This window comes from Brucella tritici, from assembly GCF_008932295.1.
GTDB classification, from domain to species: Bacteria; Pseudomonadota; Alphaproteobacteria; order Rhizobiales; family Rhizobiaceae; genus Brucella; species Brucella tritici.
Map to the genome: position 1 here is coordinate 1 of NZ_WBWA01000026.1, position 56674 is coordinate 56674.

Sequence of the window (56674 nt, forward strand, 5' to 3'; positions counted from 1 at the left end):
CACCTTCTGCCGCCTCAAGGACTGGAGGCGTGTCGCGACACGATATGACAAGCTCATGATTAACTTCGCAGCAACCTGCTACATCGCCGCCATCGTCACATGGTGGATCAATTGAGTCTGGACCCTAGAGCATGTCTCCCGAAGGTGGGAACCGGTTTCGGGACAAAGACATGCGTAAAAACAAATGGATAGAGTGGTTCCAACGACTCCGCTTTAACCAGAGCCGCTCCAAAAGTGTGAAGCGACTCTTCATCGGGAGTAAGTAGAATGCTCGAACAAAAATCGGCAGGACTGACCGAGGATACGCTGTTCAAGAAGCCGCTTTCGCGTATGGAAGCCAAGAGCGCCATAACCGACAAGACGGCAAAGGCTATCCTGAAGCATGAAAAAGCTGCGGTGGATGCCAAGACCGAACGATTGAAAGCTGCGCGCCTTGAGCGCGATAGGCTCGCATTATAGCCGGTCCCATAGCTGTATTGTGCAATCGTGCAAAACGAATGAATAGAGGCAGGTCGTAGCCAGCACGATGAAATAATTACATTTTATCGGTTTCTGTGCGGCCAGGAAAGGAGCTAAATTGCAAGTACTGGTAAGAGATAATAATGTTGATCAGGCGCTGCGTGTGCTCAAGAAGAAGATGCAGCGCGAGGGAATTCTCCGCGAACTGAAAGAACGCAGGGCTTATGAAAAGCCTTCGGAGAAGCGCGCGCGTGAGAAGGGTGAGGCTATTCGCCGTGCGCGCAAGGATGCGAAAAAGCGGGCACAGCGCGAAGGTTTGCTGCCGAAGCCGAAGAAGAAGGTTGCTCCCGCACGGTCGAGAACCCCGGTCGCTTCCGCACCTGCGACCTCTTCTGCTGCGTAACATAATTCCCGAAATTTCGGATTTTAAAACCGTCCAGACAGGCCGCCGGATCGAAAATGCTCCGGCGGTTTTTGCGGACGTCGAACGAATATAGTGAGGCCCTCGTACCGGCGGATCGGCACGAGGGATCGTTTTGAGCTTATGCCTGTGCGCGGAGAGCCTTTGCAGCGGCCACCATATTGACAAGAGCCGGGCGGACTTCTTCCCATTTGCGTGTCTTCAAACCGCAATCCGGATTAACCCAGAGTTGACCGTCCGAAAGTCGTTGGCGAGCGAGCGAAAGCAGGTTCGTCATTTCAGACACTTCCGGTACACGCGGCGAATGGATGTCATAGACGCCCGGTCCGATCTCATTCGGATATTTGAACGACTTGAAAGCATCGAGCAATTCCATGCGCGAGCGTGACGTCTCGATCGAAATCACGTCTGCATCCATATCCGCAATCGCATCGATAATGTCGTTGAATTCCGAATAGCACATATGCGTGTGAATCTGTGTCTTGTCAGAAACGCCGCTCGAACAGATGCGGAAGCATTCGACCGCCCAGTCGAGATAGTTTTTCCAGTCCGGGCGGCGCAATGGAAGCCCCTCGCGCAAGGCAGCCTCATCGATCTGGATCATAGCCGCTCCGGCCTTTTCAAGATCGATCACCTCGTCGCGGATGGCAAATGCGATCTGGCGGCAGGTTTCAGCGCGTGGAATATCGTCACGAACGAAAGACCAGTTCAGGATCGTCACAGGACCCGTCAGCATGCCCTTGACGGGGCGTGAGGTCAGGGACTGGGCATATTTCCACCATCCGACGGTCATCGGTTCGGGGCGCGAAACGTCTCCGAAGATGATCGGCGGGCGAACGTAGCGCGATCCGTAGCTTTGAACCCATGCATGTTTGGTGAAAGCGAAGCCCGATAGCTTTTCGCCAAAGTACTGCACCATGTCGTTTCGTTCGAACTCGCCATGAACCAGAACATCGAGATCGATTTCTTCCTGCCAGCGGATGGCCGCTTCGGTGGCCCTGCGAATAAAGGTTTCATAGTCGCTGTCGCTGATTTCTCCCTTGTTGTGAGAGGCGCGGGCTCTGCGGACCTCAGCGGTCTGTGGGAAAGAACCGATTGTCGTGGTGGGAAAGCGCGGCAGGCCAAGCCTGTCACTCTGCAACCTCTGGCGTTTGCCAAAAGCGCTGGTACGCTTCTTCATACTGCTTTCAACAGATGCAACGCGCTGTTCAACGACCTTGTTGTGAACCTTGGCCGACGCTGCACGCGCTGCGATGGCCTCGCTTGCGGCCTTGAGCTGTGGCAGAACTGTACTTTTCCCGGATGTCAATGCCTGTCCCAGAACGGCCAGTTCTTCAAACTTCTGGGCTGCAAAGGCCAGCCAGTTCTTCAGATCGGCGTCGAGATCGGCTTCAAGCGTCAGGTCGATCGGTACATGAAGCAGCGAGCAGGAAGGCGCGATTTCAACGGATTGCGGGCCACGTTGCTCAACGACCGGCTGCACCTCGTTAATGATCGAAACGAGGTCCGTGCGCCAGATATTGCGACCGTCGATCACGCCGAGAGAAAGGACTTTTTCCGGAGCGAGTTTCGATACGACTTCGGAAAGTTGCTTCGGTGCACGGGCAAGATCGACATGCAGGCCGGCCACTGGCAGGGATATGGCGGTATCGAGGTTGGCACCCAGCGCTCCAAAATAGGTTGCGAGCAGAATCTTTGGTCCGGATACTGACGTCAAACGCTTATAGGCGAGTTCGAATGCAGCCAGCTCGTTAGGAATGAGATCGAGTACGAGTGCCGGTTCATCGATCTGCACCCAATCGGCGCCTGCGACTGCAAGTTCTCGCAGCAATTGTTCGTAGACAGGCAGAAGCTTTGGCAAAAGTGCTATGGCATTGAAGCCTTCGGAAGTCGATTTTGCAAGCTTCAGGAATGTCACCGGGCCTAGAATGACAGGGCGCGTGTGAATGCCCAAAGCCTTGGCTTCCAGAAAATGATCAATAATCCTGGTGCTGGAAAGCCTGAATTCCTGATCGTCGGAGAGTTCCGGGACCATGTAGTGATAATTTGTGTCGAACCACTTGGTCATTTCCATCGCTGTTGTGCCATGGCCATGATGGGCATGCCCGCAGGAAGCCACTTCCCCCTGACTTCCGCGCGCCATCGCGAAATAGGTGTCGAGTGAGACTTCGCCGCCGTTCCACCCGTAACGAGCCGGAATTGCGCCGACCGTGACCACCATATCCAACACGTGGTCGTAAAGCGAAAAGTCGTTGGACGGAATTTTCACGATGCCCTGATCGCGTTGCTCTTTCCAGTTGGCGGCGCGCAAGGCACTGGCGATGGTCAGCAACTCCGTTTCAGATGATTTCCCGGCCCAATAGGCTTCAAGCGCGAATTTCAATTCGCGGCGCCGACCGATGCGCGGTACGCCCAAGGTGGCTGTTGTGATGGTAGCTTTAGACATGACTGCATAACCCCGATACAAGTTGGGGCGAGGTCATTTGAATGTGTGTGACACAAACCGGCCTCAGGAAGCTGGCTGTAAATGCGACACATCAGGACACCCCGCCCATGGACGATATATGTCGGGGCAGGTCTCCTGGCTTACGGGTCATCGCCTCTATTCGCCTTCCCGGATTTGCACCAGTGGCATTATGAATATCGGCTAGCCGCTTACAGTTGCGGGGGCAGCTCCGGCCTTGCCATAAGGCGCACCGGGTTCCCTCTTAGCTTCACCGGATCATTCCGGTGAAGAACCACGACAAAATCTAGTCTGTCGCAATTGCGTGCGAGTGTCAATATCACATAAAGAAATGTTTATATCTTTACATCATTATTTGATCTGAATTAGGCGGGCCGCCAGCTGCAACGGTTTCAGGTCGCTGGGTATTGCTGCCGGAAAGAAGCTTTCATTGCCGGAGGAGAACAGGCATTGCCGGGCGGCAAGCAGTGTAGGAAATCAACGCGATGCGGCGATTACAGCAGCATTTCCCCATCCTGCACGAACTTGTGTAATTTTTGACGTTTACGGAAACGTCAAAGTAGGTTAGCTTCGATCCGGAATTGACCGGGTGAGTGCGGATTCCGTGAGACGCTCAGTCAAAAAAGCAGCAAAAATGGCTATTTTCGCAGAAAATCATCCCTTTTTGTTGCAACATGCGCGCTGTCACAACGTTTTGCTATAATGTGGCATGCAGGCATGAAACGCGGTTACGGGCTCGTTCCAGCCATCGCGGAACGGCTCAGGTGGTGAATTTGGAGGATTTCTATGCCGAGCTATCGCGCGCCAGTTGAGGATACCAATTTCGTTCTCAACGACGTTCTGAATTATCAGCGCTACAACAACCTGCCGGGCTTTGCCGACGCGTCGCCCGATGTCGTCGAGGCAATCCTGTCTGAAGGCGCGAAGCTCGCCGAAGGCACCCTGTTTCCGGTCAACCAGACGGCTGATCGCGAAGGCTGCAAGCGTCATTCGGACGGTTCGGTGACGACGCCGAAAGGCTACAAGCAGGCTTATGATCTGTATCGTGAAGGCGGCTGGCTTGGTCTCGCCGTGCCCGAACAATATGGCGGGCAGGGGCTTCCCTATCTCCTGCACACGGCTGTCGGCGAATATATGTCGTCGGCCAATATGGCGCTCACCATGTATCCGGGCCTGACACAGGGCGCGATTGCCGCGATCCTGACCCACGGCACCGATGAGCAGAAGGATACCTATCTGCCGAAGATGGTGGAAGGCACCTGGACCGGCACCATGAACCTGACAGAACCGCATTGCGGTACGGATCTGGGGCTGCTGCGCACCAGCGCCACGCCACAGCAAGACGGCAGCTACAAGATTTCCGGCCAGAAGATTTTCATCTCGGCTGGCGAACACGATATGTCGGAAAACATCATCCATCTGGTGCTGGCCCGTATCGACGGTGCGCCGGAAGGCGTGAAGGGCATTTCGCTGTTCATCGTGCCGAAGTTCATTCTTGACGCGGAAGGCAATCCGGGCGAGCGCAATGGCGTTTCCTGCGGTTCCATTGAAGAAAAGATGGGCATTCACGGCAATGCCACCTGCGTCATGAATTATGACGAGGCAAAGGGCTTCCTGATCGGCGAGGCGCATAAGGGCCTGCGCGCCATGTTCACGATGATGAACGAAGCGCGTCTTGGTGTGGCGCTTCAGGGTCTTTCGATCGCCGAAACCGCTTACCAGAATGCTGCTATCTATGCGCGTGAGCGCATTCAGGGTCGTGCGCTTTCCGGTGCCGCAGCACCGGACAAGAAGGCCGATCCGATCATCGTGCATCCGGATATTCGCCGCAACCTCATGAACATCCGCGCTTTCAACGAAGCCGGTCGCGCGCTTATCCTCTGGACGGCGCTCAATTCCGATATTGCCCATCGTGCAGGCGATGAAGCGGAACGTCAGGCAGCAGACGACCTCGTCGGACTTCTGACGCCGGTTCTGAAAGGCGTTCTGACCGACAAGGGTTTTGAACACGCCGTCATGGCGCAGCAGGTCTTCGGCGGTCACGGTTATATCGAAGAACACGGCATGAGCCAGTATGTGCGCGATGCGCGTATCGCCATGATTTATGAAGGCGCAAACGGCATTCAGGCGCTCGATCTCGTCGGTCGCAAGCTGGCGCTGAATGGCGGTCGCGCGGTTACCGCCTTCTTCAAGGAAGTGGGCGAATTCTGCGAAGCCAATCGCGAGAACGAAAAGCTTTCCTTCTTCACCAAGCATCTGAAGAAGGGCCTCAACGATCTTCAGGCCGCCACCATGTGGCTGATGCAGAATGCGATGGCCAAGCCCGACAATGCCGGTGCAGCCTCCAATGACTATATGCATCTCTTCGGTCTGGTGGCGCTCGGCTTCATGTGGGCGCGCATGGCCAAGATCGCCGAAGAAAAGCTTGGCAGTGGTGAAGGCAACAAGGCTTTCTTCGAAGCCAAGCTTGTCACTGCACGCTATTATTTCGAGCGGATCATGCCGGAAAGCGCAGCACATCTCGCACGCATCCAGTCGGGTGCGGATTCGATGATGGCGCTCAACGCGGACACATTCTGAGTTAGGGATTGAGCTAAATTTCGAATTTAGCGGGAAGGAGTCAACATGGCTGAGGCTTATATTTACGATCACGTGCGCACACCGCGCGGACGTGGCAAGAAGGATGGCAGCCTGCACGAAGTGCCTGCCGTGCGTCTGGGCGCGAAGGTTCTGGAATCCCTGCGCGACCGCAACGGCATCGATACTGCAAAGGTCGATGACATTATTTTTGGCTGTGTCGATCCGGTCGGCGAAGCTGGCGCTGTCATTCCACGCTCCGCCGCTTTCGAAGCCGGTTACGACTTCAAGGCCCCGGGCATCCAGATTTCGCGCTTCTGCGCTTCCGGTCTCGATGCCATCAATCTGGCTGCCGCAAAGGTTGCCTTCGGTGCCGACGAACTGGTGGTTGCTGGCGGCGTTGAAAGCATGTCGCGCGTCGGCATGGGCATGTCGGGCGGCGCCTGGTACATGGACCCATCGGTCGGCTTCCCGGGCTATTTCATGCCGCAGGGCGTGTCTGCCGATCTGATCGCCACGAAATATGGTTTCAGCCGCGACGATGTCGATGCCTATGCTGTCGAAAGCCAGAAGCGCGCCGCCAAGTCGTGGGAAAAGGGCTATTTCAAGAATTCGGTCATTTCGATCAAGGATCAGAACGGCCTGACCATTCTCGACCATGATGAACATATGCGCCCGACGACCGATATGCAGGCGCTTGGACAGTTGAACCCGTCCTTTGTGATGCCGGGCGAAATGGGCGGCTTCAATGCTGTCGGCATTCAGGCTCATCCGGAAATCGAAACCGTCAATCACGTCCACCATGCCGGTAATTCATCGGGCATTGTCGATGGTGCGGCTGGCGTTCTGGTTGGCTCCAGGAAGGCTGGCAAGGCCTTCGACATCAAGCCGCGTGCGCGCATTCGTGCTTTTGCGAATATCGGTTCCGAACCGGCGCTCATGCTGACCGGCCCGGTCGATGTGACGGAGAAGCTTCTCAAGCAGGCGAAGATGAAAATCTCGGACATCGACCTGTTCGAGCTCAACGAAGCTTTCGCCGCTGTGGTCCTGCGCTACATGCAGGCCTTTGATATTCCGCACGACAAGATCAACGTCAATGGCGGCGCGATTGCCATGGGCCATCCGCTCGGTGCAACCGGCGCGATGATCCTCGGTACGGTGCTGGATGAGCTGGAACGCCGCGATCTCAACACCGCGCTGGTGACCTTGTGCATCGGTGCCGGCATGGGCACGGCGACAATCATCGAGCGCGTTTAAGGCGAGGGAGGTTCTACGAATGGCTTACACGAATTTCAAAGTTGAAACCGACGTCGATGGCATCGCTCTCGTTACCTGGGACATGCCTGAAAAGTCGATGAATGTTTTCACCGTCGAGGCGATGCAGGAATTGAACGCCATCATCGACGCGACGACTGCCGACGAAAAGGTTAAGGGCGTGGTCATCACGTCGGGCAAGGAGAGCTTCTCCGGTGGCGCCGACCTGACCATGCTGGAAGGCATGTTCAAGGAGTTCCAGAAGCAGAAGGCCAAGGACCCACAAGGTGCGGTCCAGGCCCTGTTCGACAATGTCGGCAAGATGAGCGGTCTTTTCCGCAAGCTTGAAACCTGTGGCAAGCCGTGGGTTTCGGCGATCAACGGCACCTGTATGGGCGGCGCGTTTGAAATGTCGCTTTCCTGCCATGCGCGGGTGGCATCCGATGCGCCGGGTGTGAAGCTGGCGCTGCCGGAAGTGAAGGTCGGCCTGTTTCCGGGCGCTGGCGGCACGCAGCGCGTTCCGCGCCTTGCCAACCAGCAGGACGCGCTTCAGATGATGACGACCGGCTCCAGCTTGACCGCGCAGCGAGCCAAGGCAATGGGTCTCGTCACGGAAGTTGCACCGGCCAAGAAGCTGGTTGAAACCGCAAAGAAGCTCATCAAGGGCGGCCTCAAGCCGGTTCAGCCATGGGATGAAAAGGGCTTCAAGCTTCCGGGCGGCGCGATCTACTCGGCTGCCGGTGCCAATCTCTGGCCTGCTGCGACTGCCATTCTGCGTCGCGAAACATCGGGCAATTACCCGGCGGCGCTCGCTATCCTGAAGTCGGTTTATGAAGGTCTTCTGGTGCCATTCGATACTGGCCTCAGAATAGAGCAGCGCTATTTCACCGAAATCCTCCAGACGACCGAAGCCGGCATGATGATCCGCTCGCTGTTCGTGTCGTTGCAGGAACTGAACAAGGGCGCACGCCGCCCGGCGGATGAAAAGCCGACCAAGCTCAAGAAGATCGGCGTCATTGGCGCTGGTTTCATGGGTGCGGGCATTGCCTATGTGACCGCCAAGGCGGGCATTCCGGTTGTGCTGATCGACCGCGATCAGGAAGCCGCCGACAAGGGCAAGGCCCATACGGCTGATCTCGTGACCAAGGAAATGCAGAAGGGCCGTGCCACCGAGGCCGACAAGGAAAAGCTCCTGTCGCTCATCACCGCAACGCCTGACTATGCTGAACTCGACGGTGCCGATCTGGTGATCGAAGCCGTGTTTGAAGACCGCGACGTCAAGCGCGTTGCGACCGAGAAGGCCGAGGAAGTGCTGAAGTCTTCGGCGATCTTCGCGTCGAACACCTCGACCCTGCCGATCAGCGGTCTTGCCAAGGTCTCGAAGCGTCCGAAAAACTTCATCGGCATCCACTTCTTCTCGCCTGTTGATAAGATGATGCTGGTGGAAGTCATTCTCGGCAAGAAGACATCCGACAAGGCTTTGGCCGTAGCCCTTGATTATGTACGCGCAATCAAGAAGACGCCGATTGTCGTCAACGACACACGGGGCTTCTACGTCAATCGTTGCGTGCTGCGCTATATGTCGGAAGCTTACAACATGCTGGTTGAAGGCGTTCCGGCTGCGATGATCGAAAATGCCGCCCGCATGGCCGGTATGCCCGTTGGTCCGCTGGCGCTCAATGACGAAACCGCTATCGATCTCTCGCAGAAAATCCTCAAGGCAACGCTTGCCGATCTTGGCGAAAAAGCTGTCGATCCGCGCCATGTCGAGCTGGTGGACAGGCTCGTCAACGAGTTCGACCGCAAGGGCCGCAAGAATGGCAAGGGATTCTACGAATATCCGGCCAAACCTGCCAAGAAGCATCTCTGGGCTGGTCTCAAGGATCTCTATCCGCAGCAGGACCCCGACAAGATCGATGTGAAGGAGCTGAAGGAACGCTTCCTCGTCACCATCGCTCTGGAAGCTGCCCGCGTGATGGAAGAAGGCATTGTCACCGATCCGCGTGAAGCCGATGTCGGCTCCATTCTCGCCTTCGGTTTTGCGCCTTATACAGGTGGTACGCTGTCTTATATCGATGGCATGGGCGCGAAGAAATTCGTCAAGCTTGCCAAGGAGTTGCAGAAGAAATACGGCCAGCAGTTCAAGGCGCCGAAGCTTCTGCTCGACATGGCCGAGAACGGCGAAAGCTTCTATCAGCGCTTCAACCCGTACAAGACGGAGACGAAGAAGGCAGCGTAAACATCCCTCCTTCGCAAAATCATCAGGCGCGGCATGTTTCATGCCGCGCTTTTTATTTGCGCGTTCCGCTTTTGCTGAAATGTCATAGCCTGAAAATAAGAAAATTTTCCCTGTTAATTCAGCCGTCTTGCGTAATTATCGCTTTTTCGGTAGGTTGAAGCCGAAGATGGGACGGAAATTAGGTTTAAAATCCTTTGAAGCATATCTTTCCTGATGGGGACTGTTCAGGAAGATATGTTGGAACCTACGTGGCGGATCATGACTATGTTTTCTCACGAGAGCGTGTGGGCGGCCATTGATGCTCTGGCTGAACGTCATTCCCTGAGTGCGTCCGGGCTGGCGCGCCGGGCAGGGCTGGACCCAACGACCTTTAACAAATCCAAGCGCTATGCTTCCGACGGGCGTGCGCGCTGGCCTTCGACGGAATCGCTCGCCAAGGTGATGGAAGCAACCGGCTCGAGCTTCGATGAGTTCACGCGGCTCATTCAGGGCGAAAACCGCACGCCGCAATTCGGCGAATATACGCAGGACATGCAGTCCATTCCATTGCTCGGCATGGCTGAAGCCGGTGCGGGCGGCTATTTCGACGATGCCGGTTTCCCGGCGGGGCAAGGCTGGGACATTGTGGAGTTTCCCGCCGGATCGGGGGAAGGTGTGTATGCGCTGGAGGTTTCGGGGGACTCGATGTTGCCCCTTTACCGTGATGGCGATACGCTGATCGTTGCACCCAATACCGCCATTCGCCGGGGCGATCGCGTGGTGGTGCGAACGAAAGATGGAGAAGTGATGGCCAAGATTCTGCATCGCCAGACGCCGCGAACCATTGAGCTTCACTCGCTCAATCCCGAACATCCGAACCGCATCTTCGAGTCGAAGGATATCGAATGGGTCGCCCGCATTTTGTGGGCGAGCCAGTAATGGCGCAATCGCAGGACAGAAGCCATGCACGTGCCGTTTTCGGCGGTCTGGCTGGCATAACAGGTGCAGTTCTGGTCGCAGCCTTCGTGGCGCCGTTCTATGGCGCGCTGGATCGGCCTGTCGTCGTCATCAATTCCGGTGACGCACAGACCGGCTCTGGTGCAGGTAATGGCATCGTTGTCGAACAGTTCGACTATAATGAACCGGGAACACAGCCTGAAACGGGCAATGCACCGGAGGGGACCTCACCGCAGCCGGGCGAGGTCGCACCCGCTGAAGGGCAGTCGCCTGCATCGCCGGAAAACGGCAAGGCTAACGATCAATCCAATAAAAGTGACATGCAACGCGAGGCACCGCGTCCGCCGCTGAGTGATCTCGGTCTTGCATCCACGCCGAAGCCGCCAGAGCCGCCTGCACCGGCCACACCTGTCGATGCGGGCGAACAGATGCAGCTTTTGCAGCGCCCTGTCGCGGTGGCGGCCGGACGGCTGGAAAGCCAGGGCCGCATGATCGAGCTGCAGGGCATTGAAATCGTGCCGGTGGAACAGACATGCCAGACGGCTTCCGGCGAAAGCTGGCCATGCGGCATGCAGGCGCGCACTGCCTTCCGGCAATGGCTGCGCTCCCGTGCCGTCATGTGCCGCCTGCCTGAAAACGACAGCGGTGCGGCAGTCGCAACCGAATGCACGCTGGGCAATGAAGATGCAGCCGCATGGCTCGTCGCCAATGGCTGGGCGAAGGCTGTTCCGGGCGGTGCCTATGACGAAGCGGGCCGCAAGGCTGTGGAGGCTCGCCTCGGCATCTTCGGCGACAAGCCTGATACGTCGCTGCCCAATCCGGAGCCGGATAGCGGCAATATGATGGATAATCCTTCGCCGCTGGCCCCTGAAACGGAGCCGCAGCCGTCTTCGCCGTCCCCACAGCCGCAGGGTGAGTTTCCGCCTGCGCCGCCTGCACAATGAAAAAAACGACACCTCTTGTGGTAATTCCGGTCCTGAAATGAAAAAAGCCCCGCTCGATGCGGGGCTTTTTCGTTCCGTATCTTGAAGCTTACGCCAGTTCGCCAGCCAGAGCCTTCTTGATCAGCGCGCGGGTTTCTTTGATGCCGTAGAGCGCGACGAAGGAACCGAAGCGCGGTCCGCGTTCCTGACCAATCAGCACTTCATAGAGCATCTGGAAGAAGGAAACCGAAACGCCGGGACCGCCTTCCGGGCTCTTCTTGGTGTGGTCCTGATAACGCTCAATGGCGCGGGCAACGTCGAGAATGGCATTCTGGATGTCGTTGCCATCGCTGCCGGCAGGTAGCGTTGAAAGCTTGGCATCCAGAGCTTCGAGCGCTGCGCGTTCTACATCGTCAGGCGCGCGGAACTGCTTGGTCGGCTTCACGAAATCGTTGAAGTAACGGATCGCATAGCCGACGAGCGCGTCGAGCTCCGGATTGTTTTCCGGCGTAACGCCCGGCACGTGGCGCGAGATGAAACCCCACAGCACAGCCGGATTTTCGGCATTCGATGCACTGACCAGATTGAGCATCAGCGCGAATGTAACCGGCAGGTTCACCTTCGGCGGGTTGCCGTAATGAATATGCCAGACCGGATTGTTCAGCCGGTCCTTCCACTCCATGTTTCCTTGGCGGTGATAGACCGAAAGATGGGCGAAATATTCGTCCACCGCCTTCGGGATGACATCGAAGTAAAGCCGCTTGGCGGTCTTCGGCTTCTGGAAATTGTAAAGTGCAAGACTTTCGGTCGGCGCATAGGCCAGCCATTCATCGATGGAAATGCCGTTGCCCTTGGACTTGGAAATCTTCTGGCCAAGCTGGTCGAGGAACAGTTCATAGACGAAATGTTCCGGCGCGCGACCGCCGAGGATTTCGCAAATGCGGTCATAAACGCCCGCATTGGTCTGGTGGTCCTTGCCGAACATTTCGAAATCGACGCCGAGCGCTGCCCAGCGCATGCCGAAATCGGGCTTCCATTGCAGCTTCACCTTGCCACCTGTGACGGACAGCGTGGTTTCAACGCCGTCCTCATCGTCGAAGGTGATGGTGCCAGCCTTGGCATCCACGCTCTTCATTGGCACGTAAAGCACGCGGCCGGACTTCGGCGAGATCGGCAGGAACGGGCTGTAGGTTGCCTGGCGCTCTTCGCCGAGCGTCGGCAGCATCACCTTCATGATGTCGTCATAGCGCTCGACGGCCTTGAGAAGCACGGCGTCGAACTTGCCGGACTTGTAATATTCGGTCGCGCTGGCGAATTCGTAATCGAAGCCGAAAGTGTCGAGGAAGCGGCACAGCATGGCGTTGTTGTGATCCGCAAAGCTCTTGTAGTCGCCGCCGAACGGGTTCGGAACGGTCGAAAGCGGCATTTGCAGATAGGGCTCAAGAGCTGCCTTGTCCGGCACATTGTCCGGAATCTTGCGCATGCCGTCGAGATCGTCCGAAAAGCAGATCAGGCGCGTCTTGACCTTGTCTTCGGTCAGGATGCGGAAGGCATGGCGCACCATCGAGGTGCGCGCCACTTCGCCGAACGTGCCGATATGCGGCAGGCCGGAAGGACCATAACCGGTCTCGAAGATCACCGTCTCCGGCAAGCCGGTCTTTGCATAGCGCTTGAGGATTTTCTTCGCTTCTTCAAAAGGCCATGCTTTCGCTTCCGCAGCCGCCGCGGTCAGTTCCGGGGTCAGCGTGATTTCGGGAAGGCGGTGCGAGGTCATGGTTCAATCCTGTGAAGGGGGCTACTCGTTAAAACTTACGCGCAAGTAAGGCGCATACTGCTCTATGGCGCGGCAACCACTGTCCGTCAACGGTTGCGACCGAATTTCCTTGCGCAACGGGATGCGGCTTCCTAACTTTCAAACCAATTTGGGCCGTTGGATTTGATTCCGGCCATTGTTGTGCAGGAGTACGCGATGAAAAAGATCACCCCGCAGGATGCACTCGTCTATATCATGATTACGACGTCTGCAGCCGACACCACCATGACCGATGCCGAGCTGGAATCCATCGGCAATGTGGTGACGCGCCTGCCGGTTTTCCGTGGTTTTGATACCGGGCGTCTGCCGCAGCTTGCCAATGATTGCTATGCGCTGCTGGCCTATGAAGACGGTCTGGAGAAGATTCTCGACCTCGCTCATGAAGCCCTGCCGGAACGCCTCTACGATACGGCCTATGCGCTGGCTGTCGAAGTGGCTGCCGCCGATCTGCATGTGGAGCAGGAGGAGCTGGAGTTCCTCCAGATGTTGCGTGACCGCTGGACGCTCGATGAGCTGACCGTTGCCGCCATCGAACGCAGCGCCCGCGTGCGGTTCCGCAAGCTCGATCCTGTTGTTTAGAGCCTGTTCCAAAAGTCATCCTGTGTGGCTGCAAATGGCAATTTGTCTGCGTTCCGGCGCTCATGCAGCTTTTTGTTTCAGGCTCTTAAGCGCTGGTGGCTGCATAGGCTCGGCTTCCTTCATCCAGAACTGTCGAACCTCATCCTGAGCTTGTCGAAGGATCAGCAGTTGAATGCAAAACGGGCGGAAAATCCGCCCGTTTCCTTTGTGGGGTTCAGGAAAATCAGCACACGACCGGGAGCCGTCGTGCCTTGCGCCCTTCCAGAGCAGCGCGCATGATGCGGGCTGCTTCTGCAAATGTGGGCGTTTCCTTCCAGTGTTCGGCATGAATGAAGCCGGTCGGAACGATATCCTTCAGCGCTTCCAGCGTGTGGCGCGGCACCATATCGGTGCAGTTCCACAGGCGACGGAAGACAACGCTGATCCGTGTGACCTTGCCGTTTACCTGAACGGACGGCTCGGTCGTTTCCAGAGCCCAATCTTCATAGGCGTCGACTGCATCCTGGAATGCATGATGCAGATAGATCGGTGCGTGACCGTCATGAAGCGGGGGCAGCAAACTAGACATTTCTGTTTCCTCTCTTCCTATTGGTTCAGCTTTCAGGGGGCATTTGTTGCCAGGTGAATGAATTGGGGCAAACAAATGCATTTTAACAAGAGCCATGAATTGCTCTTCAGTGGTCTATGTGTGCCGTGTCGAAATGGAAGCTCACGAAATACGACAACACATAATTAACCATGATCTACGGAAGAAGGCCTGTTTGGCAAGAGGCGAATTTTTTTTAAATAAGCTTTTATCGGAAAAATAATTCAAACGCATAGGTTGAAATACTGCAATAATAAGCTAGCAAACTGTTGAAATATTATTTTTACTTGACGGTTAAATATGCCGGAAAACGAAGTGTTTTTCGATATTTATTGTTCGGGTGACAGGTTTTGCTCCTGTCATTTGCAGGCGACTGGTATAAAAAGTCATCAAATGAAAATGTGATTGCGGGGCAATGGATATGGCTCAACTGGTTCTGTCGCGTAGGGCTTTTCTGGCGGGGGCGACCGCTTTGGCCGCCGTCGCCGTCTGGCCGCAACGGTCGAATGCGGCTGGTGAGGCGCAGAAAGGCGGGCGGCTGATCGTGGCCGCAGATTCAGAACCGCGCAATCTGAACCCGGCCATCGTTGCGTCCAATGGCGTTTTCTTCGTCGCAAGCAAGGTGGTCGAGCCTCTGGCGGAAGCGTCTTTCGAAGGTGAAAATGGTCTCGCGCCGCGGCTTGCCACGAGCTGGGAAGGTTCGACCGACGGGCTGACGGCGACGTTCCATCTGCGCGAAGGCGTCAAATGGCATGACGGCACGCCTTTCACATCGGCGGATGTGGCATTTTCGGCCATGGAAGTCTGGAAACCGCTGCAAAACCTGGGACGTGTCGTGTTCAAGGCGCTGGAGAAGGTTGAAACGCCGGATGACCTTACCGCCATTTTCCATTTCTCCGAGCCGACGCCTTTCCAGCTTATCCGCAATGCCTTGCCCGCGCTGACCGCGGTGCTGCCGAAGCATGTCTTCGCAGGAACTGACATCATGGCCAATCCGGCCAATGAGAAGCTCGTCGGAACCGGTCCGTTCAAATATGCCGAACACAAGACCGGCGAATATTACCGACTGACGCGTAACGACGATTACTGGGGCGAGGGTGAGCCTTATCTGGATGAGATCGTCTATCGCGTGTTGCCGGACCGTGCCGCAGCGGCAGGCGCGCTGGAGGCCGAAGAAATCGACCTCGCCGCCTTTTCCGCCGTGCCGCTCGCCGATCTGGACCGTATCTCGAAGATTCCCGGCCTCACGGTCATCTCCAAAGGCTATGAAGCGCTGACCTATCAGCTCGTGGTGGAAATCAACCATCGCCGCAAGGAACTGGCGGACCTGAAGGTTCGACAGGCGATCGCTCATGCTATCGACCGCGATTTTGTGGTGAAGACGATTTTCCTCGGTTACGCCAAGACCTCGACCGGTCCTGTGCCGCGTTATGACAGCCAGTTTTATACCGATGATGTGCCATCCTATCCGTTCGACGTCGCGAAGGCGAATGCGCTTCTGGACGAGGCTGGTTACAAGCGGGGCAAGGACGGCACGCGCTTCACGCTCAAGCTTCTTCCTGCGCCTTATTTCAATGAAACGAAACAGTTCGGCGATTATCTGCGTCAGGCGCTTGCGGCTGTCGGCATCGATGCGCGTATTGTCAATAATGACTCCGCCGCGCACCAGAAAGCGGTTTACACCGACCATGACTTCGATCTGGCGATTGCACCGACGGTTTATCGCGGCGATCCGGCCATATCCACGACAATTCTGGTCGAAAGCGGTATCCCGGCAGGCGTGCCGTTTTCCAATCAGGGCGGCTATGCCAATGCTGAACTGGACGCGCTGATCGCCAAAGCCGCACGCGAAATCGATGAGAAAAAGCGCACGACGCTCTATCATCAGTTCCAGCAGATGGTGGAGGCAGATTTGCCACTGATTAACGTGGCGGAATGGGGCTTCATCACCGTTGCCCGTGACCGCGTGAAGAATGTTTCCAACAATCCTCGCTGGGCTGTTTCCAACTGGGCGGATACGTGGCTGGAGCAGTGACGAACCTTTCCGATTGATTGTATCCTGTCATCGTGAAACAGATTCTGGCCCTTTTCCGCAAACGACTGCTCGGCAGCTTCATCGTGCTGCTGATTGTCATTGTCGGCTGCTTCTTCCTGGCAGAAAGCGCGCCGGGGGATGCCGTTGACGCCTATGCCGTGACATTCGGCGGCGATGCGGCAACGATTGACGAAATGCGCGCGCGCTGGGGGCTGGATCAGTCGGTCTGGCATCGGCTCGGGGCCTATCTGGCAGCCCTTGTGCAGGGTAATCTTGGCTGGTCCGTCAGTTTCAACCGGCCCATTCTCGACGTTATACTGGAACGCTTGCCCAACACACTTCTGCTGATGGGGGCGGCGACTGCCTTGTCTTTTGCCGCAGGGTCGCTCCTTGGCATCGTGGCAGGGGCAAAGCCCGGAAGCTTTCGCGACCGGTTTCTCTCCGTGGCATCGCTGATCCTCTATGCGATCCCCGGTTTCTGGCTGGCGCTCGTGCTGGTCATCCTTTTTTCAATCAGGCTGCGCTGGTTGCCGTCGAGCGGCATTGAAACAATTGCTTCCGGCAAGCATGGGCTGGCGCGGGCAGGCGACATTGCAGTTCATCTGGTGCTGCCGGTCGTTTCGCTGGCGGTGATCTATCTGGCACTTTACTTGCGGGTCATGCGCGCCGCCATGGCCGACATATGGCGCATGGATTTCGTGCGCGCCTTGCGGGCAAGGGGCATTTCGCATTCGCGCATTGTCCTGCGCCACGTGGCGCGCAACGCGTTGCTGCCGCTCGTCACTGTACTGGGCCTGCAGGCCGCATCCATGCTCGGCGGCAGCGTGGTGATCGAAAGCGTTTTCGCCGTGCCGGGGCTGGGACGGCTGGCGCAGGAGGCCGTCGCAAGCCGTGACACGCCGCTTCTGCTCGGCGTCATTCTGGTCAGCGCCATCATGGTGATCGTGGTCAATTTCCTGATTGACCTGATCTATCTCTGGCTCGATCCGCGTATCGCGGCCGGAGGCGGCGGAGTATGAACGGGGTGAAATGTTATTTCAGAACGGGTGAGGGTTTAGCAGGTGCAATCCTGCTGGCGCTGCTCGTACTGGCAGCACTTTCCGCACCTCTCATCTTTCCCGCCGATCCTTTAAGCATTGTCTCAACGCCGCTGCTGCAGCCCTTTGACAATACAGATTTTATTCTCGGAACCGACCGGCTTGGACGCAATGTTCTGGCCGAGCTTTTCTATGGTGCGCGCACATCGCTTGGCGTTGGACTGGCTGCTGCCTTGGCCTCAATTATCCTCGGCAGCATCATCGGGACGCTGGCCGGTTTTGCGGGCGGTATCGTCGATGAAGTCCTGATGCGGATCACGGAAGCCTTCCAGACCGTGCCGGGCTTTCTGCTGGCATTGGCGCTGGTCAGCATTGCCGGGCCGACACTGCCGGTGTTGATTGCAGCGATTGCACTTTCAAGCTGGACGCAGGCTGCGCGCCTCACGCGCGGGCAGGTGCTCACAATCCGCGAAAGCGATTACGTGGCTTCCGCCCGCGTCATCGGCATGCATCCGATGGAAATCGCTTTCCGCCAGATACTGCCCAACGCTCTGCCGCCGGTTCTGGCGCTGGTGCCGGTGATCGTCGCTTCCGCCATATTGATTGAAGCGGCTCTGTCCTTTCTGGGGCTGGGCGATCCGAACCGCGTCACCTGGGGCGGCATGATCGCCGAGGGGCGCACGGTCCTGCGTTCCGCACCCTGGCTTTCGATCCTGCCGGGGCTGGCGCTGGCATTGACTGTTGTGGGCGTCTATCTGGCGGGCGAGGGACTGACGAACGCCTTGTCCCGGCGCGAGGTGCAGTCATGACGGTGATCGTCCGGTTGGAGCAGCTTTGCGTGCACTATGGCCGTGAAATGGCGCTGGAGAATATCAATCTTGATGCCCGGCGCGGTGAAACGCTGGCGATCATTGGCGAAAGCGGCTCGGGCAAAAGCACGCTGGCGCTGGCGCTGGCCTCGCTCCTGCCAGCCAACGCACGCATTTCGGGCAATATGGAATGGCCGGAGGACAGGCTGAAGCCGGGACGCGACATTGGCTTCGTGTTTCAGGACCCGGCATCGAGCTTCGATCCGCTGATGACGGTCGGCGCGCAACTTGTCGAGACCATTCGCGCCCATGCGAAAATCGACAAAACAGCAGCGAAAGCCAAAGCAGTCAGCCTTTTACAGCGGGTTCACATTCCGCAACCGGAGCTAAGTTTTTCGCGCTATCCGCACCAGTTTTCGGGCGGGCAGAAACAGCGCATCGCAATTGCGCTCGCCATTGCCGCGGGTCCGCGCCTGCTGATCGCGGATGAGCCGACAAGCGCGCTCGACACCATCGTGCAGAAAGAGATTGTTTCTCTCCTGCGCGAACTGGTGCGCACTGATGGGATGACGCTGATCTTCATTACCCATGACATCGCGTTGGCATCGGGACTGGCGGATCGCATCGCGGTTTTCCGGCGGGGTGTGCTGGTGGAACTTGGCCTCGCTCGAACGATCATTTCTGACCCACAAACAGATTATACGAAGGCTCTGATTGCGGCCGTGCCGGTGCTGGAGGCAGCCCATGGTTGATCCGATTCTGAAGGCCGACGATCTCATTTTACGCTATGGCGACGCCCTTGCGCTCAATGGTGTCAGCCTCACGATCCAGCCGGCCGAGACACTGGCGCTGGTCGGTCCGTCTGGCAGCGGCAAGTCCACGCTGGCGCGGGCACTGCTGCGGCTTCACCCGCTTGCAAGCGGTACAATCCGTTTTGAAGGCGAGGACTGGCTGGCGCTCAAAGGGGCCGGTCTCCGCAAGCAACGGGCGCGCATGCAGATGGTGTTTCAGGACCCGCTCTCAGCCTTCAATCCGCGTGCGAACGTCTATGATCTCTTACGCGAACCGCTGCGCATCCACGGGCTGAAACGCGATATTGCCAGCCTTCTGCAAACGGTCGGGCTTGATCCAGCACTGGCACGGCGCGGCGTCCATGAGATTTCCGGTGGGCAGCGCCAGCGCGTCGCGATTGCGCGGGCGCTTGCAACTGCTCCGTCGCTGATCGTGCTGGACGAGGCGGTTTCGGCGCTCGATGTCACCGTGCGCGGCGCCATTCTCAACCTGCTGCGGGATATACAGAAAGCCGAACAGACGGCCTATCTCTTCATCACGCATGATCTCGCCGTGGCAGCGCAAATGGCGGATCGTATCGCGGTGATGGAGCGTGGGCGGATTGTCGAATGCCGCCCGACGCGGGAACTGCTGGCGGCACCGCAAACGCCTGTCACCAAAGCGTTGATCCAAGCGGTGCCGCGATTGTCTGTTTAAGCCTTGCCCAGTTCCACCGAACGCTTGCGGGCAGCCTCCACGGCTTCGGCCACCAGCGTCTTGAGCCGGTCGCCGCCCATCAGAACTTCGAGTGCGGCAGCGGTGGTGCCGTTCGGGCTTGTCACCTGTTCGCGCAGCTTTGACGGCGTGTCCGTGCTGGCATCGGCCAGCGCGCCTGCACCCATTACGGTTTGCATGGCCAGAAGTGCGGCCGTTTCATGCGGCAGACCGGCGGTCACACCGGCATCGGTCAGCGCCTCGATGAAGTGGAACACATAGGCAGGCCCGGAACCCGAAACAGCGGTTACGACGTCCATAAGCGCTTCATCATCCACACTTGCGACCTTGCCGGATGTCTCAAGCAGGCGCGCGACGAAGGCTTCGTTCTCGTCGCTCACATTGGCGTTCTTGTAGGTGACGAGCATCCCCTTGCCGATGGCGGCAGGCGTGTTGGGCATGCAGCGTAGCACGGCTGCATCGTGACCAAGCTTGCTTTCAAAAAGGGCGACCGGAATACCCGCGGCAACGCTGACGAAAGTGGCGGCGGGTGCGAAGCGCTTATAGGCTGGCAGAACCTGTGCCATGACCTGCGGCTTGACCGCCACGAGAACCATGCGCGGCTTCAGATCGCCGGGGAGGGCTTCAGCATCGGCAAAGGCATGGACGCCAGCACCGGCAGCGCGATCACGAAGCGCTTCGGTCGGCTCCACGACATACACGTCTTTCGCCTTGAGGATACCGCTATCGAGCCAGCCTTTCAGCATGGCGAAGCCCATATTGCCGCAACCGACCAGAATTACCGTGTCATGCATGTTGATTGTTCCACCTTTGGATTTCATTGGGACATGGTCCGCGATGGTATAGCCCTGCCTTATTACGCTGCGCAAGTATATGCGGCGTATCCACGAATTTCTGAGGTTAAATCATTGATCGCCCAAAATATATCGACCAATATGAACCAAAGTTGAGTGAAGCTTCGGAGGGGAAGAATGGATCCGGCTTTGACAACGGGTGTGCCGCCAGCCGAAGCCTTTGGCCATGTCCGCATCATCATAGGCATGATCCTGGGCCTTTGCGTTTCACGCCTTTTGACTGGATTGGCACGCTTTATCCAGCATCCCGGCAAACAGAAAATTTATCCGGTCCATCTGGCTTGGGTGGGTTTCATCCTGCTTTCGGTCATCCATTTCTGGTGGTTCGAGTTCAGCTTGCGAACCATTCCGCTCTGGACTTTCGAGAAGTATCTGTTCGTAATCTTCTATGCCGGATTGTATTTCCTGCTCTGCACGCTGCTCTTCCCCGACAGTATGGAAGAATATACCGGCTATCGCGATTACTTCATTTCCCGGCGCAAGTGGTTTTTCGGCATTCTGGCATTGGTCTATGTGGCTGATTTCATCGATACGCTGCTGAAAGGAGCGGACCACTATCGGGTCTATGGGATCGAATATCCGATTCAGGTCGCTTGCTTCATCCTGTTCAGTCTGATCGCGGTGTTCTGGGGTAACCGGCGTTATCACGCGGTTTTCGCCGCCGTTGCGCTGGTTTACCAGATCACTTTCACACTGCGCCATTTCGCAACGTTGAGTTAGAGAATGTCTCCCAGAAGTGGGCCGCTCTACGACTGCTTTTCGGCATTGCGCCGGGTTTCCGCGTCCACGATTTCGCGGAACTGGCGCAGCAGCGGGTGGCGTGCCGTCTGCTTGACGCCGTAATCGAGATTGAACGCATAATCGAAATCCGGCGGATTGAGCCCGATATTATGCTGCATCATGGTTTCGAGCTTGTCGAAGCCCTTGGCAAAAATAGCTTCCGTCGATTTGCCTTCGCTGTAATCCGCCCAAAGCTCCATGATTTCTGCGCTGAGATCATCCGGCAGCGGGGCACACAGCGTCATCAGGTCGGCTTTTTCGCGCTCGGCTCGTCCATCATCGGCGGATTGATGGATAGCGGGTACATCGCCGGAAATCGCCTCGCCCAGATCGTGGATGATGCACATCTTGATGAGTTTCAGCCGGTCGCAATCGCCCAGCTCCCTGTCGAACAGCGTCACCAGCAGGCATAGCCGCCAGCTATGTTCGGCTGTGCTTTCCGGTCGGCCCTGAGAGGTATGGCCGGAACGCAAAGTGCTTTTCAGCCGTTCTGCATGTTGGATAAACTGGATTATGCCGCCAAGCCGGGCTGGATCGATCGGGTATTCCGTTTCGGCTTTCATGGCTGTCTCCTGATTTATCTGTATGAATCAATACATATAATTGCAATTTTAACGGTTTGTTTGCCATGATGAATATTAATCTGGATCAATAGCCACGGGTGAAAAGCGGGACGGAGCGATGGTAGAAAGGGACGGAGAGAGGAGACGTGCGGCTGTGCGCCCACTTCTAGCCTATGCGCCGGAATTCCTTGAGCCTGCGCCGTCCGTCCGTGCGACCGGAAACAATGACGAAGACCGCGAGCATCAAAAGCGCCGCGAGGAATTGCTCCGCCGCAAACAGGATTTGTTAGACGCCGAAGAGAGTGAGCGGGTCGATCCGAAGGCGGATATGCAGGGCCGGATGAATGCCGTGCGGGAGGCTCTGCAAGCCAATCTTGATGGTGCGCCGATCAAGGAACCATCCGCGTCGGAATCATCTGTATCAGCCGCCGTTCCGAAGCTTGAAAAGCCGATGCAATTGCCGCGCCGCAGGCGTCGCTGGGGGCTTCTGGCCGGTTTCACGATACTGGGCGGAATTATCGGAACCACATATGCTGTTCTGGAGCCGCCCCAATATGGCGCGACGGCATCCTTGCAGGTTTTTCCACCGGAACGGCGCAGCGAAATTGCCTCGAATGTTGTTCTTGAGCGCGCCGCACAGATGGCGCGCATCGAACGTGCAGCCGATCTCGGCGCGCCTTCCTTTCTGGAAGAATTGCGCTTTCGCCTGACCCGATTGTTGCCCGAAGATCAACAGTCTCCAGCCGTGGCCGGACATAAAAAGATGTCGGGCGCGCAATTGCTGCGCCAGCGTCTTGATTTTACACAGGCGCTTGACAGTGGCACGGTCAATGTGGAGGCCACGGCTGACAGGCCGGAAACGGCAGCACTTTTGGCCAATGCCGTTGCGCAGGCGTTTCGCGATCATCTGCAGGGCAGCGGAGAGTTGAACGGGGTTGAGGGTGATCTTCCGGCGCGTCTGCAAAGTCTGGAGGCCGATGCAGAAGCGGCGCAGCAGGCGGCAGGGGCTTTTCGCGTCAGCCGGAATTTTGGCGATGATGACAACAAAGCCGCACTTCAACGCGAGTTCGCCGACAGCAAGGCCGAGACAGCGCGCATCGCAGCGGAGGCCAACAGCCTGAACGGCGCGACCGCCGAGAGCCTCGCCGGCAAGGGCGTGCCCGAATCCATGCGTTCCGGAGCACTGGGCGCAATGGTGGAGCGGTATCGCGCCGCAGGGCAGGGGGCTGAAACGAGCCAGATCGAAGCGGAAATCGACAAGGAGATTTCCAGCCAGCGTAGCCTGTTACAGGCAGATCTTAAGAATGCGGTCGAACGTGAGCAAAAGGCAGCGGCTGCCATTGCCGGTTTGGGTTCGGCGCCCGCAACAGATGAAGACAAAGCCCGGCTGCAAATGCTGGAACGGGATGCGGCGGCAAAGCAGGCACTCTTTGAAGATTTGCAGATGCGTGCGGCACGGGGCGAGCCTGCCTCGGCGGGGTCTGCTGCGACAGTGCGGATTGTTACGCCAGCCATGGCGGAACCGAACCCGCGCAATCTCTCCCCGCAAGGGGTTGTCGCCCTTGGATTGCTGGGCGGGTTTTTGCTTGGTCTTCTTTCGATGATGCTGGCCGGTCGCAAGCCCCGATCGTCCGCCAGAAGCGAAGCCGAGCCGGACGAGGTTCTGGAACCCTACGGCGAAACCCGGCTTGCTGCCGTTATCCGCGAAGCCAATGCGCGCTGGGAGGCCGAGAATGAAGGCGCCAACCGCACCACGGAAAATGCCGCCCTCGGTCGTGCCATCGACGACGTGCGTTCGTCCCGTATCACGAGGCCCTAACTGGTTCTTGCAGGACTTTGCGTTCTGAAACTTCATAAAATCCTGCATTGTCGCGCATTCGCCAATTGTCATCGGGCGTCATGACGCTTATGGGCATGTGTACGAAAAAGATGTCGTGTATCTCCCAGACACTTAAGCCCGATATCACAAAAGAACGGAGCGCTCGCTATGGCTCAATTGATTGATGGCAAGAAGCTCGCCGAGGATGTGGTTTCCACGGTGAAGCGCGAGACGGAAAAGCTTGTGGCCGCAACCGGCATTGTGCCCGGCATCGCGGTGGTTATTGTCGGCGAAGACCCGGCAAGTCAGGTTTATGTCGCTTCCAAGAGCAAGAAGGCCAAGGAATGCGGTTTCCACTCGGTGCAGCACGATCTGCCGGAAACGGCGTCGGAGCAGGAGCTTCTCGACCTGATCGAGAGCCTGAACAACGATCCCGCCATTCATGGTATTCTGGTGCAATTGCCGCTGCCGAAGCACATCGATTCAGGCCGGGTGATCCAGACTATTTCACCCGACAAGGATGTGGATGGCTTTCACTTCATCAATGTCGGCAAGCTTGGCACCGGCGAGGTCGAAACGGCTTTCGTTCCCTGCACGCCAGCGGGCGCGATGATTATGATCGAGCGCGTTCATGGCCGTGATCTTTCGGGTCTCAACGCTGTGGTGATCGGGCGTTCCAACATTGTTGGCAAGCCGATGTTCAATCTTCTGCTTGCAGCCAACGCGACGGTTACGGTTGCGCACAGCCGCACGAAAGACCTGCCCGCGATTGCCCGCACGGCAGATATTCTGGTGGCGGCGGTCGGACGCCAGCAAATGGTCAAAGGCGATTGGGTCAAGCCGGGCGCGACGGTGATCGATGTCGGTATCAATCGCATTCCGGCTCCTGAACGGGGTGAAGGCAAGACACGACTGGTCGGCGATGTCGATTTTGCCGAAGCCGAAAAGGTCGCCGGAGCAATCACGCCGGTTCCGGGCGGTGTCGGTCCGATGACCATCGCCATGCTGATGGCAAACACGCTTACCTCGGCGTGCCGCACTGCTGGCGTGAAAAAGCCAGTTTTTTGACACAATTCAACTGTGCTTTTTGCGTAAGTTTATTCCGGTTTTGATGGTTTGAGAGGCAAAACAGCTTAAATCGCTGTTTTGCCTTAATTCCATTCCGGCCGTTTTCAGAACACCGAAGCGCCTTCGTCAGCCCGTCCGGCGATCTGGCGGAAGGCGCGGAACAATTCGCGTCCCATGCCATGTTCGTTGCCGGAAAGATCAGGGCGATCTTCACCGCGATCATTCAGCAGCATCACATTGACGAGAACTTCCAGAGTGCCGTTTACGGCATCCAGACGAATGACATCGCCATCGCGGATTTTTCCGATGACGCCTCCATCAAGTGCTTCCGGCGTGACATGGATGGCGGACGGAACCTTGCCTGATGCACCGGACAAACGACCGTCGGTGACGAGGGCCACACGCTGGCCGCGATCCTGCAGAATGCCCAGAACCGTCATCAGCTTGTGGAGTTCCGGCATACCATTGGCTTTCGGACCCTGATAGCGGACCACGGCGATAAAATCGCCAGTCAGTTCGCCAGCCTTGAACGCGGCCTGCATCTCCGCCTGATCGTTGAAAACCTTGGCGGGTGCTTCAATGACCTGGCGCTCCGGCTTCACGGCGGAAACCTTGATGATAGCATTGCCGATATTGCCGGTCAGAACCTTGAGGCCGCCGCTCGGCTGGAATGGCGCATGGATCTTGGCCAGAACCTTGTCGTCGCCGCTCTTTTCCGGCACCGGCTCGCGCACGACGGTGCCATCGAGACCAAGCTTCGGTTCAATGGCGTAAGGACGCAGACCTTCGCCGAACACGGTGCGCACATCTTCATGCAGGATGCCGCCATCGAGTAGTTCGCGGATCAGGAAGCCCATGCCGCCAGCGGCATGGAAATGATTCACATCGGCAAGGCCGTTCGGATAGACGCGGGCGAGAAGCGGCACCACATCCGAAATTTCCGAAATATCGTGCCATGTCAGCTTGATACCGGCGGCGGCTGCCATGGCGATCAGGTGGATGGTATGGTTGGTCGAGCCGCCGGTCGCATTGAGACCAATGACGCCATTGACGAAGGAACGCTCATCCAGCATCTCGCCGACCGGCGTATATTCATTGCCGCAGGCTGTGATAGCGAGCGCGCGTTTGGCGGCTTCGCGGGTCAAGGCGTCGCGCAGCGGCGTGCCCGGATTGATAAAGGATGCACCTGGCAGATGCAGGCCCATGATTTCCATCAGCATCTGGTTGGAATTGGCGGTGCCGTAGAACGTGCAGGTGCCGGGGCCGTGATAGGACTTCGATTCCGATTCCAGCAACTCGGCGCGCCCGACCTTACCTTCGGCATAGAGCTGGCGGGTCTTGGCTTTTTCGTCGTTCGGCAGGCCGCTGGTCATCGGCCCGGCAGGCACGAACACGGCGGGCAGGTGGCCGAAGGTCAGCGCACCAATGATGAGACCGGGAACGATCTTGTCGCAGACGCCGAGATAGACGGCCGCATCGAACATATCGTGCGACAGGCCGACGGCGGTTGCCATCGCAATCACTTCGCGGGAGAACAGCGACAGTTCCATGCCCGCAAAACCCTGCGTGACACCATCGCACATGGCAGGCACGCCGCCCGCCACCTGCGCCACGCCGCCTGCTTCGCGCGCAGCCTGCTTGATAAGCTGCGGGAAGGTTTCGAAGGGCTGATGCGCCGACAGCATGTCGTTATAGGCGGTGATGATGCCGAGGTTTGGAATCTCGTCGCCGATCAGCGCCGCCTTGTCGTGCGGGCCGCAGGCGGCAAAACCATGCGCGAGATTGGCACAGCCCAGAACGGCGCGCTTTGGCTTGTTGGATGAAGCCTCGCGCACACGGCCAAGATAGGCTTCGCGTGTCGGCTTGGACCGTTCGCGAATGCGCGCGGTGATTTCCTGAATGCGTTTATGTGCCGTCTCGGTGGGCATGGGTATCACCTGTGCCAATCTGGCTTGAATCGAATTTAACTTGTCCAGTAGAGCTGGATCGGTGTGCGTGCATGGTGGAAGACTGCCCGCACGGGCATTTCATTCTCGTCATCGCCGGAAAGCGCCTTTTCCAGCGTTGCCTGCTTGGCGGCGCCTTCGATATGCAGAACCAGCATGTCGGCTTCGGCAATAATGGGAAGGGTCAGGGTGAGGCGTTTTTCGCCAGCGCCCTCGGCATGGATAGGCAGCACAAGCGCCTTTGTTTCCGGGTTGATCGCCTGATCCAGCCGGTCGGCACCAGGAAAGAAGGAGGCAGTATGACCGTCATTGCCCATGCCAAGCACCACCACGTCGAAAGGACGACGCAACGCATCGATGCGGCTGGAGGCAGCAAGCGCCGCCGTTTCGGCCGTCGCCGCCGGATTGTAGAGGCCGACGAACCTGGCTACGCCCGCATGATCGCGCAAAAGATGCTCACGCACCAGCTTTTCGTTGGAACGGTCGCTGTCGACGGGTACGAAACGCTCGTCAACGAGAGTGATCGTGACGAGGTTCCAGTCGATCATCTTGCGTGATAGCACCTCGAACAGTCTCAACGGCGTGGTGCCGCCGGAGACGGCCAGCGTGGCCTGCCCCCGCTCAGCGATTGCGGCTGCCAGCTTGATTGCAATTGCCTCAGAAAGCGATTGCGCCAGTTCCGTTCCGCTGGTGAAGTCGTGACGTTCGATGTTCATTCCATTCCTTTCCAAAGCAGAAACCAGAGCGGTTCCAATCGGATAAAATCGTGAAGCCGCTCTATCTCTTTGTTTTTCGCATTATCCTACGCAAAACCGCTGCGCACTTTTGCTGGAAATGCTTAGAGCGCGTTTCGATCTGATTGGATCAGATCGGCGCTCTATCTCTTTATTTTGACGCGCATCTTTTCCGAAAACCGTTTCACACTTTTCGGGATGCGCTCTAGAGGCTTTCGTGCCATGTGCGTCCGTCACGCTCGATAAGCGCGATGGACGATGACGGCCCCCATGTTCCTGCCGTGTAGCCCTGTACGGGCTGGCTGTTCAATTCCCATCCCTGAAGGATCGGATCGACCCAGCGCCAAGCAGCCTCGACTTCATCGCGGCGCATGAAGAGGGTCTGGTTGCCGCGAACGACATCCATGATGAGACGTTCATAGGCATCCGGATTGCGTTCGCTGAAGGAGGCGGCAAAGCTCATGTCGAGCGGCACGTGACGCAGGCGCATGCCGCCCGGACCCGGGTCCTTGATCATCAGCCACTGCTTCACGCCTTCATCCGGCTGGAGACGAATGACGAGCTGGTTGGCCACCACCTTGCCAGCGCTTTCACCGAAGATGGAATGCGGGATCGGCTTGAAGGTAACAACGATTTCTGAAACGCGCGTGGCAAGACGCTTGCCGGTGCGCAGATAGAAAGGCACACCTGCCCAGCGCCAGTTGGCAATTTCAGCCTTCAGCGCCACAAAGGTTTCAGTATTGCTGGTCTCGCTCTCAAGGTCTTCCAGATAGCCGCGCACCGGGCCGCCAGCCGAAGCACCGGCGCGATACTGACCGCGTACCGTCATGTCTTCGACATTGAGGTTGGTAATCGGCTTCAACGAGCGCAGAACCTTGACTTTTTCATCATGGACGGCATCGGCTTCAATCGATGAAGGGGGCTCCATCGCAACGAGGCAGAGAAGCTGGAGAATGTGGTTCTGCACCATGTCGCGCAGCGCGCCCGCCTTGTCGTAATAGCCCGCGCGGCCTTCCAGGCCGACGGCTTCTGCGACGGTGATCTGCACATGGTCGATATGGGCGGAGTTCCACAGCGGCTCATAGAGCGCATTGGCAAAGCGCAGCGCCATCAGGTTCTGCACGGTTTCCTTGCCGAGATAATGGTCGATGCGGAAGATCTGGTCTTCGCGGAAAACGCTGCCCAGCGTATCGTTGAGCGCCATGGCGGATTCCAGATCGCGGCCGATCGGCTTTTCCACGATGATGCGCGTATCACGGGTAATCAGGCCATGCGTCTTCAGACGGGTGGCGATATCGCCGAAGAGCGTCGGGCTGACGGCGAGATAAAAAGCGCGAATCTTTTCCGGCTTCTTGCCAATCAGGGTCTTGAGCGCATCCCAGCCCTCTTCGGACTTGGCGTCGACAGCCACATAGCTGAGGCGGGCGAGAAACTTGTCGACTTCCTTCTCGTCGACTTCCGTGGCCTTCACATGTTCATGAATGGCATCCCGTGCGAACTGCCGATATTCGTCATCGGTCATGGCGCTGCGCGATGCGCCGATGATGCGCGTCGGGTCGGTGAGCTGGCCTGCACGCTGACGCTGATACAGTGCCGGAATGAGCTTGCGTTCGGCAAGATCGCCGGAACCGCCGAACACGATGCAGTCGAAAGGCTCTACCGGAATTGTCTGGCTGGTCATCTATCGCTCTCTTCTCTTCTTGCGCAAATCAGTCTGCTTGTGGGCAGCATGCGATTTTCACGCTGCCCTTGTCTATTATCTAATCGATTTAAATTCAACAGTCGCAATGCCGCATTCTCGCGAAATTGAAGGCGCCCTGCCATAATTGACGGATTAACGGCTTGTGCACACATGACATGTTCATCTTAAGGCCATATTGGAACAAACAATCTGGATTCAAGTGATTTGGCCAAGTTGGACGGTATCTTGGTTCTGCCAAAGGAGAATGACATGAAGAGGCTGCAGGATAAGGTCGCAATCATCACCGGTGCCGGTTCGGGCTTCGGTTCAGGCATGGCGCGCCGATTTGCAGCCGAAGGTGCAAAGGTCATCCTCGCTGATGTGAACGTAAAACGTGTCGAGGATGAACTTGCCGATATTGGCAAGAACGCCCTTTCCGTGCAGGCGGATGTATCGCGCAAGGACGACATGGAGCGCGTGGCGCGCACGGCCTTCGAAGCGTTCGGCCGCATCGACATCATGGTCAACAATGCCGGTTTTACGCATCGCAACATGCCTCTGACGGAAGTAACGGAGGACAGTTTCGACCTGATCTCGTCCGTGAATATGAAGGCGCTTTATTATTCGACCCAGATCGTTGCGCCGATCATGGAGCATCAGGGCGGCGGCGTCATCATCAATACGGCTTCGGCAACCGCGCTGCGCCCGCGCAAGGGCCTCGTCTGGTACAGCGCGTCCAAGGGCTGGATCATTAGCGCGACCAAGGCGATGGCGCTGGAACTTGCGGACAAGAATATCCGCGTGAACTGCATCTGCCCGGCTGAAAGCGACGGTGAGGCATTGAAGCTGTTTCTGGAGGAAGACACCCCGGAAGCGCGTGCCGCGCTCAAGGCGACTATTCCTCTCGACCGGTTTTCGACGCCGGAGGATGTGGCAGAGGCTGCACTCTGGCTGGCCTCGGATGCCGCCTCCATGGTGACGGGGACGGCACTTAATATCGACGGTGGTTACTCAATCTGAGATTGCGGCTCTGGCGGCCTGCAAATGGCGTTGTTTTGCGCTTCCGGTGCTCATGTACCTAAAAGTACACTCCGCTCCGGTTCTCAAACTCCACCATTTTCGGCTCGCCATAACCACAATCTACCAATCTAGCTGTTGGCTTCGGCAAGGAAGCTATCAAAAATGGCTTCCAGCCGACTGTGCCGTTCAGCGGCCATCAGCTTTCCGGTTTCCGTCTTGAAGCCGGAGGCGAGGCCGAACAGTTTCGTGCGGAAATGATCGAGCGCAAAGCGCTTGTCATCCAGCGGGCGGTTTTCGGCGTGCGGGTCGCGCCAGTCATAAAGCGCACTGCCCATGCGGCCCGCAATGTAGAAACACCGGGCAGCACCGATGACGCCGATGGCGTCGAGCCGGTCGGCATCCTGCAGTATCTTCGCTTCTGTCGTGACGGGCTCGATATTGGCCGAAAAACTGTGCGCCTCGATGGCATGGGCGGCGAGGCCGATGCGCGCGTCATTCCAGCCGAGGTTCCGCAGCAAGGTTGTTGCCTTTTCCGCCGCCAGTCGCGAAGCGCGGTTTCTGTCAGGCGAATTCTTCTCCACACTCACGCAGTCATGCAGCAGGGCCGCGGCGCAAAGAACTTCGGCGTCGCCGCCTTCCTGGCGCTGGATCGCAGCAGCATTTTTCCAGACGCGGGCAAGGTGAGACAGATCGTGCGACCCGTCCTCGCCATGTTCGAGCGCGTGGGGCAGAAGGCTTTCGGCAAGCGTTGCAAAAGGCGCGAAGATATGTGCTGTCATCCTGGTTCTGCCGTGGGTTTTGGGGATTCGGAGGATGACGGAAACTACGGGTTCTTGCGCAGGACGGTCCAGTTATAAAATGCGCCGAGAGCCATAATCAGGCATGTGCCGAGGAATACGGACCGCATACCGAAGTGACCGCCGACAAAGCCGCCAGCGACGGGACCGGCAACTTGGCCGACATATTGAGCTGAGACGGAATAGCCCAGAATGCCGCCTGCCACGCGGTCGGGCACATTGTGCCGGATGACGCTGGTGATGCAGGGCAGCAATCCGCCCAGCGCCAGCCCCATCAGAAAACGCAGGCCGATCAGTTGCCAGGCTTCCGTTACGAAAGCCTGCGGGATCAGAAGCAGCGCGGAAACTGACAGTGCCCCGATGATGACGCGCGTATGGCCGATGCGGTCGGCAAGGCGGCCCAGCCGTGAGGACGACATAATGCTGCCGAGCGCGGCAGCAGCCATCACCACACCGGAGATGAGTGTCACTTTCGTCTGGTCGTCCATGAGCTGGATCACATAGACGGTGATGATCGGCTCGATCGACATATTGGCGAAAAGCAGCAGCATGCCCGTCACCAGCATGGCGACAACCGGCTTCCTGTCAGGGATGGCAGCCCAGATGGATTCCGCCTTCTGCTCCCTGGTCGGCTTCGGCGGCTTGCGCTCTTCGCGGATCAGGAATGTGGTGGCCAGAAAAGTGAGGAAAATCACGCCGCCCGCCAGCCAGAAGGTTGCGCGAATGCCGATCAGTGGCGGCAATGCGCCGCCGAGCAAGGGGCCAGCCAGATTGCCCGCCATGATGCCAGCCGAAAGCGCGCCCAGCGCCCAACCGGTCTTTTCCTTTGGCGTCTGTGTGGCGACGAGGATCATCGAGCCGGACGAATAGCCGCCCGCAATGCCCACGAACAGGCGCAGCGCCACCAGTTGCCAGACGCTCGTCACCATGCCGATCAGCGACATGGCGATGGCCATGCCAAGGCTGGCGCGGATGAGCATCAGCTTGCGCCCGTATCGGTCGCCAAGCCTGCCCCACAGCGGTGCGACGAAGGCTGCGGCCAGAAAAGTAGCGCCGTAGGCGACGCCCGACCACTGCACGATTGCCGCATGATCGGTGACGCCCAATTGTTCCACATAGAGCGGCAGGAAGGGGAGGAGCAGCGACATGGCAATGAGCGTCGTGAACGAACCGATGAGGCAGATCAACAGATTCTGCTTCCAGTAGCGTTCGTGGTTTTCCTCAGTGGCCACATTTTCCTGGCGGGCTGTGGCGACGGTTTCGTCGCTTGCAGCGGCTTGGGCGGTGCTCATGTCATGTCTCGCGATTGCAATGTATTCCATTTTGGGATACCAAAACGGTATGCATGAATGCGCCTGTCGAAACGACTTGTCAATTGCAGCGCTAATCGAAAATGGAGAATGGTCGCCAATGTCACAGATGAGGCAGGTTGAAACGCAGCTTCGCGACATGATCCTCGGCCTGGAACTGGGGCCGGGCGAACGTTTGACCGAGCGTTGGATCGAGGCGCAGTTTGAAGCCTCACGCACGCCGATCCGGGCAGCACTTTTGCGGCTGGAGGCGGAAGGACTGATCTGTCGCGAAGGGCGCGGCTGGACGGTTTCGCCGATAAATCTCAGCGAAATCGAACAGATCGGTGTCTATCGTGAAGCGTTGGAAATTGCTGCGCTGAAGCTCACCTGTGCGCTTGAAGATCGCAGCGGCGTTGAGCTGATTCTGGCGATGCTGGATAGCTGCGATGCCGACACGTCGCGCGAGGAATGGCACCGGATCGGCATGGATTTTCATATCGAGCTGGCGCGGCTGTCCGGCAACGAGTTTCTCAGCCGTGGCGTGCGCGATGCCATGCAGCGCCTCTCACGGGCGCGCTGGCTGGAGGTGCGCGACGAGGCGGCGCTCGCTCGCGCATGGGCCGAACACCGCGCTATTCTCGACGCGGTGCGCGAAGGAAATGCCGACAAGGCGACGGCGTTGATGAGCGCGCATCTGGACGGCAGCCGCAGCCGCCTCGTCAGCAATCTGCACGAGGACCGCCGCGGCCTCAAGGCGCGAGGTTTTGCTGTCATCAGCGCGTAACACGGTTACCGCCATTCGGGCAGCTTATGGCCGTCGCGTGAATAATATTGCATGCGCCCGTCACCGATGCCGATATCCCGCAGGATGTATTCCGGCGAATGTTCGGTAATGACGATATGAGTACGTTTGCGCGAAAACAAGCGGGAGAACAGCGCGCTCCAGCCGCTTTCCGATCCGTGGCTGACCGTGGGCGCTGTGGCGGTTGTGCAGGCAGAATCGAGGTTTTTCATGATCTCACCTATCGAATGAAGCGGCTGTGGGAGGCAGCTACTTGTTAAACTGTGCCTATAGGTATGCGCCCGAAAACCTTTGTTTTCCAATCGAACCTCGATTAGTATGCATAAGGAGGACTTATGCATAATGACGACAGCGCTTCCCCCTTTATCGGCCATTCGCGTTTTTGAATCCGCCGCCCGCCATGCAAGTTTTACCCGCGCTGCGGAGGAGCTGGGCATGACGCAGGCTGCGGTCAGTTATCAGATCAAGATCTTGGAGGAGCGCGTCGGCGCGCCCCTGTTTCTGCGTATGCCGCGACAGGTGGAACTGACTGAACTTGGCAAGCAGCTTGCGCCCGCGATCACGGAAGCGTTCGAGACAATGCGCAATGCCTTTGCCAGCCTGCGGGAAGATGCGGAGGGCACGCTTTCGATCAGCGTGCTCGCCACTTTTGCCGCCAATTGGCTGGCGCATCGGCTTGGCTCGTTCCAGATGCGGCATCCGTCGCTCGCGGTCAGGCTCGATACGTCCGACAGCGTCATTGATTTCGCAACGTCCAATGTGGATATCGCAATCAGAAGCGGTTTCGGTAAATGGCCGGGCCTGGAAGCGCATCAGCTCATCAAGGCGAGTTTCACGCCCATGCTGAGTCCGGCTCTGGCCGCAACCATCGGCGGAGTGAAGGAACCTGCCGATCTGCTGCGGCTTAAGATCATCGACGCGAGCGACACGTGGTGGAAAATCTGGTTCAAGGCGGCGGGGATCGAAAACCCGCAATTGCAGGGCAATACGCAGAGCCGCCTCGGAGCGCAGCATATTGAAGGGCGAGCGACGGTCGCGGGGCAGGGCGTGGGCATTCTCACGCCTGCTTTCCACCAGATCGAAATCGCCACCGGCCAGCTTATCCAGCCTTTCGACATTCTTGGCGATGATGGACGCGCTTATTGGCTCGTGTACCCCAAATCCCGTCGCAATACGCCCAAGGTGCGCGCATTCAGGGAATGGATATTGAGCGAGCTCGACTGCGGATAGACTGTAGCCCGGACAGGCTCAATCTTTCGATACGGCGAGGAAAACCGCGTGCTGGGCGTCATAGGCACGCTTGAAGGCAGGGCGGGCTTCGCCGCGCGCGACATAGGCTGCAAGGTTCGGGTAGTCGTTCAATATGCCTGAACTCTTCAGCCTTCGCAGCACGGTCACCATCAGAAGATCACCGGCGCTGAACGCGCCCTCCAGCCAGTCATTGTTGCCGAGACGGGCGGAAAGTGCATCCAGTCTTTTGCGGATACGCGCTTCCATGATGGGCATACGCTGCTCATGCCAGCTTTCCCGCCGTTCCACGAAGCCGGCCGTTTCCCGCTCGATGATCACCGGTTCGATGGTGTTGTGCGCGGCGAACATCCATGTGATGGCGCGTGCCCGGCCATTGACGTCATCCGGCAGAAGGCCGGGGTTCTGTTCCGCAATATGAAGCACGATCGCGCCGGATTCAAACAGCGCCAGATCGCCCTCTTCATAGGTGGGTATCTGCCCGAAGGGTTGAAGATCAAGATGGGGGCTGGCTTTCATCGCCTCAAACGAGACGAGGCGCACATCATAGTCCTGCCCGGTCTCTTCAAGCGCCCATCGAACAGGCATGTCCCGCGCCATTCCCCGGCCGTGATCAGGCGAATTTTCAAATGCGGTGATGACGGGACGTGCCGGACTGTTGCCGCTGGTGGACGCATTTTTCATGATGGCTCCTCCTCAATGTCGCGTTTATTCCCCCCGGATGTAAACCGATACCTCCTGGTTTCGGTTGCAGTCTTCTGCTGCCTCTTTCCGTCCGGAACAGCCAGATTAAACCCATTCATGAAATAATACCGACCAGTTGGTATGTTGTCAATGCAAGGAAGGAAGGTGAGAAGAGGGAGAATGGGGAGGGGAAGGAGACGAGAAGCAAAGGTAGAAGGATGAAGCCGGGAAGTGGCGGTGCAACGGTGGGAGCAGGCGAAAGAAGGAGCGGATTGGTGCGGTTTGGATTTAAACCGATCACGGAACAGCAGCCAATCTTGTGGCCTTCTCCATGCGTCAATCTCCCCATTTACGTCGCGACGATTGGTTTCGTGGGAGGAATTTGTTCCATCGTATAAGAGCCAAAATATCGGGCATTCAAATTTTTTTCTGCCGAATGTCACATACGGCATTGCTGTCTCGTCATGTCTATCGAACCCCTTGAACCGAAAGGAACGATACCATGACCCCTCTGCTCAACCCGTTCAATGTTGCCCCTGCCACGATGAAGTCCTGGATGAACGCTTCGATGACGATCGCATCCAGTCTGGAAGCGAGCCTGATCGAGCTTGTCAAAATCCGCTCATCGCAGATTAACGCCTGCGCCAATTGCATCAATATGCATACGCTTGAAGCACGCTCTCTTGGCGAGACCGAACAACGCATCTATTTGTTATCGGCATGGCGGGAAGCACCGTGCTACTCTGAGCGCGAACGTGCGGCTCTGGGATGGGTCGACGCGCTGACCCGCCTGTCGCAAGGCCATGATCTGGAAGGCGCCCGCACTGCCATGCAGGCACAGTTCACTGAGGAGGAGCAAGTGAACCTTACGCTGATGATCAACATCATCAATGGATGGAACCGCATGGCGGTTGGCTTTGGTCTCTGGTTCGAACCGGAAGCCAAGAAGCCAGCAGTAAAGGCAGCCGTCTGATGGTCGACATATCCTCGCAAGGCGATGCAGCCGAAAGCTTCGATCCGCTGCGCCCGAAACTGATCCGCGTTGCCTATCGCATGTTGGGCTCGGTCGCCGATGCCGAGGATATGGTGCAAGAGGCGTTCATCCGATGGATGAACGCCGACCGCAGCGAGGTGCGTGAGCCGGAAGCCTTTCTGCGCCGCACCGTAACCCGCCTGTGCCTCGATTTTCTGAAATCCGGGCGTAACCAGCGCGAAACCTATTTCGGGCCGTGGATTCCCGATCCGGTTGTCGAAGAGGACGCGGATGACGATGTTACCCTTCCGCTCATGCTGGCGCTGGAGCGTCTCTCGCCGCTGGAACGCGCCGCCTTCCTGCTGCACGATGTCTTCGGGCTGGATTTCGACGAGATAGCCAAAACAATCCAGCGCGATGCTGCGGCCTGCCGCCAGCTTGCTGCGCGGGCACGCAAGCATGTGCGCGAGGAGCGCCCCCGTTTTCAGGTCGACAAGCAGCGCGGGCTCGAACTGGCGCAGGCCTTTTTTACGGCGTCGCGCAGCGGCGATATGAATGCACTTGGTGCGATGCTGGCAGCCGATGTCAACCTTCAGGCCGATGGCGGCGGTAAACGCCCGGCTTTCCCGAAGCCTGTGTTCGGCTTCGACGAAGTGATGAAAACTCACGAGAAACTGGCAGGCTATTTCCGTGGCAACCAGTCTACGCTTTTGCGTACGGTGTTCATCAATGGTTTGCCCGGCATCATCACGCGTGAAGCCGATGGCGAAATCCAGACGACAGCTCTCGATATTGAGGACGGCAAAATTGTCGGCATCTATGTGGTGCGCAACCCGGACAAGCTAAAGCATCTGCACTGAGCAATACTTGGTCCCGCTTTCGGGAGACATGCTTAATTGTTTTCAAGCATGTCTTTGTCCCGAAACCGGTCTCCACTTTCGGGAGATATGTTTACTTGCTTTCAAGCATGTCTTTATCCAAAAACCGGTTCCCACTTTTTGGAGACATGCTTACCCGATCAGGTAGCGGCAGGCGCCTGCCGCGCCAATGCCGATCAGCACGGTTGGCAGCATGGAAAAGCGCGTCGCTGCGAAGATCGTGATTGCCAGCGCGATCAGGTCGGCAGGCTTGTCGGACACGAAATCGGGCGCGATGACCGAAATCAGAACGCAGCCGGGGGCAGCTTCCATCACCGCCGTTGCACGCTTGCTGAGCGTGCGGTTGCGCAGCAGTACATAGCCGCCGATCCGCGTGAGATAGGTGACACTTGCCATCAAAACGATGGTCAGAACAGCTAACGGATCGATCATTCTTCACCTGCCAGCAGATAGGCTGCAACAAGGCCGGACAAGGCACCGGCCGCGACATACCAGGCGCCAGGAATGGTGAGATAGGTCAGCGCGGCCACTACAAGGCTGACCAGCCACGGGCGCGCTGCCGCAAAACCTTTCCACATGCCCGCCAGCAGAACCAGAAACACTGCCGGGAATGCCATGTCGAAACCATAGGGGCGCAGGTCTCCCATCATCGGCCCGAAGGCGGCACCCAGCGTCGTGAAGACAACCCAGGCGAGATAGAAAGGAATGGCCACACCGGCATAGAAGGTGAGGCTCAGCGCCGGATTGACGCCTTTCGACTGGCGACGTTTGGCATCCGCAAGGCCGAGCGCCCAGCTTTCATCGCACATCAGAAACAGGCTCGCAAAAGCCTTGCGCTTGGGCAGATGGCGGATGAAGGGTGCTAGAGCCGCGCCCATCAGCAAATGGCGGCTGTTGACCAGAAAGGTGATCGCAACAATCAGGAGGACATGCGGCGGCGAGGTCCAGAGCTGGATGGCCGCGAATTCTGATCCGCCTGCAAAGTTCAGTCCGGTCATCATGGGGACTTCAATGACGCTGAGGCCCTTTTGTGCGGCCTGCGCGCCCAGAACCAGAGCATAGGGAATAATGCCAAGCAGAACCGGCAGACCGGCTGCGGCCCCGCGACGGAATTCCGAGCCGCGCCCGGATCTGCTTTTTTGAGGCACATAGGCCTGTGAAATATCCATAAAATTCCCGTTGACCAACCGGTAACTGGTTGCCCTTTGCTCAGTCTCTTGCGTGTTTGCTTGAGAAGTTTCGCGACTATAACCAATATCGCGAGCAATTTGGTTGCGAATTATGCCCTCATGCATCAATATTTGGCAGGGAATGCCAACAAGAGTGGCATAAATGGAATCGAGCGCCAATGAAGCTGGATGAGATCGACAAACGGATTCTGCGCGTGCTGCAACGCGACGGCCGCATCGCCAATAATGATCTCGCACGCGAGGTCGGTCTTTCGCCGTCACCATGCCTGCGACGGGTGAAGCTTCTGGAAGAGGCGGGCGTGATCGACCGTTATGTCGCCGTGCTGAACCCGGCCAAGGTCGGCAAGGGTCTGACTTTTTTCACACGCATCCGGCTGGACAAGCAGGACGAGGAAACGCTTCAGACCTTCGCCAAGGAGATATTGAAGCTGCCGCAGGTGCTCGAATGCTATTTCATGCTCGGCGATTATGATGCGATGATCCGGGTGGTTGCGGCGGATATCGAGGACTACCGCCGCTTCCAGTCGGAATATCTGAGCCGGATCAAGGGCGTTCAGAACCTGAAGACCGACGTGCCAAGCCAGACGGTCAAGCAGACTTCCGAAATGCCCCTGTAGCCTCCTCTGCGGCAATGACCGGATCGGGCCGCGCCAGTTCCGCATTGACACGATCTGCCAGTTCAAAGAAACGCCTGCGCACTTGCGGAGCATAGGGGTTGGCATGTTCTATGGCCTGAAACACTTCCGGCGCATCATGACGAACCATGCCGACCGCCTGCATCAGAAGGTCGAAGCTTTTCGTTGTCATGCGGGTTGGCAGCGGCTCCATCTGCACCAGAACCTTGGCGATCAGATGCGTCAGCCCCTGAACCATTGCCGCCTCGCGGTCATGATCTTCCGGCGTCGTTATGATGACATCAAGCGCAAATTTCCTTTTCAGGAAAGCGGCAACGCGATGGAATCGCGTGCCGCGCACAGGGCAGACGGCGATTTTCAGCCCGGCAATGCCGTCGCGCGCACTCTGCGGACCGAAGAGCGGATGTGTGGCGACAATATCGACATGCGCTGGCAGGCCGCGCCGCATGGTATTGGCTGGCCCGACCTTGACCGAGCCGACATCGAGAACAAGCGTGCCGGGGCGCAGATGCGGGGCGATCATTGCCACCACGCGCTCAAGCGTTGCGACCGGCGTTGCAAGGATGACGATCTCGCAGAGGGCGACCTGTTCCAGAGAGATCAGGGTGACGCCATGCATCAGCGCCGCCCGTTCGAGGTCTGCGGCAGGATCGTAAGCATATAACTGGAAATACGGGTTCAGGTGACGGACGATAAGCTGCCCGAATGCACCAAAGCCGATAATGCCAATTTTCATATGCTGATTGTTGTCGCGAGACATGGACTGACCTCTTTAGGGCCGCATGGCCAGAGGCGCTGTCCTTGAAACTCAACCGCTGGCAATGCAGCGGTTGAATTATGACAAAGCAAACCCGCCGCTATATGAGCGGGGCGTAATAAGACCGGGTGCTCCAGGTGCTCCAAGTGCTGATGAGTGCTTTGTTCATGCCGTCTAGCTATTCCTGCTTCGGGCGCATGTCAACAGCTTCCCTTGGCACACGATGAAGCCCTTAGGGGAACATCTTCGCGGCTTTACCCTCGGCAAGCGTTTTGCCGCTGGCGTCGAGCGCCTTCACCGTCCACGAATAGTTATGGGAACCGCCCGGAGGGCAGGGCCCCTTATAGCGGAATGCGCCATAGGGAATAGCGGCCTTGCCATTATAGGCCACCTTGCCGCCGCCATGCTGAAAATCCATGGCATTGCGATCCACCATGCGGAACGTCAGCGTCTTCGTTTCCTTCGGAACGCCGGTGATGTTGAACGGCGGCGATTTTGAATCGAAGCATTTCTTCGTCGGTCCCCACTGGAACGACACGCCGAGATCTGCCGACAGCGCAGGCGTTGCCATAGCGGCCATCACGGCGGCCACAACAATCAGTTTCTTTTTCATTCGTAATTCCTTCCAAGCCCCGACATAGACTCGCTATGCCATGGTAGGAAGGTTAGTATTTTTCTGGTTGCACGCAATAGGAGAAATGCATCTGGCAGCTTAACCTCGATCAGGCTTCACCCGGCCGGGATTGGCAAAAATCATCCGTCTTTCGAGGTAGGGCTTACGCCTATTCGAGAAGCCTTATGGCCTGATTGCCGGAATCTTTTCGAGGTCGGGATCGGCTAAGATCAGATACGTTAACTTGGGGCAAAGTATCGAAGCGCCGCTGGTCCGGGCAACACGGAACGACGCTTCAGATTTTGAAGCTGCGCATCGTGCTTTGCTAGAAATCCACGCTGATTTTCAGGCCGGTGCCGTAACGAGAAGAGCGGAGGGATACATGTCTTCAGGAAAGAATGCGCATTCGCCGCGCAGTCGTGCGCGACGGCATTTTCTGGGTCTTACAGCCGCCACTGCCGCCAAGGTCGCGGCATTGGGTGTGTTTGCTTCAACGGTGTCGTCACGTCCGTCGCAGGCCCTTGGCAACAAGTGGTGGCATGGCGGCGACGGCGGTGGCCATGGTGGCGGCGGCTCCAATTGCCTGTTGAAAGGCACGCTGATCGAAACGCCGATGGGCCCGGTGGCGGTGGAGACATTGTCCGTCGGCGACCTCGTGACTACGGCTCGTGGCGAAGCGCGTCCGGTCAAGTGGATCGGCTGGCAGAGCCACAGAAAAAGCGGCGCGGTTTGGAATGAAAGCGTGATGCCGATCCGTATCAAGCGCTATGCCATCGACAGCAAAACCCCGCAGCGCGACCTCTATCTCTCGCCCAATCACGCGCTGCTTATCGATGGCGTCCTGATCCGCGTGAAGGATCTGGTTAATGGCCAGAGCATAGCGCGCGTGTCGATGGATACGGCTATCGACTATTACAATATTGTTCTCGACAGTCATGAAGCCGTATTGGCTGAAGGGGCCGCCGTCGAAACTTATCTGATGCGCGGCGACAGCTATAAGAGCTTCACCAACTTTGCCGAGTATCAGGAATTATATCCAGATGAAGCCAATATCATCATGCGGCCCTATGCGCCGCTGATGGGTTACGAAGGTGCTCGTCAGCATATGCATGCATTGTTGTGCATGAGCGGCATTCTTCCGCTGCGCGATGTGGTTGAGGAAACCTATCAACGTCTGGCAGCGAAGACGGGTGAAAGTGTAGCGTAAAGTAATGAGCAATACCGGGCGGTGGTAAGAAAGGCGGGGTGCCGAAAGGTGCCCCGCTTTTCTTTTATCAAGCGGATTCAGCCAGCTTCCGCAGCACGCAGGAAGGACTTCCGTTCCGTTTCGCTGCCATTGATCTGGCCTCTCAGTTGCAGGAGATCTTTTCGGCTGACCAGTCCGCAGAGCTTTCCGTCGCGCGTCACGATCGGGATACGCCCGCAATCGGTTGCGATCATCATGTCGGTGATGAACGCCACGCTGTCGTCCTGATGGCCGACAGGTGTGGAGGTGTCGGAAACGGCATCTGCAAGCGTCTGGCTGGACAGTTCCGTCTTCCGCTGCCATTCCAGCGCATCGGCGCGCGTCACGACGCCGATCAGTATCCGGTCGTTGTCGATGACCGGGTAAAGGCGATGCCCTGCTGCTTCCGAAGCAAAAAAGGCCGAGGCTTCCTGCACGGTCATGCTTGCGGGCAGCGTGTCCACATTCGTCACCATGACTTCATGCACACGAGCAGATTCGAACGGGCTTACGCCATATTCGCGGGTGATGTGCTGTCCGCGCCGGGCAATTTTCTCCGTCAGGATAGAACGCTTGAGCAGAAGAACAGTCACTGCATAGGCGGTTACCGTTGCCACGAAAACCGGAACGATCTGGCCGAAATCGCCAGTGACTTCGACGGCAAAGAACGTGCCGGTCAGCGGCGCGCGCATCGTGCCGCCCATCATGGCGGCCATTCCAAGCAGTGCCCAGAAGCCCGGTTCTCCACCGGGCAGGATCAGGCCGAGCAGCCAGCCCATCGCGCCGCCGAAGATCAGAAGCGGGGCCAGAACGCCGCCTGAAGTGCCCGATGCCAGAGCGCAGAGCCAGATCGCGCTTTTGACAAGCAGAACCACCAGCACTGTGGTTGCCAGGAATTTATCGTTGAGGAAACCGTCGATGAGATCATAGCCGACGCCCAATGCACGTGGTTCGATCAGGCCACCAATGCCGATGGCGATGCCGCCGATTGCCGGCCACCACATCCAGTGAACGGGCAACCGCTCGAACGCATCTTCCAGCTTGTAGAGGAGTGTCGTGAGCAGGCCGGATTGCAGCCCGGCGACAATGCCGATCAGGGCACATGCGAAAATCCCCCACCAGGGCAGCGCCAGATGAAAATGGGTCTGGAACAGCGGACCTGTCTCGAAGAACAAGGGCCGGTTTGTGTGGGCGACTGCTGCCGCAGCCGCAACAGGAATGAAGCTGCGGGGCTTCCACTCGAAGAGCAGCAATTCAACGCCCAGCATCACGGCGGCAATGGGCGTACCGAAAATGGCAGTCATGCCGGCAGCAGCACCGGCGACGAGCAGGGTCTTCCGCTCGGCTGAACTCATCTGGAACAATTGCGCAAAAAGCGATCCGATGGCCCCGCCCGTCATGATGATCGGACCCTCGGCGCCGAAGGGGCCACCTGTTCCAATCGAGATCGCCGATGAAAGTGGCTTCAGTATCGCGACTTTGAGCGACATGCGACTGCCACCGATCAGGATGGCTTCAATCGCTTCCGGTATGCCGTGCCCGCGAATTTTCTCGGAGCCGTAACGCGCCATCAGCCCGATTGCCAGACCGCCCAATATGGGGATGAGCACGATCCAGAAGGATGGCGAAAGATGTGCCAGTGTTGCCGGGTCTATGCTGATGCGGCCAAACCAGACCAGATTGGTGACGAGGGCGATCAGGCTCACCAGAACCCAGGCGGCAGCGGTGCTGGCGGCACCGATGATGATCGCCATCGCGATCAGGAGCAGCATTCGCCTGTCGGCGGTAAAATCGCCCGCAACGCGGCGCGCCACGCCGCCGGTGAAATCGTGCGGTCTTCGAAACTCGTTTTGCCGGGCCATAGCAAATTCCTGTTCTTCTTCAGCAAGGATACTGGTTGGGAAACAACATCTTCAAACGGCGGGTTAAATATATCGTAATACGATATAAATCAATTGCCATCTTTGTGTTTGGGCAAGGGGCTTGCTATTGGGGAAGGGGGCGCTGCAAAGCGTCTTCGGGAAAAGCCCAACGGGCGTGTTTTTATCGAGGTCAGGGAAGAAGCGCGTTGTGAAACAAAATCCGGATTCTTTGACACAAGCCGATTATCAGGCGCTTGCGGAACTTCGTTATCGTTTGCGCCGGTTCATGAGTTTCAGTGCAACGGCTGCGGAAGCCGAAGGGCTTCCAGCGCAACAGCATCAGGCGCTGCTTGCGATCAAGGCCCATGCGGCTGATGCACCGATGACGGTCGGCAACCTTGCTGAGTGGCTTGTCATTGCTCCGCATACGGCAACGGAGCTGGTCGGCAGGCTGGCGGATGCCGATCTGGTGATGCGGATGGTCGATCCTTCGGACCGCCGCCGCCACATATTGGCTTTGACCGATAAGGCTGAGCATGTTCTTGAGCGGCTCAGCGCCGCGCACCTTGCCGAGATACGCGAGCTTGCCCCCAATCTGATCGAGGTGCTGACCAAGCTGGAACGCGCGGCGAACAAGCCGACGTAAGAACGACCTAGTGTGGCGAATCCGAAATTCGTATCACTCTGGAGCGGGGTTGCGAACCAATTTCGGATTCAAAGCCACACTAGCACCGTACTGAATCTAGTGTGATTTACGGATTTGAAGTTCCTGAACGCAAATGCCATGCAAATGATAGGAACTTCAAATCCATCACACTAGAGCATTTCCTGTTTCGATTGAATCATTGGAAATGCTCTATCTGTTTGTTTTTACGCATGTCTTTATATCCTGTCCATCAGTGCATACCACGACAAGGCAAGGAACAGCAGCGGCGAGCGGAAGGTGCGACCGCCGGGGAAGGCGGGTATGCGCAGTTCTTCGAACAGTTTCAGCCTGTCGCGATTGCCCGCAACGGTTTCCGCGTAAAGCTTGCCCATATAGTTGGCCAGCATGACGCCATGGCCGGAATAGCCGCCTGCGGAAATCACACCGGGCATCACTTCGCGCACAAAGGGCTGGCGCGGCATGGTGATGCCGACCGAACCGCCCCATGCATGGGTAATCTCGACATTGGCAAGCGCGGGATAGATTTCCGCGATCTGGCGACGGATATGCGTGCTGATCTCACGCGGATTATCGGCAGTATAGGCTTCGCGTCCGCCGAACAGCAGCCTGCCGTCCTTTGAACGACGGAAATAACGCACAACGAAGCGGGAATCGTCGATGGATTCACCGCCCGGAATAACGGGGCTGTCGTTGCCGAGCGGCACCGTTGCGCCGATGAAGGAGCGGATCGGCATGACATGCGATGCGCTGACCGGCTCAAGCAATCCGCCATAGGCATTAACGGCAATGAAGGCGTTCTTCGCGACAATGGTTCCGCGATTGGTTTCGACCTCGACCCGTCCGCTTGCGGTGCTGATTTTGGTGGCTCTGGTGTCTTCAAACAGCTTTGCGCCTGCCGCTTGCGCCGCTTTTGCAGTTCCGACAAGCAGTTTCAGCGGATGAATATGACCGGTACCTGCGTCATAGACGCCGCCAAAATAGCGCTCTGAACCGAGCAGGCTCGCCGTTTCGGTGCGGTCGAGCAGACGCAGATGCTGATAGTTGAAGCGGCTCGCCATCAGCTCGACATGGCGTTCATACGACTTCAGATAGCGCGGCTTGTGCACGACCGAAATCTGGCCGGGCACATATTCCATGTCGATCCTGTGTTCATCGGCAAAGGCAAGGAGATAGGCCTTGGCTTCCTCAGCCACGTCGAACAGGGCCTTGGCGCGCTCAAAGCCATATTCCGCTTCAAGATCTTCGGCCCATGTGCGCTGGCCGGTGCCAAACTGGCCGCCATTGCGCCCCGACGCCCCGTCGCCGAACCGCGCTCCATCGATGAGCGTGACATCCACGCCTTGTCTCGCCAGATGATAGGCAGCCGAAAGCCCTGTATACCCGCCACCAATGACAACGACATCGGCCTGCCGCGAGCCATCCATCTCGGGATATTGCGGTCGGTCGGGAACGGTCGCCTCGTACCAGGAATAGCCGGGTGAGATTGGGGACTGGTAGGGCATTGGCGATTCCGTTTAAGGGAGTAGGGGAATAGGGGAATAGGAGAGTATGTCAGGTTTCCGATAGTTTGCGGATAAGAAGCCGCAGCAGTTTTCCGACGCTTTCGCTCATAGCCATGATGGGTCCCATTTTTGCGCTTTCGATGAAACCCAACCTCTCAGCAATGAGCAAGTGGGTTTCCACTTCTTTCAAGGAGCCTTGGGCGATACGGAGAAACTGCTGGTAGGAACCACGCGTATCGCGACCGTAACCTTCAGCAATATTGGCCGGGACAGAAACAGCAGCGCGCCGAACCTGGCTGGTGAGGCCATAAATCTCCTCTTTCGGCCAGGTTTCAGTCGATTTGTATATAGCTGTCACGAGCTCCATTGCTTGTTGCCACACAAGTATATCGCGATAAGAATTGATTGCCACAGCCACGCCCCCGCATATCTGCCTACTCCCCTACTCCCCTACTCCCCTACTGCCCTACTCCCTTAAACATTGAGCAACAAAAACTCGCGTTCCCACGGGCTGATGACTTCCATGAAGGTTTCGAACTCGGCGCGCTTGATGGCGGCATAGGTCGTGACGAAGGAACTGCCGAACAGATTGCGCAGCTCCGTGTCCTCCTCAAACAGCTCCACCGCGTCGATCAGGCCGCGGGGCAGCTCGATTTCCTTGGTGTTGACGCTGGTGGTCGCAGGTTGTTCGGCTTCAATCTTGTTCACAAGGCCGATCAGGCCGCAGGCAAGCGAAGCCGCCAGCGCGAGATAGGGGTTGGCGTCGGAGGAGGGGATGCGGTTTTCCACGCGGCGCCCGTTGGGGTCCGAGCGCGGGACGCGGAAGGCAGTGGTGCGGTTGTCGTAACCCCATTTGACGTTGACGGGTGCGGAAGCATCCGGCGTCAGGCGGCGATAGGAATTCACATAGGGCGCGAACATGACAAGCGCGTTCGGCACATGACGCTGCATGCCGCCGATAAAATGGCGGAAAGCCTCGCTTTCACTGCCGTCCTCATTGGTGAAGATGTTGCGTCCCGTCTTCTTGTCCACGATGGACTGGTGGATATGCATTGCCGAACCGGGCTGGCCCTGAATGGGCTTGGCCATGAAGGTGGCATACATGTCGTGCTTGAGTGCCGCCTCGCGGATCGTGCGCTTGAACATGAATACCTGATCGGCCAGCTCCACCGGGTCGCCATGGCGCAGGTTGATCTCAAGCTGGCCAGCGCCTTCTTCGTGGATCAGCGTGTCGATCTCCAGCCCCTGGCCCTCGGAGAAATGGTAGATGTCATCGATCAGCTCGTCGAATTCGTTGACGCCAGCAATCGAATAGCCCTGACCGCCGCCAATAGCGCGGCCCGACCGGCCGACAGGCGGTGTCAGCGGATAGTCGGGATCAGGGTTCTTGCGAACCAGATAGAATTCGATTTCAGGGGCAACGACCGGTTTCAGGCCGCGCTTGCTGTAGGCCGCGACGACATTGCGCAGAACATTGCGCGGTGTGAACTCGACGGCACGCCCGTCCTGATAGACGAGATCGCAGATAACCTGTGCCGTCGGGTCGGTTTCCCATGGAACAGCCGACAGCGTGGAAAGGTCGGGCAGCAGTCTCAGGTCGCCGTCATCTTCGGGATAATGGAAGCCGTAACCATCTTCCGGATAATCGCCCGAAATCGTCGTCATGAAGACGGCAGAAGGCAAAGCCAGTGAGGTATTGGAGGTGAATTTCTTCGACGGCATCATCTTGCCGCGGGCAACCCCGGCCTGATCGGGGGTGATGCATTCGATGTCTTCGATGTCACGCCAGGCAAGCCATTCGGTCGCCTGCTTCCAGTTCTTCACACCGCGAAGAGATTTGACATAGGCAGGCGTACGGCGACGCGGGGCGCGCGTAACCTTCTTTTCCGTCGTATCAGCAGACATCAATCACCAGAAAATGATTTCGATAGCGGCATGATAGCTGTGACCGGCCTCAATGACAAATGGGTCCGGCAAGCTTTTGTGTGCGCCATCGAAGAAAGCGCACACAAAAGAAATTTGATGCATCAGAGGCCGAAATGGCCCTTGAGTGCAGGCACGTTCGCTACCAGCTGGTCGACCAGCTTAGGGTCGTGATCGCGCACATAGTTGATTACCTGCCCGCCTGCTTCGGTGATCTGGTCGCTGGAGAGGCCGCTGGAACGAAGCGTGGCAGCGGCTTTCAGAAGTGCGCTCATCTTTTCGCCCGCCACATTGTCCATCAGGCCCGACAGCGCACCCATGATGCCGCCAGTGCTCGACGCAAGCACGTCGTGGGCGGTGGCGAGCTGCTGCGCGTCCGGCAGGAGCGCGAAAATCTTGTTGCCGATTTCAGGCGCGCTGTGCTGCAGCACGGAAAACACCGAACCGGCCAGCTTTTCTGCAAGCTGCGGATCGATGTTGATCTTGGTTGCGATACTGTCGATGAGAGACTGAACAGACATGAAAATTCCGTATTCCTTGCCCCCGCAAGGGGCGGTTCAAACCGCGATTGGCGGGTAAGCCGCTATGGCTCCCACGACCAACCATCTACAAGCGACCCGAAGGCTGGTGCGCCGGATCGGGATGCAGGGACCATCAATGGTGTACTGACGTCAATGCATAAGATGCGGCTTTGTTGGGGTTCGGTGAATTTTCAGTCAAGATTCAGTTTGTGGAATATTGAAGTGGCTTTTCAGCGCCGGGACGAATGCAAAGAGCTTTCGCACAAGTTCGCGATCTTTTTGCCTGATATGACGGATGACCGTCAGGAAGGCCTGATTGGTCTGATCCATGCTCATGCCTGTCGATTTCAACGCTGCCAGACCGCAGACCAGTGCACCTATTCTTTCGCCCGCGAAGCTTCCTGCGACATTGGAAACTGTTCCGAGGATGCCATCCGCATGGTGATTTTCGGGATTGAGCACGTCATTGGCGCGTGCCAGTGCAGGCGCACCGGGAATCAGGTTGAATATTTGTGGTGCGACAATCGGAGCTTCATGCTGGATGATGGAGAGCAATATTCCAACCGTCTGCTCGGCGGCTCCAGGATCTATATTGGCGTTTGAGGCAATATTGTCTATCAGGGATTGGATTGACATTTCTCACCCATGAAAATTGATAAAATAATATTTGTCTGAATAATTTTATGAGAAATAATACTTCTATTTAGAATAGTGTAATTTTGTATTTTCTTATACGGTAAGAAAATACAGGGTGCTTCTGGCCGTGTGTTGCAAGAAGGCGTATAGGCTGCTTTTGCCAATCTTCGTCGGACCCATTTGAAATGATCGTTCGCCCGCGTCCCCCTTTGTGGAAGCTCTTCTTCATTCTCAAGGGCTCCATCATCCTGCGTATCCTGCCGCAGATTTTTGCGGTTTTCCTTCTGTCGGTGCTGGTCGTCTGGGCGCATCGCGCTTTTCCCGGCTGGGTGCCAGCCGTCAACAACGGGACGGCCCTGGCGCTGCTCGGTATTGCGCTTTCGATCTTCCTCGGTTTTCGCAATAACGCCTGTTATGACCGCTGGTGGGAAGCCCGCAAAATCTGGGGCAAGCTCGTCTATACGACGCGCAATCTGGCGCGTCAGGCGCTGTTGCTGGAAAATGTGCCGGGACTGGAAGGCAGACGGGAAAAGCTGCTCCGTTATGCGATTGCGTTTTCGCAGGCCATGGTCAGTCATCTTCGGCCAGAGGGAACTGGCGGCTCGAACAAATACGACAAATGGCTGTCGGAAGAAGAACGGAAGGGGTTGGCAGAAAGCCGTAACAAGCCCGATTTCATCTTGCGCCGGCTTGGTGTCGTGCTTGCGGATATGCGTGTGAAAGGCGCTCTGCATCCGGTCGATTTCCAGACGCTGGACAGTTCAGTGTCCGCACTGGCAGAGGTTCAGGCGGCGTGCGAGCGGTTGCGGTTCACGCCTGTTCCCTTCGGCTATACCCTGCTTCTGCATCGCACGGCCTATCTGTTCTGTTTCTTCATACCGTTCGGCTTTGCAGATATGCTCGGTTGGGGAACGCCATTTGCGACGACGCTGGTGGCCTATACTTTCTTTGGGCTGGATGCGCTGGGCGATGAGCTGGAGGAGCCGTTTGGAACACTGCCGAACGATCTGCCCATCGGTGCCATCGCCGACACAATCGAAATCAATCTGCGGGAAGCGCTGGTTGAGGAAAACCTGCCCGCCCTTCCTCAACCTGTCGACTATCTTCTGATGTAAAAAAAGCCCCGACTGGCAGGGCCAGCCGGGGAGGTCAGTTGAGGAAATCCGACCATAAAGCGATTGGCAGATCAACCCCGTTTCATCGAATTTTACGGGCAACTGCCAGTTTGGACATTGTGTCGCTGCCAAAAGCGCAGTGTGCGAGCATGGCAGCGAGCGTAAGAGTGAGGACCGTCATCATTTGTCGTGGGTGACGATAACGGGGATCAGGAGATCGCCCCAGTTGCCGTCGCCGCCATGATGCCGGGCCGAGCGGACCAGTTCCACCGAAACGCCTGCCTCGACCGCCTTCATGACGGTGTAGTTGAGGCGATGCAGATCGTTGGCGAGCATACGGATAACGGTCTGCTGATCCGTGGACATGCTTGACGATTGTTCTTCTGCTCTTTCCTTGACGCGTGCTGGCGAATTCATGGAACTGTTCCTCCTGTTTGATTGCTGACTGCTACTCGGCAGCCGGTCTGAACTGTGCTGTTTCAGTCGATTCCTTCATGGCGGTGGTCGAAGACTGGCCGCCGGTGATTGCGAGCGATACGGCATCGAAATAGCCGGTGCCGACTTCGCGCTGATGCTTGGTCGCAGTGTAGCCATTGGCTTCGGCTGCAAATTCCGCCTGTTGCAGTTCGGAATAGGCTGCCATCTGCCGGTCCTTGTAGCCGCGTGCCAGTTCGAACATGCCGAAGTTGAGCTGGTGGAAACCGGCCAGCGTGATGAACTGGAACTTGTAGCCCATCGCGCCCAGCTCACGCTGGAACTTGGCAATCGTGGCGTCGTCGAGGTTCTTCTTCCAGTTGAACGACGGCGAGCAGTTATAGGCGAGCTTCTTGCCCGGATGCGCCTTGTGCACGGCTTCCGCGAAGCGGCGAGCCTGTTCGAGATCGGGCTTGGATGTTTCCATCCAGATCAGATCGCAATAAGGCGCATAGGCAATCGCACGGGCGATGCATGGCTCGATGCCGTTCTTCACCTGATAGAAGCCTTCCGCCGTGCGGCCCGCATCGTAATCAACGAAGGGCTGATCGCGCTCGTCGATATCCGAGGTCAGAAGCTTGGCAGCTTCCGCATCCGTGCGGGCGATGACCAGTGTTGCCGTTCCCATGACGTCTGCCGCCAGGCGGGCTGCGTTGAGGTTACGGATATGCGCTGCTGTCGGGATCAGAACCTTGCCGCCAAGATGGCCGCACTTCTTTTCCGAAGCGAGCTGGTCTTCATAATGCACGCCTGCCGCACCGGCCTCGATGAAGGCTTTCATGATCTCGAAAGCGTTCAGCGGTCCACCGAAGCCTGCTTCAGCATCGGCAACGATCGGGGCAAACCAGGTGTCGACCGAAAGTCCCTTGCCTTCGGCGGTTTCGATCTGGTCGGCGCGCTGCAACGTCTTGTTGATGCGCTTTGCCAGCTCCGGGGCGGCATTGGCCGGATAAAGCGACTGGTCCGGGTACATGGCTGATGCCGTATTCGCATCCGCTGCAACCTGCCAGCCGGAGAGATAGATCGCCTTCAGGCCGGCGCGAACCATCTGCATGGCCTGATTGCCGGAAAGTGCGCCGAGCGCATTGACGAAATCTTCCTCATGGATCAGCTTCCAGAGGCGGTTGGCGCCCATTTCAGCGAGCGAGTACTTGATCTCCACCGAGCCGCGCAGCCTTTTTACATCTTCGGCCGTATGCGCACGCTGGATGCCGTCGAAGCGACCCTTGGGCGCCGAAGGAATAAGGCTGTAAAAATCTGTCATTTCGGTGTCTCCTCGTGTTGTAGTCGGTATTTGTAGAGCATTTGATGGTCGCTCTTTCTGTGACCAGATTTACAATCGCGATTATTGAAGTGCCAGAGAAACCGGAGAAATGGGCATATAATTGAGGTAATGCTGTCGGAGTTTTGACTGGGCGGTGATGTAAATTTGTAAATATTGTCAAAATCGAATTTTGCGTCTATTTTGTCATGAATTGTAAAATTGCCGTTTCGGGTTGGGAGAACCAGGTGAGCGAACGCAAGATATTTGCCGGGCCACGCATCAGGCGCATCCGCAACGAGCGGGGCTTGACCCAGACGGCGATGGCCGAGGCGCTCGGTATTTCGCCGTCTTACCTGAACCTGATCGAGCGTAATCAACGACCGCTGACGGTGCAGCTTTTGCTGAAGCTTGCCAGCGTTTACAAGCTCGACCTCGACAGTCTTCAGGCCGAAAGCGGCTCTACGATCACTGGCCTCAAGGAAGTTTTCTCCGATCCGCTCCTGACCGGCGAATTGCCGGGCGATCAGGAGCTGGTCGAAATCGGCGAGGCTGCGCCCAATGCTGCCGTCGGCATCATGAAGCTTTACCGTGCCTATCGCGAGCAGCAGCAGCGCTTGTCCGATCTGTCGCAATTGCTGTCGCATGAGGGAAGCGGGGCGGAGCTTTCGGCGACACGCCTGCCGCTGGATGAAGTGCGCGACGTGATGGCGCGGCGGGCCAACCATTATCCACGCATCGAGGAAGAGGCCGAGAGTTTCTACACCCTGCTGAAACCGGATGGCGATTTGTCGAGCGCGTTGAAGGATTGGCTTCGCCGCGAGCATGGCATCACGGTTCGCGCGCTGCCGGTTGCCACCATGCCGAACTGGCGCAGGCGTTATGACCGGCATTCGCAACGGCTGTTTGTTTCAGAGCGTCTGTCCCCCTTCGATCAGTTGCAGGAAATCGCCATGGAGGCGGCGCTGATCCGAATGCAGGTGGTGATCGGCGCAGAGATGGAGGGCCTGAAACTGTCATCAGGCGAGGCGAAGCGCATCGCGCGGTTCGAACTGGCGCGCTATGCGGCGCAGGCTTTGATGATGCCTTATCGCCAGTTTCGCGATGCAGCGGTCCGGGCTCGTTATGATGTGGATGTACTCCGCACGCGCTTCGGGGTCTCGTTCCAGCAGGCAGCAAACCGGCTGACCACATTGCAGCGGCAGGGGGCAAGTGCGCTGCCCTTCTTCGTGATGGAAATCGACCATGCAGGCAATCGACTGCGCGTTGCAGGAGCGGAAGGTTTTCCGACCCGCTTCGGCGGTCAATGCCCCAAGCTGCCGGTCTATGCGGCTTTCACCCAGGCGGGCCAGGTGCTGGTGGAACCGGCGGAACTGCCGGACGGTTCGGCTTTCCTGACTATCGCCCGCACGCTGGAAGGGCCGCAGGGCGCATTCAGTGAGCGTCCACGCAGGACAGCGCTGTTGCTTGGTTGCGTGCTGGATGCGGGTGCCGACACGGTCTATGGCGCGTCACTTTCAAGGGCTGGCAATACGGAGATCGGCCCGGCCTGTCGTCTGTGCGAAAGGCAAGGCTGCATCACCCGCGCCGAGCCGCCGCTGACGCGCCCGCTCGGGCTGGACGAAATGGTGGCGGGGCTATCAGCATTCGATTTCCAATAGAGGCGCGAAGGGGCGCGATATTTCGGCTGTGATGGCCTGCAAATGGCGTGGTTTTTCGCTTCCGGTGCTCATGTATGCTCTTTTTTACGCAAGTCTTATCCGAAAAGTCTGCAACTTTTCGGGACTTTGCTTGAAGTACATTCCGCTCCGGTTCTCAAACCCCACCATTTTCGACTCAGCACAGCCCAAATCTCATTGCCCCTTGGATGGTGCCCCTTGGGGAGCCTTTGAGATGCAATTTTTATGTTCGTCCTGTCACGACCCTGTTGACGAATGCTGTGCAATCTAAAAAAGTGCAATAAAGAAACAGTATATCCACCTTGAACCTGCACCGGAATTTATCGTGCAGATTGGAGCAAATGATGGGGATCAAATCCTTCCTTCTGGCAACGACCGTCGTGACGGGCTTTGTAGCGGCTGCCACTTTTTCCGCGAGTGCGCAGGAGCGGGTGGTCAATATCTATAACTGGTCGGATTATATCGACCCCCAGATTCTTGAAGATTTCAAAAAAGAGACCGGCATCAACGTTGTCTATGACAACTATGACTCCAACGAAATTCTTGAAACCAAGCTTCTGGCCGGCGGGAGCGGCTATGACGTTGTAGTGCCGTCGGGCGAATTTCTCGGACGCCAGATTCCGGCGGGCGTGTTCCTGAAGCTCGACAAGGACAAGCTGCCGAACCTCAAGAACATGTGGGATGAAATTTCCACCCGTGTCGCAACCTACGATCCGGGCAACGAATATTCCGTCAACTATATGTGGGGCACGACCGGCATCGGCTACAACAAGGCCAAGATCAAGGAAGCGCTCGGCACCGACACGATCGACTCGTGGGCTGTGCTGTTCGACCCGGAACAGTCGGCCAAGCTGAAGGATTGCGGCATCTATCTGCTTGATTCAGCCAGTGAAATGCTGCGTCCGGCCCTTAACTATCTGGGTCTGGATCCGAATTCCCCATCGCCGGACGATTTGCAGAAGGCGCAGGACCTTTATCTCAAGATCCGCCCGAATATCCGCAAGTTCCACTCGTCGGAATATATCAATGCGCTGGCCAATGGCGATATCTGCATGGCGATCGGCTATTCAGGCGACATCTTCCAGGCTCGTGATCGCGCCGAAAAGGCCAATCAGGGCGTCGAGATCGGCTATTCGATCCCGAAGGAAGGCGCGCTGATCTGGTTCGATCAGATGGCAATCCCGGCAGACGCCAAGCATGTGCCGGAAGCGCTTGAATTCATGAACTACATGATGCGTCCTGAAGTGGCTGCCAAGGCTTCGAACTACGTGTTCTATGCCAATGGCAACAAGGCCTCGCAGGAGTTCATCGACAAGGAAATTCTTGACGATCCGGAAATCTATCCGACCGAAGACGTCATGAAGAAGCTGTTCGTGCCGACGCCTTATGACACCAAGACCCAGCGCGTGGTCACCCGCGCCTGGACCAAGATCGTCACCGGCCAGTAAGAGCCAAAATACTATGGGACCGATATGTCCCGCCCGACATCGTGAAGAGCGGCCCACTGTGCAGACGGAGGGCCGCTCTGCGTCTTGTAATACAGCATAATTATCGAGAGCGGTCCCGCTTTTAAGACAGGCTTTTGGTTCCGGGTAGATCGGATAGGGGAACGGAATGGAATCTTTTGGCAGCTTTCGCCGCAAATTTGCGCCCTGGAACGATCCGGCGGCCAAGCCCTTCATTTCTTTTGAGAATGTGACGAAAATCTTCGGCGATTTTACTGCCGTTGATGACCTCTCGCTCAATGTTTTCAACCGCGAGTTTTTCGCGCTGCTGGGTGCTTCCGGCTGTGGCAAGACCACGCTGATGCGCATGCTGGCAGGCTTCGAGGAGCCGACATCGGGCCGTATCACGCTCGACGGTCAGGATATGCGCGGCATCCCGCCCTATAAGCGCCCGGTCAACATGATGTTCCAGTCCTATGCGCTGTTCCCGCATATGACGGTCGAGAACAATATCGCCTTCGGCCTCAAGCAGGACGGTATGGCGAAATCGGAAATCGATGCGCGCGTCGCTGAAATGCTCAAGCTCGTGAAGCTGGAGCAATATGGCAAGCGCAAGCCGCATCAGTTGTCGGGCGGCCAGCGGCAGCGCGTGGCGCTTGCCCGCTCTGTCGCCAAGCGCCCCAAGGTGCTGCTGCTGGATGAGCCGCTTGGTGCGCTCGACAAGAAGCTGCGCGAAGAAACCCAGTTTGAACTGATGGATTTGCAGGTCAAGCTTGGCATGACCTTCATGGTCGTGACCCACGATCAGGAAGAAGCCATGACCATGTCCGACCGTATCGCGGTCATGGACAAGGGCCGCATCAAGCAGGTGGCGACACCGGCGGAAGTCTATGAGGCGCCGCGCTCCAAATTCGTGGCTGACTTCATCGGCAATGTGAACATCATCGAAGGCGAAGTGGTGAAAGCCGCCAATGGCGAGGCGGAAATCGCAACCGAAAAATTCGGTTTCCACATTCAGACCGAGACCCGCGAGGAACTCAATCCGGGCCAGAAGGTCTGGTATGCAGTGCGCCCGGAAAAGACCCGCATTTCGCGCACCAAGCCGGAAGAAGCTTCAGTCAACGCGGTGGAAGGCGAGTTGTGGGATATTGCCTATTTCGGCGATATGACGGTGTTCCACGTGCGGCTCGAAAATGGGCGCACGATTAAGGCCGCAAGCCTCAATGCCGTGCGCAAGACCGAAAATCCGCTGACCTATGACGAGCGCGTCTGGGTTTCCTTCGATACCGACGCCGGTCTGGTGCTGACTGCCTGAGGAGGCCACCATGCAGAAGCTTATCGCTTCCATTGCCAGCCGCCTCGTCATCGCGATACCCTATTTCTGGCTGCTGGTATTCTTTCTTGTCCCGTTTTTCATCGTCTTCAAGATTTCCCTGTCGGAAGTCGCGATGGCGATCCCGGCCTATACGCCGACCTTCGATCTGGCGCAGGGGTTTGCTGCGACCTGGGAGAGAATAAAGCAGCTTTCATTCGACAATTATCTGTGGCTGCTGGACGATCCCCTTTATTACAAGGCCTATCTGTCGAGCGTTCGCATTGCGGCTATCTCCACCTTCCTGACCTTGCTGGTGGCCTATCCGATGGCCTATGGCATTGCGCGCGCGCCGACGACAATCCGCCCGACGCTGCTGATGCTGGTGATCCTGCCGTTCTGGACCTCGTTCCTGATCCGCGTCTATGCGTGGATCGGTATTCTGAAGCCGGAAGGGCTGCTGAACCAGTTTTTGATGTGGCTCAATGTCATCGATACGCCGCTCAACATTCTGAACACCGATACGGCGGTCTTCATCGGTATCGTCTATTCCTATCTGCCTTTCATGGTGCTGCCGATCTATTCGTCGCTTGAAAAGATGGATTATTCACTGATCGAAGCGGCGCAGGATCTGGGCTGCACGCCGTTTGCCGCATTCTGGAAAATTACGTTTCCGCTGTCGCTCGCCGGTGTGCTGGCAGGCTGCTTCCTGGTCTTCATCCCGGCTGTCGGTGAATTCGTGATCCCCGATCTTCTCGGCGGGTCGCAGACATTGATGATCGGCAAGACGATCTGGAGCGAGTTCTTCTCCAACCGCGACTGGCCAGTATCATCCGCTGTTGCGGTGGTGCTGCTGATCCTGCTGATCGTGCCGATTGTGATCTTCCAGCAGGTGCAGGCACGCGCGCAGGAAAAGGGGAAATAAGCGATGAACAACAACTGGTCCCGTTTCAATATCGCATCGGTGGTTGTCGGCTTTGCCTTCCTCTATCTGCCCATCGTGCTGCTGGTCATCTATTCGTTCAATGAATCCCGGCTGGTGACGGTCTGGGCGGGGTTCTCGACCAAATGGTATGTTGA

The 56674-nt window shown here is 57.5% G+C and carries 54 protein-coding genes, 1 pseudogene and 1 riboswitch (1 of these 56 cut by a window edge); of the genes and pseudogenes, 31 read left to right on the plus strand and 24 right to left on the minus strand.

What is annotated here, in order from left to right:
* From F9K91_RS20460 to rpsU, 3 genes and pseudogenes are all read left to right on the plus strand, one after another.
* A pseudogene (locus F9K91_RS20460) lies at positions 1-115 on the plus strand (IS5/IS1182 family transposase); the annotation flags it as partial.
* A gap of 152 nt (positions 116-267) precedes the next feature.
* On the plus strand, positions 268-459 hold the full coding sequence (locus F9K91_RS20465) for a hypothetical protein (RefSeq protein ID WP_151555603.1): 192 nt from the start codon (positions 268-270) through the stop codon (positions 457-459).
* Positions 460-577: 118 nt separating this feature from the next.
* Entirely contained in the window at positions 578-862 is a 285-nt protein-coding gene (rpsU, locus tag F9K91_RS20470) for a 30S ribosomal protein S21 (protein ID WP_061346909.1), read from the plus strand.
* A gap of 139 nt (positions 863-1001) precedes the next feature.
* On the opposite strand, the gene metE is transcribed toward rpsU, so the two are convergent.
* Positions 1002-3326 carry a 5-methyltetrahydropteroyltriglutamate--homocysteine S-methyltransferase gene (gene metE / locus F9K91_RS20475; protein ID WP_151678597.1) on the minus strand — a complete coding sequence of 775 codons (2325 nt, stop codon included), beginning with the start codon at positions 3324-3326 and terminating at the stop codon, positions 1002-1004.
* Between the two features lie 108 nt (positions 3327-3434).
* A riboswitch (cobalamin riboswitch) is annotated at positions 3435-3638 on the minus strand.
* Between the two features lie 492 nt (positions 3639-4130).
* Here metE and F9K91_RS20480 point away from each other — a divergent pair.
* From F9K91_RS20480 to F9K91_RS20500, 5 genes are all read left to right on the plus strand, one after another.
* Positions 4131-5924: an acyl-CoA dehydrogenase C-terminal domain-containing protein gene (locus F9K91_RS20480; RefSeq protein ID WP_151678598.1), complete on the plus strand. Its 1794-nt coding sequence runs from the start codon at positions 4131-4133 to the stop codon at positions 5922-5924.
* A gap of 45 nt (positions 5925-5969) precedes the next feature.
* A complete protein-coding gene (locus F9K91_RS20485; RefSeq protein WP_151678599.1) occupies positions 5970-7178 on the plus strand; it encodes an acetyl-CoA C-acetyltransferase in 1209 nt (402 codons plus the stop codon).
* 19 nt (positions 7179-7197) lie between these two features.
* The gene (locus tag F9K91_RS20490) at positions 7198-9414 is read left to right on the plus strand and encodes an FAD-dependent oxidoreductase (RefSeq protein WP_151678600.1); all 2217 of its coding nucleotides are present in this window, start codon (positions 7198-7200) and stop codon (positions 9412-9414) included.
* Positions 9415-9678: 264 nt separating this feature from the next.
* Positions 9679-10332 carry a S24 family peptidase gene (locus F9K91_RS20495; RefSeq protein ID WP_061346914.1) on the plus strand — a complete coding sequence of 218 codons (654 nt, stop codon included), beginning with the start codon at positions 9679-9681 and terminating at the stop codon, positions 10330-10332.
* Entirely contained in the window at positions 10332-11294 is a 963-nt protein-coding gene (locus tag F9K91_RS20500) for a thermonuclease family protein (RefSeq protein ID WP_151678624.1), read from the plus strand. The genes F9K91_RS20495 and F9K91_RS20500 overlap by 1 nt, the downstream gene beginning before the upstream one ends.
* 88 nt (positions 11295-11382) lie before the next feature.
* Here F9K91_RS20500 and F9K91_RS20505 read toward each other — a convergent pair whose 3' ends face one another.
* A complete protein-coding gene (locus tag F9K91_RS20505; protein WP_151678601.1) occupies positions 11383-13047 on the minus strand; it encodes a lysine--tRNA ligase in 1665 nt (554 codons plus the stop codon).
* Positions 13048-13242: 195 nt separating this feature from the next.
* On the opposite strand from F9K91_RS20505, the gene F9K91_RS20510 reads away from it, so the two are divergent.
* Positions 13243-13665 carry a tellurite resistance TerB family protein gene (locus tag F9K91_RS20510; RefSeq protein WP_061346917.1) on the plus strand — a complete coding sequence of 141 codons (423 nt, stop codon included), beginning with the start codon at positions 13243-13245 and terminating at the stop codon, positions 13663-13665.
* A 223-nt stretch (positions 13666-13888) separates the two neighbouring features.
* Here the strand turns inward: F9K91_RS20510 and F9K91_RS20515 are convergent, their stop codons facing one another.
* The gene (locus F9K91_RS20515) at positions 13889-14233 is read right to left on the minus strand and encodes a BRA0787 family protein (protein ID WP_151555610.1); all 345 of its coding nucleotides are present in this window, start codon (positions 14231-14233) and stop codon (positions 13889-13891) included.
* Between the two features lie 439 nt (positions 14234-14672).
* Here F9K91_RS20515 and F9K91_RS20520 point away from each other — a divergent pair, with 439 nt between their 5' ends.
* From F9K91_RS20520 to F9K91_RS20540, 5 genes are read left to right on the plus strand one after another with little or no spacing between them, the layout of a single operon-like run.
* A complete protein-coding gene (locus tag F9K91_RS20520) occupies positions 14673-16286 on the plus strand; it encodes an ABC transporter substrate-binding protein (RefSeq protein ID WP_151678602.1) in 1614 nt (537 codons plus the stop codon).
* A gap of 17 nt (positions 16287-16303) precedes the next feature.
* Positions 16304-17305 carry an ABC transporter permease gene (locus F9K91_RS20525; RefSeq protein ID WP_151678603.1) on the plus strand — a complete coding sequence of 334 codons (1002 nt, stop codon included), beginning with the start codon at positions 16304-16306 and terminating at the stop codon, positions 17303-17305.
* Positions 17302-18132: an ABC transporter permease gene (locus tag F9K91_RS20530; protein ID WP_151555613.1), complete on the plus strand. Its 831-nt coding sequence runs from the start codon at positions 17302-17304 to the stop codon at positions 18130-18132. The genes F9K91_RS20525 and F9K91_RS20530 overlap by 4 nt, the downstream gene beginning before the upstream one ends.
* A complete protein-coding gene (locus F9K91_RS20535; RefSeq protein WP_151555614.1) occupies positions 18129-18884 on the plus strand; it encodes an ATP-binding cassette domain-containing protein in 756 nt (251 codons plus the stop codon). Before F9K91_RS20530 ends, F9K91_RS20535 begins: the two co-directional genes overlap by 4 nt.
* A complete protein-coding gene (locus F9K91_RS20540) occupies positions 18877-19620 on the plus strand; it encodes an ABC transporter ATP-binding protein (RefSeq protein ID WP_151555615.1) in 744 nt (247 codons plus the stop codon). The genes F9K91_RS20535 and F9K91_RS20540 overlap by 8 nt, the downstream gene beginning before the upstream one ends.
* Here the strand turns inward: F9K91_RS20540 and proC are convergent.
* The gene (gene proC, locus F9K91_RS20545; RefSeq protein ID WP_061346923.1) at positions 19617-20432 is read right to left on the minus strand and encodes a pyrroline-5-carboxylate reductase; all 816 of its coding nucleotides are present in this window, start codon (positions 20430-20432) and stop codon (positions 19617-19619) included. The two genes, F9K91_RS20540 and proC, sit on opposite strands and share 4 nt — an antisense overlap.
* Positions 20433-20609: 177 nt before the next feature.
* Here proC and F9K91_RS20550 point away from each other — a divergent pair, with 177 nt between their 5' ends.
* On the plus strand, positions 20610-21212 hold the full coding sequence (locus tag F9K91_RS20550) for a hypothetical protein (RefSeq protein WP_151555616.1): 603 nt from the start codon (positions 20610-20612) through the stop codon (positions 21210-21212).
* 26 nt (positions 21213-21238) lie between these two features.
* Here F9K91_RS20550 and F9K91_RS20555 read toward each other — a convergent pair whose 3' ends face one another.
* Positions 21239-21835: an HD domain-containing protein gene (locus F9K91_RS20555; protein WP_151555617.1), complete on the minus strand. Its 597-nt coding sequence runs from the start codon at positions 21833-21835 to the stop codon at positions 21239-21241.
* A gap of 154 nt (positions 21836-21989) precedes the next feature.
* On the opposite strand from F9K91_RS20555, the gene F9K91_RS20560 reads away from it, so the two are divergent.
* Both F9K91_RS20560 and folD read left to right on the plus strand, forming a co-directional pair.
* Positions 21990-23654 (plus strand): GumC domain-containing protein, encoded by a 1665-nt coding sequence (locus tag F9K91_RS20560; protein ID WP_235913317.1) that lies wholly within the window; start codon positions 21990-21992, stop codon positions 23652-23654.
* A 168-nt stretch (positions 23655-23822) separates the two neighbouring features.
* Positions 23823-24722, plus strand: a complete 900-nt coding sequence (gene folD / locus F9K91_RS20565; protein ID WP_151652804.1) for a bifunctional methylenetetrahydrofolate dehydrogenase/methenyltetrahydrofolate cyclohydrolase FolD — start codon at positions 23823-23825, stop codon at positions 24720-24722.
* Positions 24723-24826: 104 nt separating this feature from the next.
* Here folD and edd read toward each other — a convergent pair whose 3' ends face one another.
* The 3 genes from edd to zwf form a co-directional block, all read right to left on the minus strand.
* Positions 24827-26650 carry a phosphogluconate dehydratase gene (gene edd / locus F9K91_RS20570; RefSeq protein WP_151652802.1) on the minus strand — a complete coding sequence of 608 codons (1824 nt, stop codon included), beginning with the start codon at positions 26648-26650 and terminating at the stop codon, positions 24827-24829.
* A 35-nt stretch (positions 26651-26685) separates the two neighbouring features.
* A complete protein-coding gene (gene pgl, locus F9K91_RS20575; RefSeq protein WP_151678605.1) occupies positions 26686-27384 on the minus strand; it encodes a 6-phosphogluconolactonase in 699 nt (232 codons plus the stop codon).
* A gap of 223 nt (positions 27385-27607) precedes the next feature.
* Positions 27608-29083: a glucose-6-phosphate dehydrogenase gene (zwf, locus tag F9K91_RS20585; protein ID WP_151652798.1), complete on the minus strand. Its 1476-nt coding sequence runs from the start codon at positions 29081-29083 to the stop codon at positions 27608-27610.
* Positions 29084-29353: 270 nt separating this feature from the next.
* On the opposite strand from zwf, the gene F9K91_RS20590 reads away from it, so the two are divergent.
* A complete protein-coding gene (locus F9K91_RS20590; protein ID WP_151678606.1) occupies positions 29354-30103 on the plus strand; it encodes an SDR family oxidoreductase in 750 nt (249 codons plus the stop codon).
* Positions 30104-30231: 128 nt separating this feature from the next.
* Here the strand turns inward: F9K91_RS20590 and F9K91_RS20600 are convergent, their stop codons facing one another.
* Positions 30232-30882 (minus strand): HD domain-containing protein, encoded by a 651-nt coding sequence (locus tag F9K91_RS20600; protein WP_151678608.1) that lies wholly within the window; start codon positions 30880-30882, stop codon positions 30232-30234.
* 44 nt (positions 30883-30926) lie between these two features.
* Complete coding sequence (locus F9K91_RS20605; RefSeq protein WP_151678609.1) at positions 30927-32192, minus strand: multidrug efflux MFS transporter; 1266 nt, start codon at positions 32190-32192, stop codon at positions 30927-30929.
* A 118-nt stretch (positions 32193-32310) separates the two neighbouring features.
* Here F9K91_RS20605 and F9K91_RS20610 point away from each other — a divergent pair, with 118 nt between their 5' ends.
* The gene (locus F9K91_RS20610; RefSeq protein ID WP_061346934.1) at positions 32311-32976 is read left to right on the plus strand and encodes a GntR family transcriptional regulator; all 666 of its coding nucleotides are present in this window, start codon (positions 32311-32313) and stop codon (positions 32974-32976) included.
* Positions 32977-32981: 5 nt separating this feature from the next.
* Here the strand turns inward: F9K91_RS20610 and F9K91_RS20615 are convergent, their stop codons facing one another.
* Positions 32982-33206, minus strand: coding sequence for a hypothetical protein (locus tag F9K91_RS20615; protein ID WP_125778543.1), 225 nt, complete (start codon positions 33204-33206; stop codon positions 32982-32984).
* Between the two features lie 130 nt (positions 33207-33336).
* On the opposite strand from F9K91_RS20615, the gene gcvA reads away from it, so the two are divergent.
* Positions 33337-34224, plus strand: coding sequence for a transcriptional regulator GcvA (gene gcvA, locus F9K91_RS20620; protein WP_151678610.1), 888 nt, complete (start codon positions 33337-33339; stop codon positions 34222-34224).
* An 18-nt stretch (positions 34225-34242) separates the two neighbouring features.
* On the opposite strand, the gene F9K91_RS20625 is transcribed toward gcvA, so the two are convergent.
* On the minus strand, positions 34243-34926 hold the full coding sequence (locus F9K91_RS20625; RefSeq protein ID WP_151678611.1) for a glutathione S-transferase family protein: 684 nt from the start codon (positions 34924-34926) through the stop codon (positions 34243-34245).
* 502 nt (positions 34927-35428) lie between these two features.
* Here F9K91_RS20625 and F9K91_RS20630 point away from each other — a divergent pair.
* Positions 35429-35899, plus strand: a complete 471-nt coding sequence (locus F9K91_RS20630) for a carboxymuconolactone decarboxylase family protein (RefSeq protein WP_151555631.1) — start codon at positions 35429-35431, stop codon at positions 35897-35899.
* On the plus strand, positions 35899-36759 hold the full coding sequence (locus F9K91_RS20635) for a sigma-70 family RNA polymerase sigma factor (RefSeq protein WP_151555632.1): 861 nt from the start codon (positions 35899-35901) through the stop codon (positions 36757-36759). The genes F9K91_RS20630 and F9K91_RS20635 overlap by 1 nt, the downstream gene beginning before the upstream one ends.
* Positions 36760-36909: 150 nt before the next feature.
* On the opposite strand, the gene F9K91_RS20640 is transcribed toward F9K91_RS20635, so the two are convergent.
* Together F9K91_RS20640 and F9K91_RS20645 are read right to left on the minus strand one after the other, a co-directional pair.
* The gene (locus F9K91_RS20640) at positions 36910-37209 is read right to left on the minus strand and encodes an AzlD family protein (RefSeq protein WP_010659133.1); all 300 of its coding nucleotides are present in this window, start codon (positions 37207-37209) and stop codon (positions 36910-36912) included.
* On the minus strand, positions 37206-37946 hold the full coding sequence (locus F9K91_RS20645; RefSeq protein WP_061346940.1) for an AzlC family ABC transporter permease: 741 nt from the start codon (positions 37944-37946) through the stop codon (positions 37206-37208). Before F9K91_RS20645 ends, F9K91_RS20640 begins: the two co-directional genes overlap by 4 nt.
* Positions 37947-38125: 179 nt before the next feature.
* Between F9K91_RS20645 and F9K91_RS20650 the strand changes: the two genes are divergently transcribed.
* A complete protein-coding gene (locus F9K91_RS20650) occupies positions 38126-38584 on the plus strand; it encodes an Lrp/AsnC family transcriptional regulator (RefSeq protein ID WP_061346941.1) in 459 nt (152 codons plus the stop codon).
* Here F9K91_RS20650 and F9K91_RS20655 read toward each other — a convergent pair.
* Both F9K91_RS20655 and F9K91_RS20660 read right to left on the minus strand, forming a co-directional pair.
* The gene (locus F9K91_RS20655) at positions 38556-39362 is read right to left on the minus strand and encodes a prephenate dehydrogenase (protein WP_151678612.1); all 807 of its coding nucleotides are present in this window, start codon (positions 39360-39362) and stop codon (positions 38556-38558) included. The two genes, F9K91_RS20650 and F9K91_RS20655, sit on opposite strands and share 29 nt — an antisense overlap.
* Before the next feature lie 229 nt (positions 39363-39591).
* Positions 39592-39972 carry a YbhB/YbcL family Raf kinase inhibitor-like protein gene (locus F9K91_RS20660; protein ID WP_235913319.1) on the minus strand — a complete coding sequence of 127 codons (381 nt, stop codon included), beginning with the start codon at positions 39970-39972 and terminating at the stop codon, positions 39592-39594.
* A gap of 382 nt (positions 39973-40354) precedes the next feature.
* On the opposite strand from F9K91_RS20660, the gene F9K91_RS20665 reads away from it, so the two are divergent.
* Positions 40355-41179 (plus strand): Hint domain-containing protein, encoded by an 825-nt coding sequence (locus F9K91_RS20665; RefSeq protein ID WP_151555636.1) that lies wholly within the window; start codon positions 40355-40357, stop codon positions 41177-41179.
* A gap of 77 nt (positions 41180-41256) precedes the next feature.
* Here F9K91_RS20665 and F9K91_RS20670 read toward each other — a convergent pair whose 3' ends face one another.
* Complete coding sequence (locus tag F9K91_RS20670) at positions 41257-43059, minus strand: chloride channel protein (RefSeq protein WP_151678613.1); 1803 nt, start codon at positions 43057-43059, stop codon at positions 41257-41259.
* 286 nt (positions 43060-43345) lie between these two features.
* Between F9K91_RS20670 and F9K91_RS20675 the strand changes: the two genes are divergently transcribed.
* Entirely contained in the window at positions 43346-43705 is a 360-nt protein-coding gene (locus F9K91_RS20675) for a MarR family winged helix-turn-helix transcriptional regulator (protein ID WP_235913322.1), read from the plus strand.
* A gap of 236 nt (positions 43706-43941) precedes the next feature.
* Here the strand turns inward: F9K91_RS20675 and F9K91_RS20680 are convergent, their stop codons facing one another.
* The 5 genes from F9K91_RS20680 to F9K91_RS20700 form a co-directional block, all read right to left on the minus strand.
* Positions 43942-45228: an NAD(P)/FAD-dependent oxidoreductase gene (locus F9K91_RS20680; RefSeq protein WP_151678614.1), complete on the minus strand. Its 1287-nt coding sequence runs from the start codon at positions 45226-45228 to the stop codon at positions 43942-43944.
* 49 nt (positions 45229-45277) lie between these two features.
* A complete protein-coding gene (locus tag F9K91_RS20685; RefSeq protein WP_061347159.1) occupies positions 45278-45640 on the minus strand; it encodes a four helix bundle protein in 363 nt (120 codons plus the stop codon).
* 62 nt (positions 45641-45702) lie between these two features.
* Positions 45703-47133 (minus strand): glutamine synthetase family protein, encoded by a 1431-nt coding sequence (locus tag F9K91_RS20690; protein ID WP_061346947.1) that lies wholly within the window; start codon positions 47131-47133, stop codon positions 45703-45705.
* A 122-nt stretch (positions 47134-47255) separates the two neighbouring features.
* On the minus strand, positions 47256-47672 hold the full coding sequence (locus F9K91_RS20695; protein WP_151555639.1) for a DUF2267 domain-containing protein: 417 nt from the start codon (positions 47670-47672) through the stop codon (positions 47256-47258).
* A 195-nt stretch (positions 47673-47867) separates the two neighbouring features.
* Positions 47868-48308: a hypothetical protein gene (locus tag F9K91_RS20700; RefSeq protein ID WP_151678615.1), complete on the minus strand. Its 441-nt coding sequence runs from the start codon at positions 48306-48308 to the stop codon at positions 47868-47870.
* Positions 48309-48493: 185 nt separating this feature from the next.
* Between F9K91_RS20700 and F9K91_RS20705 the strand changes: the two genes are divergently transcribed.
* Complete coding sequence (locus tag F9K91_RS20705; protein ID WP_151678616.1) at positions 48494-49423, plus strand: bestrophin family protein; 930 nt, start codon at positions 48494-48496, stop codon at positions 49421-49423.
* 180 nt (positions 49424-49603) lie between these two features.
* Here F9K91_RS20705 and F9K91_RS20710 read toward each other — a convergent pair whose 3' ends face one another.
* Together F9K91_RS20710 and aceA are read right to left on the minus strand one after the other, a co-directional pair.
* Entirely contained in the window at positions 49604-49840 is a 237-nt protein-coding gene (locus tag F9K91_RS20710) for an SMc00767 family acetate metabolism repressor (RefSeq protein ID WP_078339793.1), read from the minus strand.
* Between the two features lie 31 nt (positions 49841-49871).
* The gene (gene aceA, locus F9K91_RS20715; protein ID WP_010659116.1) at positions 49872-51161 is read right to left on the minus strand and encodes an isocitrate lyase; all 1290 of its coding nucleotides are present in this window, start codon (positions 51159-51161) and stop codon (positions 49872-49874) included.
* 245 nt (positions 51162-51406) lie between these two features.
* On the opposite strand from aceA, the gene F9K91_RS20720 reads away from it, so the two are divergent.
* The 5 genes from F9K91_RS20720 to F9K91_RS20745 form a co-directional block, all read left to right on the plus strand.
* Positions 51407-52819 (plus strand): helix-turn-helix domain-containing protein, encoded by a 1413-nt coding sequence (locus F9K91_RS20720; RefSeq protein WP_151678617.1) that lies wholly within the window; start codon positions 51407-51409, stop codon positions 52817-52819.
* Positions 52820-53181: 362 nt separating this feature from the next.
* Positions 53182-54285, plus strand: a complete 1104-nt coding sequence (locus F9K91_RS20730; RefSeq protein ID WP_151678618.1) for a polyamine ABC transporter substrate-binding protein — start codon at positions 53182-53184, stop codon at positions 54283-54285.
* A gap of 166 nt (positions 54286-54451) precedes the next feature.
* Positions 54452-55597, plus strand: coding sequence for an ABC transporter ATP-binding protein (locus F9K91_RS20735; RefSeq protein WP_151555644.1), 1146 nt, complete (start codon positions 54452-54454; stop codon positions 55595-55597).
* A 10-nt stretch (positions 55598-55607) separates the two neighbouring features.
* Positions 55608-56519, plus strand: a complete 912-nt coding sequence (locus F9K91_RS20740; protein WP_151678619.1) for an ABC transporter permease subunit — start codon at positions 55608-55610, stop codon at positions 56517-56519.
* A 3-nt stretch (positions 56520-56522) separates the two neighbouring features.
* Positions 56523-56674 carry the 5' end (the start) of an ABC transporter permease gene (locus tag F9K91_RS20745; RefSeq protein ID WP_151678620.1) on the plus strand. It continues 670 nt past the right edge of the window, so only the first 152 of its 822 coding nucleotides appear in the window; it begins with the start codon at positions 56523-56525; its stop codon lies beyond the right edge, outside the window.

Coding starts and splice junctions, on each gene's coding strand:
- F9K91_RS20465 (WP_151555603.1), top strand. CDS start 268: ATGCTCGAACAAAAATCGGCAGGACTGACCGAGGATACGCTGTTCAAG.
- metE (WP_151678597.1), bottom strand. CDS start 3,326: ATGTCTAAAGCTACCATCACAACAGCCACCTTGGGCGTACCGCGCATC.
- F9K91_RS20480 (WP_151678598.1), top strand. CDS start 4,131: ATGCCGAGCTATCGCGCGCCAGTTGAGGATACCAATTTCGTTCTCAAC.
- F9K91_RS20485 (WP_151678599.1), top strand. CDS start 5,970: ATGGCTGAGGCTTATATTTACGATCACGTGCGCACACCGCGCGGACGT.
- F9K91_RS20490 (WP_151678600.1), top strand. CDS start 7,198: ATGGCTTACACGAATTTCAAAGTTGAAACCGACGTCGATGGCATCGCT.
- F9K91_RS20495 (WP_061346914.1), top strand. CDS start 9,679: ATGTTTTCTCACGAGAGCGTGTGGGCGGCCATTGATGCTCTGGCTGAA.
- F9K91_RS20500 (WP_151678624.1), top strand. CDS start 10,332: ATGGCGCAATCGCAGGACAGAAGCCATGCACGTGCCGTTTTCGGCGGT.
- F9K91_RS20505 (WP_151678601.1), bottom strand. CDS start 13,047: ATGACCTCGCACCGCCTTCCCGAAATCACGCTGACCCCGGAACTGACC.
- F9K91_RS20510 (WP_061346917.1), top strand. CDS start 13,243: ATGAAAAAGATCACCCCGCAGGATGCACTCGTCTATATCATGATTACG.
- F9K91_RS20515 (WP_151555610.1), bottom strand. CDS start 14,233: ATGTCTAGTTTGCTGCCCCCGCTTCATGACGGTCACGCACCGATCTAT.
- F9K91_RS20520 (WP_151678602.1), top strand. CDS start 14,673: ATGGCTCAACTGGTTCTGTCGCGTAGGGCTTTTCTGGCGGGGGCGACC.
- F9K91_RS20530 (WP_151555613.1), top strand. CDS start 17,302: ATGAACGGGGTGAAATGTTATTTCAGAACGGGTGAGGGTTTAGCAGGT.
- F9K91_RS20535 (WP_151555614.1), top strand. CDS start 18,129: ATGACGGTGATCGTCCGGTTGGAGCAGCTTTGCGTGCACTATGGCCGT.
- F9K91_RS20540 (WP_151555615.1), top strand. CDS start 18,877: ATGGTTGATCCGATTCTGAAGGCCGACGATCTCATTTTACGCTATGGC.
- proC (WP_061346923.1), bottom strand. CDS start 20,432: ATGCATGACACGGTAATTCTGGTCGGTTGCGGCAATATGGGCTTCGCC.
- F9K91_RS20550 (WP_151555616.1), top strand. CDS start 20,610: ATGGATCCGGCTTTGACAACGGGTGTGCCGCCAGCCGAAGCCTTTGGC.
- F9K91_RS20555 (WP_151555617.1), bottom strand. CDS start 21,835: ATGAAAGCCGAAACGGAATACCCGATCGATCCAGCCCGGCTTGGCGGC.
- folD (WP_151652804.1), top strand. CDS start 23,823: ATGGCTCAATTGATTGATGGCAAGAAGCTCGCCGAGGATGTGGTTTCC.
- edd (WP_151652802.1), bottom strand. CDS start 26,650: ATGCCCACCGAGACGGCACATAAACGCATTCAGGAAATCACCGCGCGC.
- pgl (WP_151678605.1), bottom strand. CDS start 27,384: ATGAACATCGAACGTCACGACTTCACCAGCGGAACGGAACTGGCGCAA.
- zwf (WP_151652798.1), bottom strand. CDS start 29,083: ATGACCAGCCAGACAATTCCGGTAGAGCCTTTCGACTGCATCGTGTTC.
- F9K91_RS20590 (WP_151678606.1), top strand. CDS start 29,354: ATGAAGAGGCTGCAGGATAAGGTCGCAATCATCACCGGTGCCGGTTCG.
- F9K91_RS20600 (WP_151678608.1), bottom strand. CDS start 30,882: ATGACAGCACATATCTTCGCGCCTTTTGCAACGCTTGCCGAAAGCCTT.
- F9K91_RS20605 (WP_151678609.1), bottom strand. CDS start 32,192: ATGAGCACCGCCCAAGCCGCTGCAAGCGACGAAACCGTCGCCACAGCC.
- F9K91_RS20610 (WP_061346934.1), top strand. CDS start 32,311: ATGTCACAGATGAGGCAGGTTGAAACGCAGCTTCGCGACATGATCCTC.
- F9K91_RS20615 (WP_125778543.1), bottom strand. CDS start 33,206: ATGAAAAACCTCGATTCTGCCTGCACAACCGCCACAGCGCCCACGGTC.
- gcvA (WP_151678610.1), top strand. CDS start 33,337: ATGACGACAGCGCTTCCCCCTTTATCGGCCATTCGCGTTTTTGAATCC.
- F9K91_RS20625 (WP_151678611.1), bottom strand. CDS start 34,926: ATGAAAAATGCGTCCACCAGCGGCAACAGTCCGGCACGTCCCGTCATC.
- F9K91_RS20630 (WP_151555631.1), top strand. CDS start 35,429: ATGACCCCTCTGCTCAACCCGTTCAATGTTGCCCCTGCCACGATGAAG.
- F9K91_RS20635 (WP_151555632.1), top strand. CDS start 35,899: ATGGTCGACATATCCTCGCAAGGCGATGCAGCCGAAAGCTTCGATCCG.
- F9K91_RS20640 (WP_010659133.1), bottom strand. CDS start 37,209: ATGATCGATCCGTTAGCTGTTCTGACCATCGTTTTGATGGCAAGTGTC.
- F9K91_RS20645 (WP_061346940.1), bottom strand. CDS start 37,946: ATGGATATTTCACAGGCCTATGTGCCTCAAAAAAGCAGATCCGGGCGC.
- F9K91_RS20650 (WP_061346941.1), top strand. CDS start 38,126: ATGAAGCTGGATGAGATCGACAAACGGATTCTGCGCGTGCTGCAACGC.
- F9K91_RS20655 (WP_151678612.1), bottom strand. CDS start 39,362: ATGTCTCGCGACAACAATCAGCATATGAAAATTGGCATTATCGGCTTT.
- F9K91_RS20660 (WP_235913319.1), bottom strand. CDS start 39,972: ATGAAAAAGAAACTGATTGTTGTGGCCGCCGTGATGGCCGCTATGGCA.
- F9K91_RS20665 (WP_151555636.1), top strand. CDS start 40,355: ATGTCTTCAGGAAAGAATGCGCATTCGCCGCGCAGTCGTGCGCGACGG.
- F9K91_RS20670 (WP_151678613.1), bottom strand. CDS start 43,059: ATGGCCCGGCAAAACGAGTTTCGAAGACCGCACGATTTCACCGGCGGC.
- F9K91_RS20675 (WP_235913322.1), top strand. CDS start 43,346: ATGAGTTTCAGTGCAACGGCTGCGGAAGCCGAAGGGCTTCCAGCGCAA.
- F9K91_RS20680 (WP_151678614.1), bottom strand. CDS start 45,228: ATGCCCTACCAGTCCCCAATCTCACCCGGCTATTCCTGGTACGAGGCG.
- F9K91_RS20690 (WP_061346947.1), bottom strand. CDS start 47,133: ATGTCTGCTGATACGACGGAAAAGAAGGTTACGCGCGCCCCGCGTCGC.
- F9K91_RS20695 (WP_151555639.1), bottom strand. CDS start 47,672: ATGTCTGTTCAGTCTCTCATCGACAGTATCGCAACCAAGATCAACATC.
- F9K91_RS20700 (WP_151678615.1), bottom strand. CDS start 48,308: ATGTCAATCCAATCCCTGATAGACAATATTGCCTCAAACGCCAATATA.
- F9K91_RS20705 (WP_151678616.1), top strand. CDS start 48,494: ATGATCGTTCGCCCGCGTCCCCCTTTGTGGAAGCTCTTCTTCATTCTC.
- F9K91_RS20710 (WP_078339793.1), bottom strand. CDS start 49,840: ATGAATTCGCCAGCACGCGTCAAGGAAAGAGCAGAAGAACAATCGTCA.
- aceA (WP_010659116.1), bottom strand. CDS start 51,161: ATGACAGATTTTTACAGCCTTATTCCTTCGGCGCCCAAGGGTCGCTTC.
- F9K91_RS20730 (WP_151678618.1), top strand. CDS start 53,182: ATGGGGATCAAATCCTTCCTTCTGGCAACGACCGTCGTGACGGGCTTT.
- F9K91_RS20735 (WP_151555644.1), top strand. CDS start 54,452: ATGGAATCTTTTGGCAGCTTTCGCCGCAAATTTGCGCCCTGGAACGAT.
- F9K91_RS20740 (WP_151678619.1), top strand. CDS start 55,608: ATGCAGAAGCTTATCGCTTCCATTGCCAGCCGCCTCGTCATCGCGATA.